62 protein-coding genes (2 of these 62 running past the window's edge) are annotated in these 56,232 nt (G+C 56.4%); 15 read left to right on the top strand and 47 right to left on the bottom strand.

From position 1 onward, the window contains the following. Window positions 1–77 carry the 5' portion of a NupC/NupG family nucleoside CNT transporter gene (locus CF137_RS09370; RefSeq protein ID WP_068977402.1) on the bottom strand. The gene continues 1,198 nt to the left of window position 1, outside the view, so 77 of the gene's 1,275 nt are visible here — the first part of the coding sequence; the start codon lies at window positions 75–77; the stop codon falls past the left edge of the window. Window positions 78–297: 220 nt separating this feature from the next. Further along, window positions 298–1,077, bottom strand: coding sequence for a TatD family hydrolase (locus CF137_RS09365; RefSeq protein ID WP_139718832.1), 780 nt, complete (start codon window positions 1,075–1,077; stop codon window positions 298–300). Window positions 1,078–1,118: 41 nt separating this feature from the next. On the opposite strand from CF137_RS09365, the gene CF137_RS09360 reads away from it, so the two are divergent. Next, complete coding sequence (locus CF137_RS09360; RefSeq protein ID WP_139718831.1) at window positions 1,119–1,745, top strand: type II secretion system protein; 627 nt, start codon at window positions 1,119–1,121, stop codon at window positions 1,743–1,745. Window positions 1,746–2,069: 324 nt separating this feature from the next. Here the strand turns inward: CF137_RS09360 and luxS are convergent, their stop codons facing one another. From luxS to CF137_RS09335, 4 genes are read right to left on the bottom strand one after another with little or no spacing between them, the layout of a single operon-like run. Next, complete coding sequence (luxS, locus tag CF137_RS09350; protein WP_139718829.1) at window positions 2,070–2,579, bottom strand: S-ribosylhomocysteine lyase; 510 nt, start codon at window positions 2,577–2,579, stop codon at window positions 2,070–2,072. Between the two features lie 18 nt (window positions 2,580–2,597). Then, window positions 2,598–3,191 (bottom strand): transglycosylase SLT domain-containing protein, encoded by a 594-nt coding sequence (locus CF137_RS09345; protein WP_275066015.1) that lies wholly within the window; start codon window positions 3,189–3,191, stop codon window positions 2,598–2,600. 59 nt (window positions 3,192–3,250) lie between these two features. Then, window positions 3,251–3,589 carry a nitrogen regulatory protein P-II gene (glnB, locus tag CF137_RS09340; protein ID WP_005308848.1) on the bottom strand — a complete coding sequence of 113 codons (339 nt, stop codon included), beginning with the start codon at window positions 3,587–3,589 and terminating at the stop codon, window positions 3,251–3,253. A gap of 9 nt (window positions 3,590–3,598) precedes the next feature. Then, window positions 3,599–5,221 (bottom strand): NAD+ synthase, encoded by a 1,623-nt coding sequence (locus CF137_RS09335; RefSeq protein WP_139718827.1) that lies wholly within the window; start codon window positions 5,219–5,221, stop codon window positions 3,599–3,601. Window positions 5,222–5,367: 146 nt separating this feature from the next. On the opposite strand from CF137_RS09335, the gene CF137_RS09330 reads away from it, so the two are divergent. Continuing rightward, entirely contained in the window at window positions 5,368–5,886 is a 519-nt protein-coding gene (locus CF137_RS09330) for a GspH/FimT family pseudopilin (RefSeq protein WP_139718826.1), read from the top strand. 97 nt (window positions 5,887–5,983) lie between these two features. Next, window positions 5,984–6,511 carry a GspH/FimT family pseudopilin gene (locus CF137_RS09325; protein WP_139718825.1) on the top strand — a complete coding sequence of 176 codons (528 nt, stop codon included), beginning with the start codon at window positions 5,984–5,986 and terminating at the stop codon, window positions 6,509–6,511. A gap of 27 nt (window positions 6,512–6,538) precedes the next feature. Here CF137_RS09325 and tapY2 read toward each other — a convergent pair whose 3' ends face one another. From tapY2 to murJ, 12 genes are all read right to left on the bottom strand, one after another. Further along, window positions 6,539–6,820, bottom strand: a complete 282-nt coding sequence (gene tapY2 / locus CF137_RS09320) for a type IVa secretion system protein TapY2 (RefSeq protein WP_139718824.1) — start codon at window positions 6,818–6,820, stop codon at window positions 6,539–6,541. After that, the gene (locus CF137_RS09315; RefSeq protein WP_139718823.1) at window positions 6,817–10,479 is read right to left on the bottom strand and encodes a pilus assembly protein; all 3,663 of its coding nucleotides are present in this window, start codon (window positions 10,477–10,479) and stop codon (window positions 6,817–6,819) included. The genes tapY2 and CF137_RS09315 overlap by 4 nt, the downstream gene beginning before the upstream one ends. A gap of 10 nt (window positions 10,480–10,489) precedes the next feature. Next, entirely contained in the window at window positions 10,490–10,927 is a 438-nt protein-coding gene (tppD, locus tag CF137_RS09310; RefSeq protein WP_101323645.1) for a type IVa pilus pseudopilin TppD, read from the bottom strand. Then, a complete protein-coding gene (locus tag CF137_RS09305) occupies window positions 10,924–11,982 on the bottom strand; it encodes a PilW family protein (RefSeq protein WP_275066014.1) in 1,059 nt (352 codons plus the stop codon). The genes tppD and CF137_RS09305 overlap by 4 nt, the downstream gene beginning before the upstream one ends. Continuing rightward, window positions 11,919–12,488: a type IV pilus modification protein PilV gene (pilV, locus tag CF137_RS09300; protein WP_139718822.1), complete on the bottom strand. Its 570-nt coding sequence runs from the start codon at window positions 12,486–12,488 to the stop codon at window positions 11,919–11,921. Before pilV ends, CF137_RS09305 begins: the two co-directional genes overlap by 64 nt. Before the next feature lie 3 nt (window positions 12,489–12,491). Then, complete coding sequence (locus CF137_RS09295; RefSeq protein ID WP_139718821.1) at window positions 12,492–12,896, bottom strand: type IV pilin protein; 405 nt, start codon at window positions 12,894–12,896, stop codon at window positions 12,492–12,494. A gap of 110 nt (window positions 12,897–13,006) precedes the next feature. Continuing rightward, entirely contained in the window at window positions 13,007–13,942 is a 936-nt protein-coding gene (ispH, locus tag CF137_RS09290) for a 4-hydroxy-3-methylbut-2-enyl diphosphate reductase (protein ID WP_139718820.1), read from the bottom strand. Further along, on the bottom strand, window positions 13,942–14,394 hold the full coding sequence (gene fkpB, locus CF137_RS09285; RefSeq protein WP_172956220.1) for an FKBP-type peptidyl-prolyl cis-trans isomerase: 453 nt from the start codon (window positions 14,392–14,394) through the stop codon (window positions 13,942–13,944). Before fkpB ends, ispH begins: the two co-directional genes overlap by 1 nt. Window positions 14,395–14,402: 8 nt before the next feature. Beyond that, window positions 14,403–14,912 (bottom strand): signal peptidase II, encoded by a 510-nt coding sequence (gene lspA / locus CF137_RS09280; RefSeq protein ID WP_101346254.1) that lies wholly within the window; start codon window positions 14,910–14,912, stop codon window positions 14,403–14,405. After that, window positions 14,912–17,773: an isoleucine--tRNA ligase gene (gene ileS / locus CF137_RS09275; RefSeq protein ID WP_139718819.1), complete on the bottom strand. Its 2,862-nt coding sequence runs from the start codon at window positions 17,771–17,773 to the stop codon at window positions 14,912–14,914. Before ileS ends, lspA begins: the two co-directional genes overlap by 1 nt. Then, entirely contained in the window at window positions 17,773–18,747 is a 975-nt protein-coding gene (ribF, locus tag CF137_RS09270) for a bifunctional riboflavin kinase/FAD synthetase (RefSeq protein ID WP_101323637.1), read from the bottom strand. The genes ileS and ribF overlap by 1 nt, the downstream gene beginning before the upstream one ends. 143 nt (window positions 18,748–18,890) lie before the next feature. Continuing rightward, a complete protein-coding gene (gene murJ, locus CF137_RS09265) occupies window positions 18,891–20,453 on the bottom strand; it encodes a murein biosynthesis integral membrane protein MurJ (protein WP_139718818.1) in 1,563 nt (520 codons plus the stop codon). Window positions 20,454–20,644: 191 nt separating this feature from the next. Here murJ and rpsT point away from each other — a divergent pair, with 191 nt between their 5' ends. Then, window positions 20,645–20,908 carry a 30S ribosomal protein S20 gene (rpsT, locus tag CF137_RS09260; protein ID WP_005892298.1) on the top strand — a complete coding sequence of 88 codons (264 nt, stop codon included), beginning with the start codon at window positions 20,645–20,647 and terminating at the stop codon, window positions 20,906–20,908. Between the two features lie 49 nt (window positions 20,909–20,957). Here the strand turns inward: rpsT and CF137_RS09255 are convergent, their stop codons facing one another. From CF137_RS09255 to rppH, 8 genes are all read right to left on the bottom strand, one after another. Continuing rightward, window positions 20,958–21,260: an ArsR/SmtB family transcription factor gene (locus tag CF137_RS09255; RefSeq protein ID WP_068977384.1), complete on the bottom strand. Its 303-nt coding sequence runs from the start codon at window positions 21,258–21,260 to the stop codon at window positions 20,958–20,960. 51 nt (window positions 21,261–21,311) lie between these two features. Continuing rightward, the gene (gene nhaR / locus CF137_RS09250; RefSeq protein WP_101323635.1) at window positions 21,312–22,244 is read right to left on the bottom strand and encodes a transcriptional activator NhaR; all 933 of its coding nucleotides are present in this window, start codon (window positions 22,242–22,244) and stop codon (window positions 21,312–21,314) included. Beyond that, window positions 22,231–22,638: a Rossmann-fold NAD(P)-binding domain-containing protein gene (locus tag CF137_RS09245; protein WP_101317880.1), complete on the bottom strand. Its 408-nt coding sequence runs from the start codon at window positions 22,636–22,638 to the stop codon at window positions 22,231–22,233. The genes nhaR and CF137_RS09245 overlap by 14 nt, the downstream gene beginning before the upstream one ends. Then, window positions 22,635–23,825: a Na+/H+ antiporter NhaA gene (gene nhaA, locus CF137_RS09240; protein ID WP_101323593.1), complete on the bottom strand. Its 1,191-nt coding sequence runs from the start codon at window positions 23,823–23,825 to the stop codon at window positions 22,635–22,637. The genes CF137_RS09245 and nhaA overlap by 4 nt, the downstream gene beginning before the upstream one ends. Before the next feature lie 224 nt (window positions 23,826–24,049). Continuing rightward, window positions 24,050–24,844, bottom strand: coding sequence for a thymidylate synthase (thyA, locus tag CF137_RS09235; RefSeq protein ID WP_139718817.1), 795 nt, complete (start codon window positions 24,842–24,844; stop codon window positions 24,050–24,052). Next, window positions 24,844–25,668 (bottom strand): prolipoprotein diacylglyceryl transferase, encoded by an 825-nt coding sequence (gene lgt, locus CF137_RS09230; protein ID WP_139718816.1) that lies wholly within the window; start codon window positions 25,666–25,668, stop codon window positions 24,844–24,846. The genes thyA and lgt overlap by 1 nt, the downstream gene beginning before the upstream one ends. 67 nt (window positions 25,669–25,735) lie before the next feature. Next, window positions 25,736–28,015, bottom strand: a complete 2,280-nt coding sequence (ptsP, locus tag CF137_RS09225; protein ID WP_101323583.1) for a phosphoenolpyruvate--protein phosphotransferase — start codon at window positions 28,013–28,015, stop codon at window positions 25,736–25,738. 13 nt (window positions 28,016–28,028) lie between these two features. Continuing rightward, window positions 28,029–28,556 (bottom strand): RNA pyrophosphohydrolase, encoded by a 528-nt coding sequence (gene rppH / locus CF137_RS09220; protein WP_042024265.1) that lies wholly within the window; start codon window positions 28,554–28,556, stop codon window positions 28,029–28,031. A gap of 733 nt (window positions 28,557–29,289) precedes the next feature. Between rppH and mutH the strand changes: the two genes are divergently transcribed. Both mutH and CF137_RS09210 read left to right on the top strand, forming a co-directional pair. Then, on the top strand, window positions 29,290–29,964 hold the full coding sequence (mutH, locus tag CF137_RS09215) for a DNA mismatch repair endonuclease MutH (RefSeq protein ID WP_139718815.1): 675 nt from the start codon (window positions 29,290–29,292) through the stop codon (window positions 29,962–29,964). Between the two features lie 80 nt (window positions 29,965–30,044). Then, window positions 30,045–30,368 carry an isoamylase early set domain-containing protein gene (locus CF137_RS09210; protein WP_101317867.1) on the top strand — a complete coding sequence of 108 codons (324 nt, stop codon included), beginning with the start codon at window positions 30,045–30,047 and terminating at the stop codon, window positions 30,366–30,368. 103 nt (window positions 30,369–30,471) lie between these two features. Here CF137_RS09210 and rplS read toward each other — a convergent pair whose 3' ends face one another. The 5 genes from rplS to ffh form a co-directional block, all read right to left on the bottom strand. Further along, window positions 30,472–30,819 (bottom strand): 50S ribosomal protein L19, encoded by a 348-nt coding sequence (gene rplS, locus CF137_RS09205; RefSeq protein ID WP_005313505.1) that lies wholly within the window; start codon window positions 30,817–30,819, stop codon window positions 30,472–30,474. A gap of 32 nt (window positions 30,820–30,851) precedes the next feature. Further along, entirely contained in the window at window positions 30,852–31,601 is a 750-nt protein-coding gene (gene trmD, locus CF137_RS09200) for a tRNA (guanosine(37)-N1)-methyltransferase TrmD (RefSeq protein ID WP_005340400.1), read from the bottom strand. A gap of 34 nt (window positions 31,602–31,635) precedes the next feature. After that, a complete protein-coding gene (gene rimM, locus CF137_RS09195; RefSeq protein ID WP_042024262.1) occupies window positions 31,636–32,157 on the bottom strand; it encodes a ribosome maturation factor RimM in 522 nt (173 codons plus the stop codon). Window positions 32,158–32,181: 24 nt separating this feature from the next. Further along, window positions 32,182–32,430, bottom strand: a complete 249-nt coding sequence (gene rpsP / locus CF137_RS09190) for a 30S ribosomal protein S16 (RefSeq protein WP_021141082.1) — start codon at window positions 32,428–32,430, stop codon at window positions 32,182–32,184. 178 nt (window positions 32,431–32,608) lie between these two features. Beyond that, complete coding sequence (gene ffh / locus CF137_RS09185; RefSeq protein WP_042024260.1) at window positions 32,609–33,985, bottom strand: signal recognition particle protein; 1,377 nt, start codon at window positions 33,983–33,985, stop codon at window positions 32,609–32,611. A gap of 202 nt (window positions 33,986–34,187) precedes the next feature. Here ffh and CF137_RS09180 point away from each other — a divergent pair, with 202 nt between their 5' ends. Continuing rightward, a complete protein-coding gene (locus CF137_RS09180; RefSeq protein ID WP_139692459.1) occupies window positions 34,188–34,976 on the top strand; it encodes a cytochrome C assembly family protein in 789 nt (262 codons plus the stop codon). A gap of 42 nt (window positions 34,977–35,018) precedes the next feature. Further along, window positions 35,019–36,299 (top strand): HlyC/CorC family transporter, encoded by a 1,281-nt coding sequence (locus CF137_RS09175; protein WP_139718814.1) that lies wholly within the window; start codon window positions 35,019–35,021, stop codon window positions 36,297–36,299. 31 nt (window positions 36,300–36,330) lie between these two features. Here CF137_RS09175 and CF137_RS09170 read toward each other — a convergent pair whose 3' ends face one another. Further along, window positions 36,331–36,798 (bottom strand): Rrf2 family transcriptional regulator, encoded by a 468-nt coding sequence (locus tag CF137_RS09170; protein ID WP_139718813.1) that lies wholly within the window; start codon window positions 36,796–36,798, stop codon window positions 36,331–36,333. A 111-nt stretch (window positions 36,799–36,909) separates the two neighbouring features. On the opposite strand from CF137_RS09170, the gene hmpA reads away from it, so the two are divergent. Beyond that, window positions 36,910–38,103 (top strand): NO-inducible flavohemoprotein, encoded by a 1,194-nt coding sequence (gene hmpA, locus CF137_RS09165; protein WP_139718812.1) that lies wholly within the window; start codon window positions 36,910–36,912, stop codon window positions 38,101–38,103. A gap of 100 nt (window positions 38,104–38,203) precedes the next feature. Here hmpA and CF137_RS09160 read toward each other — a convergent pair whose 3' ends face one another. From CF137_RS09160 to CF137_RS09135, 6 genes are all read right to left on the bottom strand, one after another. Next, window positions 38,204–38,815 carry a tetratricopeptide repeat protein gene (locus CF137_RS09160; protein WP_139718872.1) on the bottom strand — a complete coding sequence of 204 codons (612 nt, stop codon included), beginning with the start codon at window positions 38,813–38,815 and terminating at the stop codon, window positions 38,204–38,206. A 349-nt stretch (window positions 38,816–39,164) separates the two neighbouring features. Continuing rightward, entirely contained in the window at window positions 39,165–40,100 is a 936-nt protein-coding gene (mdh, locus tag CF137_RS09155; RefSeq protein WP_139718811.1) for a malate dehydrogenase, read from the bottom strand. Window positions 40,101–40,322: 222 nt separating this feature from the next. Next, on the bottom strand, window positions 40,323–40,985 hold the full coding sequence (artM, locus tag CF137_RS09150; RefSeq protein WP_068977372.1) for an arginine ABC transporter permease ArtM: 663 nt from the start codon (window positions 40,983–40,985) through the stop codon (window positions 40,323–40,325). A 3-nt stretch (window positions 40,986–40,988) separates the two neighbouring features. After that, complete coding sequence (artQ, locus tag CF137_RS09145; RefSeq protein WP_042024246.1) at window positions 40,989–41,639, bottom strand: arginine ABC transporter permease ArtQ; 651 nt, start codon at window positions 41,637–41,639, stop codon at window positions 40,989–40,991. A gap of 3 nt (window positions 41,640–41,642) precedes the next feature. Next, the gene (locus CF137_RS09140; protein WP_058053929.1) at window positions 41,643–42,380 is read right to left on the bottom strand and encodes a transporter substrate-binding domain-containing protein; all 738 of its coding nucleotides are present in this window, start codon (window positions 42,378–42,380) and stop codon (window positions 41,643–41,645) included. A gap of 24 nt (window positions 42,381–42,404) precedes the next feature. After that, window positions 42,405–43,145, bottom strand: a complete 741-nt coding sequence (locus CF137_RS09135) for an ATP-binding cassette domain-containing protein (protein ID WP_033114053.1) — start codon at window positions 43,143–43,145, stop codon at window positions 42,405–42,407. Window positions 43,146–43,346: 201 nt separating this feature from the next. On the opposite strand from CF137_RS09135, the gene argR reads away from it, so the two are divergent. Next, window positions 43,347–43,817: a transcriptional regulator ArgR gene (gene argR / locus CF137_RS09130; RefSeq protein ID WP_005340378.1), complete on the top strand. Its 471-nt coding sequence runs from the start codon at window positions 43,347–43,349 to the stop codon at window positions 43,815–43,817. A 90-nt stretch (window positions 43,818–43,907) separates the two neighbouring features. Here the strand turns inward: argR and CF137_RS09125 are convergent, their stop codons facing one another. From CF137_RS09125 to glnK, 5 genes are all read right to left on the bottom strand, one after another. Beyond that, window positions 43,908–44,813: a Dyp-type peroxidase gene (locus CF137_RS09125; RefSeq protein ID WP_139718810.1), complete on the bottom strand. Its 906-nt coding sequence runs from the start codon at window positions 44,811–44,813 to the stop codon at window positions 43,908–43,910. A 103-nt stretch (window positions 44,814–44,916) separates the two neighbouring features. Further along, window positions 44,917–45,951, bottom strand: coding sequence for an ABC transporter ATP-binding protein (locus CF137_RS09120; protein WP_139718871.1), 1,035 nt, complete (start codon window positions 45,949–45,951; stop codon window positions 44,917–44,919). 82 nt (window positions 45,952–46,033) lie between these two features. Beyond that, window positions 46,034–47,659 carry an ABC transporter permease gene (locus CF137_RS09115; protein ID WP_139718809.1) on the bottom strand — a complete coding sequence of 542 codons (1,626 nt, stop codon included), beginning with the start codon at window positions 47,657–47,659 and terminating at the stop codon, window positions 46,034–46,036. A gap of 39 nt (window positions 47,660–47,698) precedes the next feature. Next, on the bottom strand, window positions 47,699–48,706 hold the full coding sequence (locus CF137_RS09110) for a Fe(3+) ABC transporter substrate-binding protein (protein ID WP_101317849.1): 1,008 nt from the start codon (window positions 48,704–48,706) through the stop codon (window positions 47,699–47,701). Between the two features lie 259 nt (window positions 48,707–48,965). After that, entirely contained in the window at window positions 48,966–49,304 is a 339-nt protein-coding gene (gene glnK / locus CF137_RS09105; protein ID WP_005341406.1) for a P-II family nitrogen regulator, read from the bottom strand. Window positions 49,305–49,505: 201 nt separating this feature from the next. Here glnK and arfB point away from each other — a divergent pair, with 201 nt between their 5' ends. Beyond that, window positions 49,506–49,922: an alternative ribosome rescue aminoacyl-tRNA hydrolase ArfB gene (gene arfB / locus CF137_RS09100; RefSeq protein WP_068977366.1), complete on the top strand. Its 417-nt coding sequence runs from the start codon at window positions 49,506–49,508 to the stop codon at window positions 49,920–49,922. Between the two features lie 23 nt (window positions 49,923–49,945). Further along, complete coding sequence (locus tag CF137_RS09095) at window positions 49,946–50,437, top strand: methylated-DNA--[protein]-cysteine S-methyltransferase (protein ID WP_139718808.1); 492 nt, start codon at window positions 49,946–49,948, stop codon at window positions 50,435–50,437. A 359-nt stretch (window positions 50,438–50,796) separates the two neighbouring features. Here the strand turns inward: CF137_RS09095 and CF137_RS09090 are convergent, their stop codons facing one another. The 4 genes from CF137_RS09090 to tapT form a co-directional block, all read right to left on the bottom strand. Next, window positions 50,797–51,222, bottom strand: a complete 426-nt coding sequence (locus tag CF137_RS09090) for a hypothetical protein (protein ID WP_042024223.1) — start codon at window positions 51,220–51,222, stop codon at window positions 50,797–50,799. Window positions 51,223–51,418: 196 nt separating this feature from the next. Further along, window positions 51,419–52,192, bottom strand: coding sequence for a peroxide stress protein YaaA (yaaA, locus tag CF137_RS09085; RefSeq protein ID WP_139718807.1), 774 nt, complete (start codon window positions 52,190–52,192; stop codon window positions 51,419–51,421). Between the two features lie 47 nt (window positions 52,193–52,239). After that, window positions 52,240–53,349 carry a type IVa pilus ATPase TapU gene (gene tapU / locus CF137_RS09080; RefSeq protein WP_101323569.1) on the bottom strand — a complete coding sequence of 370 codons (1,110 nt, stop codon included), beginning with the start codon at window positions 53,347–53,349 and terminating at the stop codon, window positions 52,240–52,242. A 28-nt stretch (window positions 53,350–53,377) separates the two neighbouring features. Continuing rightward, complete coding sequence (gene tapT, locus CF137_RS09075; RefSeq protein ID WP_042024218.1) at window positions 53,378–54,412, bottom strand: type IVa pilus ATPase TapT; 1,035 nt, start codon at window positions 54,410–54,412, stop codon at window positions 53,378–53,380. A 39-nt stretch (window positions 54,413–54,451) separates the two neighbouring features. Here tapT and CF137_RS09070 point away from each other — a divergent pair, with 39 nt between their 5' ends. The 3 genes from CF137_RS09070 to CF137_RS09060 all read left to right on the top strand — a co-directional run. After that, window positions 54,452–55,153: a YggS family pyridoxal phosphate-dependent enzyme gene (locus CF137_RS09070; RefSeq protein WP_101323568.1), complete on the top strand. Its 702-nt coding sequence runs from the start codon at window positions 54,452–54,454 to the stop codon at window positions 55,151–55,153. A 142-nt stretch (window positions 55,154–55,295) separates the two neighbouring features. Beyond that, window positions 55,296–56,120 (top strand): pyrroline-5-carboxylate reductase, encoded by an 825-nt coding sequence (gene proC, locus CF137_RS09065; protein ID WP_139718806.1) that lies wholly within the window; start codon window positions 55,296–55,298, stop codon window positions 56,118–56,120. An 11-nt stretch (window positions 56,121–56,131) separates the two neighbouring features. Further along, on the top strand, window positions 56,132–56,232 hold the 5' portion of the coding sequence (locus CF137_RS09060; protein ID WP_101317835.1) for a YggT family protein. The gene runs 451 nt beyond the window's last position; 101 of the gene's 552 nt are visible here — the first part of the coding sequence; the start codon lies at window positions 56,132–56,134; its stop codon lies off the right edge, out of view.

Here is a 56,232-nt window from a genome sequence, read left to right as displayed (position 1 = left end):
GCTTTGCGATTGCTGGAGAACAGTACCGCGATAAGGATGAGGGTGACCATCCCCACCAGACCCATGATTATACTCATTATTATCTTATCCTCTTATGTAGCACCTAGCTTGTTAGTGAAATGTGAACAACAGCCACTAACCAAGGGGTGCGCATTATACTAATTAATGCCCGATAAAATAGAATGCTGGTCACATTTTATCGTTATCAAAATGTCCAAGTGTCACAAAATTAGACAGCAAACGATTTTTACGCTCATTTTTTTTCCTGACAACTTAATCATGTGTTGCGAATTTGTTTCATGGCGATTGGTCGTGATGGAAAATATGCTGGGTAGTTTCAAATAACACCTTGGCAACATCAGCCGATGATTCCCCTCGCAACGTCATCAATATTTCCGCTATTTTCGGCAGCGCTTCCGGGGTATTTCGGGCGCCTTGTTCACCTTGCAACGGCATATCTGGCGAGTCAGTTTCCAGCACTAGGGCCTCGAGCGGCATGGCCCGAAATACCTCTCGCGTCTTGTTCGCCCGCTCAAAACTGATCACCCCACCCACCCCGAGTCGAAAGCCCAGTTGCCAGAAGGCCTCCGCCTGCTGCAACGAACCGCTGAAGGCGTGGATCACCCCACCACGTGGCGGCTTGAAGCGGCGCAATACCTTGGCCACAGAATCGTTGGCTCGCACCGAATGGATCATCAGGGGCAACCCGGCATCGGCAGCCAGCCGGATCTGAGCCTCAAACAGCGCAAATTGCCCTTCCTGCGGCACGTGAGAGCGCAGATCCAGTCCACACTCGCCAATGGCCACCAGCCCGGCAGGTTGGCTCATCACCAGCATCCGCAGGCGATCCATTACCCCTTCACGCTGCTCGCCGGCATACCAAGGGTGAATGCCCAGACCATAAAACAGGTCGGTATGCTGATCTGCCAGTGCCATCACACGAGTCCAGTTATCCTCTGCGATGGCAGGAATGATATACTCCGTCACCCCTAATGCCCGGCAACGGGCTAGCAACGCCTCCCTGTCCTGGTCGAAAACCGGAAAATCGAGATGGCAATGGGTATCTATCAGCTGCATATCACTCAAACCTGTTTGCGGGATTTAATGGGTCATTGAACATGATGAACAATAGAAACAACGGCTTTACTCTGATTGAACTGGTGCTGGTGATCATAGTGCTGGGGATCCTGGCCGTCACCGCCCTGCCCCGCTTTATCAATATCAAGGATGATGCCCTGAAAAGCACGGTCTCGGCGACCGCTGGCAGCTTTGCCAGTGCGGTACAGCTGGCAAATGCCGGCTGGGCGGTTGCCACACAAGGACAGGCGCTAGCTCTATATAATCTGGGAAGTTTTGGCGCCCGGAATATGGACATCAATCTCTATGGCTGGCCGGTGGGCTCTGAAGAGGGCAGCGGAAAAGGCATAAACGAGACATATGACCTGGCCAAATTGCCATCAGACTATATTTCTATTTCTGGAAATGATGACTGCAAGCTTGTCTTCGAGGAGTTACTCGAAACTGAATACACGGTTGAAGCCAGCAATAAAAGCCAAGCCTTGAAAGACAAAGCTGACTACCTATCAACTGTAAGTGACAGTTATACAACCGACGAGCATGGTCAAACTCACAGCAATTGCAGCTATATTCTTCGCGACTCCATCGGCCGTTTCCCGGATCACCCCAATGGCCTCGGCTTCGAGTACAACAGTGTTACCGGTGCCGTGACCCGCAATTTTGATTGAGTTCCGCCTCTTCTGGGCAAGCTCGCTCTTTGCTTGAATCATCATCATAACGAACCGGCGTGCAGCAGCGCCGGTTCTCCTGAGTGAGCCCCCACTCCTCGCACCACGTGTCGTAACGGGCCAGCCAACGTAGCAATACCCCTTTCATCGTCACACCTCCGCCAACAGATTCAGGTCAAAAACCATCCTAGTCAGAGTCGGCAAGGGGGGCAAGTCGCCCCCACTATTGTGGTCTGGCGAGATAAAAAGAGCCGGTCAGCATGGCTGACCGGCTCTTTTCACATTCCCCGAAGAGATTATCCGACGAGCGACAGCTCATCCGCCTCACAGGCTCTTCAGTTTATCTTCCGGCAGGGCCAGCTCGTCGTTGTGGTTGACGCCAACGCCGCGCTCCAGCACATGGCGAGCAATGGCGTGCGCCTCTTCCAGCGAGTGCATGCTGTAGGTACCGCACTGATACTCGTTCAGCTCGGGGATCTTGGCCTGATCCTGCACGGTCAGCACGTCGCTCATGGCGGCCTGCCAGGCAGCGCCGACACGGGCTTCGTCCGGCGCACCGATCAGGCTCATGTAGAAGCCGGTGCGGCAACCCATGGGGGAGATGTCGATGATCTCCACGCCGTTGCCGTTCAGGTGATCACGCATAAAACCGGCGAACAGGTGCTCCAGCGTATGGATACCGCGCTCGGAGAGGATCTCCTGGTTCGGTACGCAGAAACGCAGGTCGAACACGGTAATGGTGTCCTTGTTCGGGGTCTGCATGGTCTTGGCCACACGCACCGCTGGCGCTTCCATACGGGTGTGGTCAACGGTAAAACTGTCCAATAACGGCATTTCTGACTCCTGCTTTGGTTACCAGAACCAGCCCCCACGGGAGAGCTGATCCTTGCATTGACGGTACTGGGCGCCGTAGCGCTGGGCGCGAGCCTCCACCTTGCGCGAGGTCTTCATCAACCACCCCTTGCTGCGATAGCTGCCACGCCGGTAGCCACCCCACCCTTCGTGATAATTGAGGTACTGGCCATAGGCATCCCACTTGGAGGTGCCATTGAGCCGCTGGGCTTTGTTAGTGTACCAACCCATAAAATCGATGGCGTCGGCAAAGTCATCGCGGTCACTCCAGCTGTTGCCGGTTTCCCGCTGGTAATCAGCCCAGGTTTCATCTTTCACCTGAGCATAACCATAGGCCGAACTTGCCCGCCCGGTCGGGATGAAGAGGAAATACTGCATCGGCGGCTGGGCATCATGTACGTAAGAGGACTCCTGATACATCATGGCCATGATCACGTGGATCGGCGTCCCCCACTTCTCGTTCATCTTGAGCGCAGCCTTGTGCCACTCCGGCTTCTCGCGAAAAATCTGGCACAGATTTTCCGGCTGAGCAGGTGGGCGGGTACTGCAGGCGGTCAGACCACCCAACAGGCTGGCCACGACCAGAAAGCGCATCCAACCCATCAGATGAGGTCGCGCTTCGTTCCCTTGGTCAGGTAAATAAATAGCCAAGGTCAAATCGCGTCTTCGTTCTCTTCGCCGGTACGGATACGAATGACACGCTCCACCTCGCAGACGAAGATCTTGCCATCACCAATCTTGCCGGTACGAGCGGTATTCTGGATCGCTTCCAGACAGGCATCGAGATCCTCGTCCTGCACCACCAGCTCCACCTTCACTTTCGGCAGGAAGTCGACCATATACTCGGCGCCGCGATAGAGCTCGGTATGACCCTTCTGGCGGCCGAAGCCTTTGACTTCGGATACGGTCATGCCGTTGATGCCGATCTCGGCCAAGGCCTCGCGCACATCGTCCAGCTTGAACGGTTTGATGATGGCTTCAATCTTCTTCATGGTGACTCCTTACCAGTTCTGTTTGCCGAACCCGGATGTAATGGGGTAACGGCGATCCTTACCAAAGTTGCGAGCCGTAATACGGGGCCCGACCGCCGCCTGACGGCGCTTGTATTCGTTGAGATCCACCAAGCGGATCACCTTACGCACTACCGACTCCTCGAAGCCTTCTGCCACCATGTCAGCGACCGAGGCATCTTCTTCCACATAGCGCTTGAGGATCGCATCGAGGATATCGTAGGGGGGTAGACTGTCCTGATCCACCTGATCCGGCGCCAATTCTGCCGAAGGGGGACGGTCGATGACCCGCTGCGGGATAACGTAGTCAACCGAGTTGCGATATTCGCACAATTTGAAGACCAGCGTCTTGGGCACATCTTTCAGCACGTCGAAACCGCCCGCCATATCACCGTACAGCGTGGCATAACCAACCGCCATTTCACTCTTGTTGCCGGTGGTCAGCACGATGCGACGGCGCTTGTTGGAGAGCGCCATCAGCAGCACACCGCGGCAGCGCGCCTGCAGGTTCTCTTCGGTGGTGTCGCGGGCTGTGCCTTCAAACAGCGGCGCCAGCTGGGTCATGAAACCTTCGAACATCGGCTCGATGGAGATGATGTTGAACTCAACCCCCATCCGTTCGGCCTGCTCCTTGGCATCCTCGACACTCATCTGGGCGGTGTAGCGGAACGGCATCATCACCGCCTGCACCTTGTCGGCCCCGATAGCATCGGCCGCGATGGCCAGCGTCAGTGCAGAATCGATGCCGCCGGAGAGGCCCAGCACAGCCCCGTGAAAGCCGTTCTTGGTGACATAGTCACGCACCGCCAGCACCAACGCCTGATAGGTCTCGGCCAACGGCTCGAGCGGCGCAGCCGGTTCACACTCTTTCAGCGGCTGACCATCGGCAAAGCGTACCAGCGTCAGCTCTTCGGCAAACGGGGCCAGCTTGTGGGTCAACTCGCCCTGACTGTTGAACACCTTGGAGCAGCCGTCGAAAATCAGCTCATCCTGACCGCATACCTGATTGAGGTAGACCAGCGGCAGGCCAGTCTGATCACAGCGCTCAGCCATCAGCTCGCGGCGGATCCAGGGTTTCTCCTGATCGTAGGGCGACGCATTGATGGTGAGCAGCAGCTCGGCCCCTGCTGCCTTGGCGGCCAGCGCCGGGCCCGGCTGCCACAAATCTTCGCAGATCAGCAGCCCCAGCTGGTGACCACGGAACGGTACCACGCAGGTCTCAGTAGCTGCAGTGAAGTAGCGCTTCTCGTCAAACACGCCGTAGTTGGGCAAATCCTGCTTGAAGTAGCGGGCTATCAGCTTGCCTTGCTCATAGAGGGAAGCCGCGTTGTAAAGCGCCTCCCCTTCACGCCAGGGATGACCCACCAAAATGGCACAGTTGCCCTGCCATGCGGCAATGCGAGCCAACGCGGCATCGACCCGGATCATCAGATCGGCACGCAGCAGCAGATCTTCCGGCGGATAGCCGGTCAGGGCCAGCTCGGAGCAGACCAGCAGATCAGCGCCTTGCTGCTCGGCCTGAGCCGCCGCAGCGAGCACTTTGTCAGTGTTATCTTCGATGGCGCCTACCGTCAGATTCAACTGGGCAAGCATCAGAGAGAGGGCTTTTGCCATGGCGATGCATCTTAAAATCAAAAATGATGGGGAATGATAAAGAAAAGGGGGGCAATCTGCCAGTTCAAGACGGGCGTAACCATGTGACAGCAATCAGCGGGAGGGATAAGCTGTAAACAGTCACGGAACGACAGGCCTCAGCAGATATGAAAAACGCCGGATTTACCCTCATGGAGTTGATGATCGCCATTGCACTGGGCGTCATTCTGTTGGGTATTGGTATTCCTTCCCTCTCTAACCTGCTTGGCAGCAATAATTTGGCAAGCCAAGAGAAAAGTCTTCTCAACCATTTAAATTACGCCAGACAACAAGCCATCTCCAACCAGCAAACGGTTACTCTCTGCCTAGCTACTATCACTAATTCGGTCGAGGAGTGCATTACTGCCAATCAAAATGGAGCGACCCGGCTGATCGCCTTTATCGATAGTAACAGCGACCAAAAGCTCAATAGTGGCGAAACAACGATTGCGGCAAGTCCCGAGTTTCCCGTAGCACTGGCCATTTCTGCAGATGCACAGGCGCTGCGCTTCACCCCCGATGGCACCATTACGTCTGACAGCGAGGTCATTTTTTCACTCTGTATAAGCGGTGAAAAAGGCACTGAGATTGAAGTTATGCCTGCCGGACGAGCCCATAGCCAGGCAAGTGGTGCTGTCTGTCCATGAGAAGTTTTAGCTACCGCTAAAACACACAAGAGCAAAAGGATCCATTTCACTCCAATAGCTATGCTTAGAGTCTCTTTTGAACAAGGACTCACTCGGCATGAAAAAACATGGCTTTACCTTGCTGGAGTTTTTGATCTCAGTCAGCCTGACCATAATCTTGTTGACCATGGGTCTACCGTCATTGGCAAGCCTGATCACCACCAGTGACAGCGACATCTACAGCCGAAACCTTTTGGATCATTTGATCTTCGGTCAGCGGCAAGCCATCACGCAGCAACAAACCGTCACCGCATGCCTTGCCACTCCTGTCAGTAACACCACAACAGAGAGCTGCATAACTGCAAATCAAACCGGAGCCAAACGCATGCTGGTGTTTATCGACATCAATCAGGATCGCCAACTCGATATGCTGAGCGGCGATATCTTGTTATCAGCGACAACCCCCTTTCCAACGAAACATATCATCACCGCCAATCGACAATTTGTACGCTTTAGCCCGGATGGCACAGCCATAGGCACCAACATGACATTGCGGTTTTGCATCGACCAAGCATCACGAGTCGATATTATCGTCTCGCCATCAGGGCGAAGCCGGAGCGAAAAAAAGGGGCTGAGTTGTTCTTAGCCCCTTTACACGACGCCATCACCAAATCTATCTGGGTTGAATGTCGTCTTGTTCTTTTGCTGCCGCCAGCGAAAAGGTTGCCGCCAAGGGTATGCACTCGATCACCTCTATCACCGGGCGCACCACCCCATCAATCTCATAACCTTTCTGTTTAAACACCTTGACCAGATTTGCCTTGCTGGTATCAGCTACCGGTTGCTGCAACACCATCTGCACGCCACCTTCCAGAGTGACATAACATTTTATATCTTCAGTTTGAGCCTGTACCAACAAGGGTAAGCTCACCAGCCAGAGCAGCATGCGTTTCATCCCTGCTCTCCTTCATAGAGATAGATTTTCTTGGGAGACATATCCATTTTGGCCTCCTCGGCCCCTTGTGAACATTCACCTTCTCCGGTGCAGCGTTCAGGCTCTCCTTCCCCCTCATCTTTAAGGATGACCTCCTTACCCGGAGCACCACCGATAATTCTGATTCGGCCATCATCACCACCATGAATAACCAGGTCATCAGCGACCTTATTTTGCACCTCTACGTAACGCTGAATAACTTCCTGATTGTTGCTATCAAGCACATATTTGAACGAAGTGCCGTAGTGCATATCAATCATATACTGGCGCATGGCACCGATTGATTGAATGGTACATTGCTGGAAATCCTGTACCTGAGGCAGGAAAGAGGTGAAGTAGAGCTTGCCTTGCAGAACCAAACCAGCCCCCATGGATTTCTCACCGCTTTCATTGAGCCAGAATTTCCACCCTTGTTTGCTGGTAAGGGCTTTAGTTGTATTAACGGTCTGCTCTTCATTCAAACCGATAAATGGGTCGTTGGTAACATCATAGAGATCGTTCAATGTGATACTTGATGGCACTGGTGGCTCAGACGTACCGCCAAATAAACTCGGACTGATATTGTAGTCACGGAGCATCACATAAACATTATTGGTGATGGCTTCTGAGGAGGGGCGATTACGATCACCACTACCAATCAGCACGGCGTCAAACGGGCGCTCACTGTAGAGATAATTTGTCCCATCATATTTCCAGCCTTTATTGATGGTGCGCACCAATACTGGTTGAGTAAAGAAACGGCGATCATCTACGAGTTTTTTTTCTGTCCCTGTAAGATGAGCATTACCCAAGCTGGCAAACTTGATCGCTGTCCACTTGGATTTATCTGTTCCTTTCATATCGATACGCCAGATCTGGCCACCGGTATCACCTGCATAGATCCGGTCTGAAATACCATCTCCATCACTGTCGAGCACCGAAACAGAGCCAGGCATGCTATAAACCATGCCTGCAACCTGTTTGTTGGTTGCACTGACCGCATCCGGGGTAAAGCTGAATAACAGAGCCCCTGTTTCGGCATCAACGATATAGACCCCTAGTCCCTCGCTATCCTCAGCCCCCTGCCCCAAATAGCTTTTTGACTGATCGTAACCACCCGAGAAAATCAAAACTGGCTTATAGATATTTTTACCATTGACTACTGTGGAATAGCCGGGGATAAATGCGACCTCGGGGATCGACCAAGTTTCACCGAGCTTGCCAAAGCCAGCGCTATTTTTATCCAGCCGCCACATTAGCGAGGGGGAATCTGGATTGGATATATTCAAAGCATAATAGGCCTTACCACCACCACGCAGCCCGGTAAATAACCACACTTTGTCACCTTGTGATGACTTGACATGACCATCTTTGACTTGTTCATTGACCAGTACTGTAGGTGATGAATCCACACCATAGAGATGTACCGATGAATCCAAGTTCTCCCGTAACGCCTTCTGATTAGCGATAAATTGATAAGGCATTGCCGCCCAGCTTTCATCAACGGTGGTACCGCTGTCTTTGAACATATGCAAGAAGCCAGCATTGGTTCCCATCACGATTCGCAGGTCAGGTGTGCACGATGTCTGTCCTGTCAACTTTGTACAGCCATAATTGATCACTAATGGCCGAGAATGTAACGGATCACCCAGAATATGCTCCCGATTTTCTATTTTATCCTCGTCCCGATTCTCATCAAATGCATCGATGCCCTTGCTCCAATTAAGCTGGTCATCCACGCTATCAGTACTATCCAGCTTCATGGCTGTACGTAGCTGCGTCGTCCCCCCCGCTATTCCCTCAAGAGCAGACTTGCTAAAGGGACTTAATGTATTGCTGGAAGGGGGAATCACATAAATATTGCGATTGGTTTTAGCTGCAAGCATCTCTTGTACTCCACCCTCGGCAACCTTGTTACCATCACGGGTTGAAGACCAATAGGTTTTAGCTGACTCAAGGATGGTTCCATCACCAGAGATAGCAGGCAAGCCACTTTGATCAACCACATAACCTTTCTCAGGTGCCAGCACCAGCTTTTTCAAATTCCCCTTCCATCTCGGGCCTGCTCCGGGTTCAAACATGGCATAGTAGATATTATTAAGGCTGCGAGTACGGTCAAAGTTATTGGTGGCAATTGCGGGAGAGACCAGCGAGGTATTCATTTTCAATATAGCCAGCAATGATGACTTTAACGCTTCATTAAGTTGGGTTGCATCCGTAGCGGGGTAATATTTACCGCCACCACGACTGGCGGTTTTTGCCAGTAATTCACCAGCCCCCTTAATCGCTTCATCTCCAAAACCCACAGTAAATGTTGTGACCGTCTGTTCGCCTGTAGCTGATGCATTGACATCGTTATTTTTCATATAGCCAGCAAGTGCTGCGAGATAGCTCTTTTCCCCTGAGGATCCGTAACCAACGGTCCCACCATATGTAGCTTTATCTAATTCGGATAAATTGCTAATCATATTAGCCACTAAGGCATCTGCTGCAGTATCGTTGGTCGGCTCACCATCTGTCATATAGATAATATAACCGTTACTGGAACATTTATCATAGGGGGTTTTATATATTCCTGATGTAACTTCGGCATTAGTATCACGTTTAGGAACACGGTTTATATCATCATCACCGAAGTAAACCTCCAGACCACCAAAGTAACGATATGATTCATATAATGTCTCACATAGTGGAGTCCATGTGTCCGAGCTTAAGCTATTAACTTTATCGATTAGATCCTGTGAACCTGTTTTTCCAGATGTCAATACAGCATCATTACCGATTATGCTTCTAATTATCCTACCACCATTTTTACTGTCTGATGCATTGCCATCATTGTAGTTAAAAACAGCCAAACCAAAATCAACCGCCGGTGTCGCCAATACCAGCTCCTTCACTGCATCTTGAGCTACCTTCAGACGAGTTTGTAGCGATACCCCCGTCGAACCATAGTACCAACGGACATAATTAGCAGTAAACAATGATATTTGTGTTGTACTGCCATTACTAAGAGCATTGGCGATGTTAGATGTGTAAAACCAACTACCATTATTACGATTTGGCTTATCGACAGGATATCCATTAGTAATATTTGACGAGTAGCTACCAGAATATGGATTACTTGGGTTCTTCTCATCTATATCCTGCTGACAATCAACAATAGTTATGTTGTAAAAATCAAAATCATTCAATGAACGCCAGCGTCCCTTCCTACTACTATCATATATTTCATATCCCCAAACTCGTGATTGAAATCTCCCGACCGAGTTGAGAACGCTCCAGGATGTCGCGCAAGCATTCAGGCTACCCTTAAATCTTTTTAAACTGTTGATAGCAGGAACTTTTCCATCATTAGAGAAGTAGATAAATTTATTGCTATTATTAATGTCTGGATCGTTAGGCAATGATGGATAATTTTTCGATGGGTCATAAGGCTCTTTGGCGACCTCGGTTGTATTTCTCATACTTCCCGAGTTATCAAATATAAACAGAACCTTTGGCCTAAAATCACCAGCTTTGGCAAAATCATAAACAAATAATTCGGTATCGTCTGAATAGCCAGTCCCTACCGCCATGGATGTGCTGGAGATACTGCTACATAACACCAGCAAGCTTGTTAGCAAACAGATCCTTATGTTCATAACTTGCTCCCTAATTGGCACTTAGCAGAGGCTGTTCCACCCCGGCAGTAAAGTTCATTTGGCTATTCACCTTGCCATAAGCAGTGGATGTGGTGGCCTCAGCATAACGACAGGCCGGCGTCACATTCTGGCTACTGGCTTCAAATTTCCGCTTGCAGACACTTTCGGTGTTGATTGTGAGGGTTGTGGTTGGGGTTATTGTGCCAATTGCCGCTGAAACACCTATCGCCTGCGTTGCAATTTGTGCAGATAGACCCGCCTCTCCCAATGCTGATTCCAAGGTGCCTTCAACCTCATGTTCTGCGCGCTGCAGAGTGGCACCGGAACCGGCCATTTTCAGGCTCATACCACTGGACTGCATGACCACCACCGCAATCAAGGTCAAGGGAACCAGAATGACCAGCGCGACTATCAACGCAATACCCTGCTGTTGTTGAAACGATCTCATGTTCCACTCCGGGTAACAATTTGCTGGTTACGCAATGCAATACTGCTTTCCAACAGCAGGCGGCGATAACCATCGCCATTGCCTTTGATCGGGGGCAGATTACCAAGTTGATAGGTATTATTATTTTTGTAACGTGCTGATTCTTTTGCTGCTCTAATTAATATAAAAAGCCGAACACCTAATACACGGCCTTCATTCCAGCGCTGGGCGGTCATCTGGTCTGCTGACATATATCTATCAATACGCCCATCAGGGATCACGGAATCATCGACGCCGAGCATCAACACCATATGTTCCACCCCTTCAGCCATGGCGCCACCAATCAGGGAAGATCCACCATCGGCGGTCAGGTAGCGCTTGCGCAGCACCGGAACGCCATTATCTTGTGACAAATAATAGATATAGTGCTGATATTCCCAGGTCTGGCTTTCATTATTAGCCCCAAAGAGAGGACGAGTTTCAGTCCCTCGAATGACCCTCGCTTCTTGGCTATTGGCTGCCATGTAAAAGCGGTTTGCATTCAATCCCTCTGTTGCAGGTACAGGTCGGCCCACAAGCCGCTTGATACTGATTACATCCGTATTTGCCACTCGGTCAGCCACCAGAATACAAGCGAACCCGGCAAGCCCTTTGGAGGCTGACACCCGACTCACCCACAGCCCTCTGGCGGGGCCAGCATTTGATGGCAAGCTACCGACAGAGCGCTCGTCAAGACAGTCATTGGCTGCCAAAACAGTGCTGCCAGCACTGAGCGAAAGTGAGAGACCAACTTGGGTGGACTGACCTGTATAGGCACCAAAGAAACCCGCCCATTTGATATCCTGGCTAATCAGTCGAATAGCCAGTCGACCATTTTCCTGTAATTCACTCTGATCAAATGCATCTTCAGAGCTTGAGCGAGACATTACAAAGACCGAAAAAACTCCGGCTAATAAGAACAAGCCCATTGTCATGGCGATAAGCCATTCAACCAGAGTAAATCCGCGAGATGTCATAACGTCGTCGTCAGAATAAACTGGCGCCTCGCTGCATCGATTGTTGTAGATAACTGACACTCATTGATCAGCGTCGCAGCCGTACCGACTCCCCCGCCATCGGATAGAGCTTGCTTGCCAGCCCAGAATATCCCGACAGCCAATACATTATTGGCCCGCCGTACTACACAACCTACCGGAGAGTTCAACGAGGATGCCGCTCCCGAAACACTGACGCCAAGCAAGGCTTGCTGCCAATAGTGAAGGTCGGCAGCACGTAAATCGGCAGCGCTGCACGCGCTGATAGTGCCATCTGCGGCTGCGCATGTTGGTCGTGGTAAGTTGGCGGCAAGATTGACGGTCACGGCACCGGATGCGCTCCAGCTATCACGATTTATCCGTACCCGCTCAACCATATCGTTAGCCAGCCAGCTGGCGATAGTACGCTGGCGAGCCTCATAACTGGCAAATTTGGAGTGGGTCTGCAAGGCAACCAGACCGAGCAGCCCGAGGGACAGGATGACCGCCGTGATCATCACCTCCAGCAGGCTGAATCCTTTGTTGTGTAATGGGCGATGAATGGCCATAAGCTAGTCCCAGCAGCTACTGCTAGCTGCACCGGAGGCGCTCTTGACACCAAGCTGATTGATGGAAAAAACCGTGCAGTCGGTATCCTTGGCCTGGGCCGTCGTCGCGCCCGCACTGGCTGACAAGGTGTAGGTGTTGCCTGATACGGCTATGGATAATTGATACAGACCAGTCTCAGACGCACTACTCATACCGAGTGCAGTGGCAGAGGATGCGTACTGATTGAAATCCATAAAGTAGGTTTCTTGTCGATTAGCTGCATTGAGCAGCATGGCTTTCGCTTCGACACGATTAGTGTTCAGCACATATTGCTGATAAGAGGGATAAGCGATGGTGCCGAGAATCGCCACGATGGCGACGACAATCATCAGCTCAATAAGAGAAAAACCACGAGAGTATCCAATCATATCCCATCCTTGGTGACTGACTGCTAGATAAGTTTAACGCCGAGCCTGTCACTAGAACAAACCCGGCGTCATCATCATTGCACTTTATTCTTAAGTCTTCCTGGCTGCACTCAAATTATTCTAAGTTCGGGAGGAACCTCAAACACCACATTCTCTTCACGACCAGGATGCTCGGCAACCGCCTTGCCACCCAGCTCACGCAAACGGGCGATAACTTGCTGTACCAACACATCTGGTGCAGAGGCCCCAGCGGTCACGCCAATGGCGTTAATGCCGGTGAGCCAAGCCGCCTCAATCATGGTGGCATCATCGATCAAATAGGCTGTGGTACCCACCTTCTCCGCCAGCTCGCGCAACCGGTTAGAGTTGGATGAGTTGCGAGATCCCACCACCAGCATTAAATCCACCAGCCCCGCCATCTCCCGCACCGCATCCTGACGGTTCTGGGTGGCGTAGCAGATGTCGTCCTTGCGCGGCCCCTGGATCTTGGGGAAGTGCTTGCGCAACGCATCGATCACGTCAGAAGTCTCATCCACACTCAGAGTGGTCTGGGTGACAAAGCAGAGGTCATCCGGATTCTTCACCTTGAGCTTGGCCACATCTTCCGGCGTCTCCACCAGATACATGCCACCTTCGCGATTCTCGTACTGCCCCATGGTCCCGATCACCTCAGGGTGACCTGCATGACCGATCAGCACAGCCTCGGAGCCCTTGCGGCTGGCGCGATGAACCTCCATATGCACCTTGGTCACCAGCGGACAGGTAGCATCGAACACCTTGAGGGCGCGAGATTTGGCCATCTCGCGCACCGACTTGGCCACGCCGTGAGCGGAGAAGATGACGATGCTGTCATCCGGCACCTCGTCCAGCTCCTCGACGAATACCGCCCCCGCACCCTTCAGCTTGTTCACCACATAGCGGTTATGCACCACCTCGTGACGGACATAGATGGGGGCGCCGAACTTCTCCAGCGCGCTCTCGACAATGCTGATGGCACGATCGACACCAGCGCAAAAACCGCGAGGGTTAGCGAGCAGAATATCCATTAGTGCACCTTCTCCTCATCATCAACGCCCAGGATCTCCACCTCGAAGGTGACGGTATGACCGGCCAGCGGGTGGTTGAAATCGACTGTCACCGACATCCCTGCCACCGCCCGGATGATGCCCGGCAGCTCGCTGCCGTTGGGCTGATCGAACAGTATGATGGTGCCGACTTTCGGCTCCACATCGGCGCCAAACTTGGCACGGTCGAGATGGTAGATGTTGTCGGGATTGGAGAGGCCAAACGCCTGCTCCGGCGCCAGCGTAAAGCTCTTGCTCTCCCCTTCACGCAAGCCCAGCAGGCACTGCTCGAAGGTGGGCGTCAGGCTGCCATCACCCATCCGCAAACGGGCCGGTTTGCCCTGCAGCGCTGTGCTGTCAGCAACGGAGCCATCTTCCAGCTTGATGGAGAAGTGAAACAGCACGCTGCTGTTGGCTGTAATCTCAGCGGCGATAGGCTGACTCATGCCACCTCCTTCTTCTCGGAGCGGAAGCCTTCCAGCACTATCATGGCGGCCCCGATAAAGATAAAGCTGTCAGCCAGATTGAACGCTGGCCAGTGGGCCCGCTGCCAATAAAAGTCGAGGAAATCGACCACATGGCCCAGCACCAGTCGATCAAAGACGTTGCCAAGGGCCCCACCGATGATCAGGGAATAGGCGATGCCGCTCCAACGCTGGGTCACCGACTGCTTGCGCAGCCAGTGGATCAGCAGACCACAGATGGCAAAGGCCAGCACCGCGAAGAACCAGCGCTGCCAGCCCCCCTGATCAGCCAGAAAGCTGAATGCCGCGCCCTTGTTGTAGACATGGACCAGATTGAAAAAGGGGGTGATCTCCACCCCCGGGTAACCAAATGGCAGCAACTTGACCACGGCGAGCTTGCTCGCCTGGTCCAGTACAAAGGCCAGCACCGCCAGCCACAGCCAACGCAGGCCGGTTTTGTTATGCATCGCGTTGTGAGTCATGTTCATCAGGCAAATTGACGAGTTTCGCCGTCACCCTCAACGTTGGTCACACAGCGACCGCAGATCTCTTCGTGACCGGCGATGGTACCCACGTCTTCCACATGGTGCCAGCAGCGGTCGCACTTGGCGGCGGCAGACTGGGCCACGCAGAGCCACAGGTCATCACGCTCGGTCGCCACAGAGCCTTCCGGTGCAGTATCAGCCACCACCACCTTGGCCTTGGAGGTGAGCAGCACGAAGCGCAGCTCATCGGCCAGGGCATTCAGGCGAGCGGCCAGCTCCGGCTTGGCGAACAGGGTCAGTTCTGCCTGCAGGGAGCCACCGATGCGCTTCTCGCCACGGGCCACTTCCAGCGCCTTGTTCACTTCACCGCGCACGGTAAGGATCTCGGCCCAGAAATCGTCGTTGAGGGTTTCACCCGCAGCCAGCCCGAACAGGCCGTCATACCACTCTTCGGTGAAGACGAACTCGCCGCGCTCACCCGGCAGCAGTGCCCAGATCTCGTCAGCGGTGAAGCTCATGATTGGCGCCATCCAGCGCACCATGGCCTCAACGATGTGATAGAGGGCAGTCTGGCAGGAGCGACGGGCCAGGCTATCAGCCTTGGCGGTGTACTGACGATCCTTGATCACATCCAGATAGAAGGAGCCCATCTCGATGGAGCAGAACTGCATCAGCTTCTGGGTCACACCGTGGAAGTTGTACTCGTCGAATGCCGCCACGATCTCGGCCTGCACCGCTTTGGCACGACCCACAGCCCAGCGATCCACTACCACCATGTCGGCAGGCGCCACCATATCGGTCGCCGGATTGAAGCCGTTCAGGTTGGCCAGCAGGAAGCGGGCGGTGTTGCGGATACGACGATAAGCATCGGCAGAGCGTTTGAGGATCTCGTCGGAGACGGTCATCTCGCCGGTGTAGTCAGTGCTCGCTACCCACAGACGCAGGATGTCGGCGCCCAGCTTGTTCATCACGTCCTGCGGGCTGACCACGTTACCGATGGACTTGGACATCTTGCGACCTTGGCCATCCACGGTGAAGCCGTGGGTCAGCACCTGGTTGTAAGGCGCCTTGTCTTTCATCGCCACGCCGATCATCAGGGAGGACATGAACCAGCCACGGTGCTGGTCAGAACCTTCCAGATAGAGGTCGGCTGACTTGCCGTTGAACTCGGGACGAGCATCCACGACAGAGGAGTGAGTGGAACCTGAGTCGAACCAGACGTCCAGGGTGTCAGGTACCTTGTCGTACATGTCGGCGTCGCTGCCCAGCAGCTCGGCCTTGTCCAGATCCCACCATGCCTGGATGCCAGACAGCTCGACCCGCTTGGCCACCTCAAACATCAGGCGCACAGATTCCGGGTGCAGCGCCTGAGTCTCTTTGTGGACGAACAGGGAGATAGGCACACCCCAGGTACGCTGACGGGAGATACACCAGTCCGGACGGTTCTCGACCATCGCCTGAATACGGTTCTTACCCCAGGCAGGCACCCAGCCGCTTTGGCCTTGTTGGGCGATACCGTCCTTCTCGATACGCTCGATCTCTTCCAGCGCGCGCTGGCGCAGACCTTTCTGCTCCATGCTGATGAACCACTGCGGGGTGGCACGGAAGATGATCGGGGTCTTGTGGCGCCAGCAGTGCGGGTAGGAGTGGTTGAATACCTTGTGATGCAGCAAGGCGCCACGCTCGGTCAGCACCTCGACCACAGAGGCGTTGGCCTTGAAGACATGCTGGCCAGCAAACAGCTCGGTATCTGGCAGATACACGCCGTTGCTGCCCACCGGGTTAGCCACTTCCAGACCGTACTTCTGACCGACCACGAAGTCTTCCTGACCGTGGCCAGGGGCGGTGTGCACGGCGCCGGTACCGGCATCCAGGGTGACGTGGTCACCCAACACCACCGGCACATCGAAGCTGTAGAAGGGGTGGTTGAAGCGCAGCAGCTCAAGCGCCGCACCCTTGGCGTAACCCAGGTTATGGAAGCGCTCGATACCGGCACGGTCCATCACATCCTTGACCAGTTCAGCGGCCAGGATCAGACGCTCCGGGTGATCGCCTTCAACTTGGACCAACGCATAATCGAGGTCGGCGTGCATGGCAATGGCGCGGTTGGCTGGCAGGGTCCACGGGGTAGTGGTCCAGATCACCGCAGAGATCGGGCCTTTGCCGGTGTGGCCTTCGGCGCAATCAAATTTGGCGGCCACGGTCGCCTCGTCAACGGCCTTGAAGCGCACATCGATGGAGGGGGAATTCTTGTCGTAGTACTCCACTTCGGCTTCTGCCAGCGCAGAGCCACAGTCGGTACACCAGTGCACCGGCTTGGAGCCTTTATGCAGATGGCCGTTTTCAACAATCTTGGCCATGGAGCGGATGATGTTGGCTTCGGTGCCAAAATCCATGGTCAGGTAGGGCTTGTCCCAGTCACCCAGCACACCCAGACGGATAAAGTCAGTCTTTTGCGCTGCGATCTGGGTCTTGGCGTACTTGCGGCACTCGGCACGGAATTCGGCAGCAGAGACCTTCTCGCCCGGCTTGCCGACCATACCTTCCACTTTCAGTTCGATAGGCAGACCGTGGCAATCCCAACCCGGCACATAAGGGGAGTCGAAACCGGAGAGGCCCTTGGACTTGATGATGATGTCTTTGAGGATCTTGTTGACCGAGTGACCGATGTGAATGTTGCCGTTCGCATAGGGGGGGCCATCATGCAGAATGAAAGAAGGCTTGCCCGCTTTGGCGCGGCGAATAGCACCGTAGAGATCCTGATCGTACCAACGTTTCAGCATGTTGGGTTCGCGCTTGGCCAGATCGCCACGCATCGGAAACTCGGTTTCCGGCAGATTCAGGGTGTGTTTATAGTCGCTCATCAGTCCTGGGTTCCCTTCTTTTCTAAAAGAGTGCTGGGTAAATTGAATTGTGGCAGCCCGAACCAGGCTCGGGCTGCCAGGGCATCTCGTTCGATCTGCTCTTTCAAGGCAGTGAAAGAGGCAAATTTCTGCTCTTCGCGCAGCTTGTGGCGAAGCAGCACCTTGACCTGTTGACCATATAGGTCGCCAGAAAAATCAAATAGATGTACTTCCAATCTGGCTTGTGTACCGCTCAAGGTTGGCCGTACACCCACATTGGCTACACCGGGGAAGGTCTTGCCGGAACATATCACTTCCACCGCAAACACGCCACCGACCGGGATCACCTGGCGTTTGAGGGCCAGATTGGCGGTGGGAAAACCTATGGTGCGCCCCAGCTTGTCGCCATGTGCCACCCGGCCGCTGATGGTATAGGGGCGGCCAAGCATCAGCTCCACTTCCGCCATCCTGCCCGCCTTGAGCGCTTCGCGCACCAGGGTGCTGCTGACCCGCTGCCGTTCGAGCTGGAAACTCTGGGTACTGATCACTTCAAAGCCGAAGCGATGACCTGCCTCCTCCAGCAGGTGGAAGTCTCCTTGCCGTCCCTTGCCGAAGCGAAAATCGTCGCCGACCACCAGATAGCGCACCCCGAGCTTGTCCACCAACAACTGCTCGATGAAGGTCGAGGCGGCCTGCTCGGCAAAGCGCTGGCTAAAGCGCACGCAGAGCAGCCGGTCAATATCCAGCCCTTGCAGTGCCTCGTACTTCTCTCGCAACCGGCTAAGGCGAGCTGGCGCATCACTACCGGCGAACAGCTCCAGCGGCTGCGGCTCGAACAACATGACACAGGCAGGCAATCCCAGTCGGGCCGCTTTTGCCTTGAGACGTGCCAATACCGCATGGTGACCCTGATGAACCCCATCAAAGTTGCCAATGGTCAATACACATCCCCGGTGGCGGGGCTTGAGATTGTGAATGCCGCGAATAAGCTCCATCAGTGCCTTGTGCGTTGCTGCCATGGAAATCGGCGGATTATATATCAGGCAGCAGGCAGGGTCAGCCCTCATGGCCCTATTTCAGCTATCTTGAGCAAATCGCGCACCAGTGACACGTTCCCACATTGCACTCAGGATCACTGCTACTGCTGACCAGATTTCAGATGTCGTGGTCTAACACCCAGCACCAGCAGCACAGCGGCATAGAGCCCAGCCCCCAGCACCAGCAGCATGGTCAACTGCAAACTGGCCTTGCCCATGCTCCACGCCCCCCACTGGGCGAGATCCGGCGACAGGTAGGCGAGCACGCCCCCCATCAATAGCGTCGCTACCAGCAACTTGAGACAGAACACCCCGGTATTGCGGGAAGGACGGTAAACGTCCTGCTGATACAAGCCCTTGAACAGCAGTGCCGCATTCAGGGTACCGGAGCAGGCGGTCGACAGCGCCAGCCCCACATAACCGAGCGGAAAGATGAATGCGATGTTGCACACCATGTTGGCGATCATCGACATCACCCCGATCCGCACCGGCGTCTTGGTGTCCTGACGGGCGTAGTAACCGGGTGCCAGCACCTTGATCAGCATCAGGGAGAGCAGACCGGTGGTGGAGGCAAGCAAGCTGGCGCTGGACATGGCTACCTCATGCATCCCGAACTCACCGCGCATGAACAGCACCCGCAAAATGGGCTCGCGCAGCACCGCGATGCCGATCATGGCAGGCAATCCAAGCAGCATCACCATCCGCACCCCCCAATCCATGGTGCGGGAGAAGTCGGCCGGGTCGGCATCCACATGCTTCTTGGCCAGCGCAGGCAGGATCACGGTACTGATGGCGACCGCAAAGAGGCCGAGGGGAAACTCCAGCAGGCGATCCGAGTAATAGAGATAGCTGATGGCGCCGGTGGCGAGGAAGGAAGCCAGCATGGTGTTGATCAGCAAGTTGATCTGGCTGACCGAGACGCCAAACAACGCCGGGATCATCAGGGTGCGAATTTTCACCACCCCGGGGTGATGCCAACCCCACTTGGGCCATACCAGCATGTTGATCTGGCGCAGGAAGGGGTACTGGAACAGGAACTGCACCAGACCACCCAGAAAGACACCGATGGCGAGGGCTATCTCTGGCCGATCCATCAGGGGCGCTATCCACCAGGCTGCCGCAATCATGGTGAGGTTGAGAAACACCGGCGTGAACGAGGAAACCCCGAAGCGGCCGAAAGTGTTGAGGATCGCCCCCGCCATGGCGGTAAAGGTGATGAACCAGAGATAGGGGAAGGTGATTTTGAGCATCAGGCTGGCCAGCTCGAACTTCTCGGCCGCTGGCCCGCCATGCAGCCAGTCCCAGAACCAGCCCCAGCCAAACAGCGCGGTCAATACACCCGACCCCAGCACCCCGAGCAGGGTGACCACAGTCACTATGCCCCCCAGCGTACCCGCCACGGCGGCCAGCAATTCACGCACTTCGCGCTCGTCGCCATTTTTCTTGTACTCCGTCATCACGGGGACAAAAGCCTGGTTGAAAGCACCTTCGGCGAACAAACGGCGCAAAAAGTTGGGGATGCGATTGGCAAAGAAGAAGACATCTGCGGCCACACCTGCACCGAGCAGATTGGCGATGACGACATCACGAACCAAGCCCATTACACGGGACACCAGGGTCATTCCGGACACTATCATGCCGGATTTGATCAATTTCTTACTCAAGACGAGGCCTCTGGAACTGTCAGAATGGAAAGAATGCTGCTAGAATCGGCCGACAGTTTAACCGCCTCCCAACTGACACACCACCGGGAGGCGGTGTTTATTTGCACAAATCATTTGACATTATGTGGTTGAGAAGGCATATTTCCGGGCCTTTTCAATACACTCGCTAAGACAGTTTTAGGAGTTTTACCTTGGCTAACATCAAATCTGCTAAGAAGCGCGCGATTCAGTCAGAGAAACGTCGTCAACACAACGCCAGCCGTCGTTCAATGACCCGTACCTATCTGAAGAAAGTAATTGCTGCAATCGCTTCTGGCGACAAAGCTGCCGCTGTAGCCGCTTTTGCTACCGCTCAGCCGATCATGGATCGCATGGCTACTAAAGGCCTGATCCACAAGAACAAAGCTGCTCGTCACAAGAGCCGCCTGTCTGCCCAGATCAAAGCTATGGCTTAATCAGCCTCGGCTGACTTACGCTAAAAAAACCGGCCTTCGTGCCGGTTTTTTATTTATCTGCGCTGCAATAAAGTCGATGCAGCAAACTGATCACCTCACGCACCTCATGACTGCGCAGCGAATAGTAGACCGTCTGGGCCTCTTTACGCGTCGTCACCAGCTCATCCCGCCGCAGCAATGCCAGATGCTGTGACAAGGCAGACTGACTCAATCCCAACCGCTCGTTGAGCTCCCCCACCGACAACTCCCGCTCCAGCAATTGGCACAAGATAAACAGCCGCCGTTCATTGGCCAGCGCCTTGAGCAAGGCCACCGCTTGACTCGCATTGGCCTCCATCTCTTCAAGTTGCATCACATCTCTCCTCTGCCGCTTATCGCCAATGATACGTGCTGACGCATCGTTTTAAAACGACAGGGTCGTTGGCTGAATGGTCGAGAAGTTCTCCTGCCCGGCAAACAGGAAGGTAAAGTCACTCTCGCACACCCGTTTAACCGCCGGGTGCTGGATCATCCGCTCGGCGAAGATAACGTAGTACTCTTCCATCAAATCTAGGGTTTCACCGATTAACATGACGCCTTCCCCTTCCAGGATTTCCTCCCGATAGATGGTGGGAGCCATGAAAATTCCTTGATTGAAGAAGCCAAAGGCCTTCATCAACGCCGCATCGTCAAACTCACCGAGGATGCTGGGCGATACCCCCTGCTGCTCGAACCACTGGGTCAACTGGCGACCCATGGCGGTACGGCGACCAGGGATCAGCAGTTTGCGCTCCTCCAGACAGGCGGGAAAGGGCTTCTCGGGCAGCGGCGCCTTGCAGAAGAAGCTGACGCCACAACCCCCCAATCGCTTGGAGAGCAGTCCCGCATGCTGGCTGGAGTCCACCGGACAGTCGGAGAGGATCATGTCGAGCTTGTGCTCGCTCAGTTGCTCCAGCAGCAGCTCGTGGGTCGATTCGAAGCAGCGCAGGTGGATGGAGCCATCGTTGGGGATGACGGAGAGCAGCACGCGGCTGGCTAGGCGCTTGGAGAGGGCATCGGCAATACCGACGTCAAAGAGGATCTGGCTCTCCTTGCGGTAGTTGACGATATCGAGCATCTCGTAGGAGAGGCTGAACATCTTGTCGGCATAGCGAAACACCAGCTGACCGAGCTCGGTCGCTTCGAGGGTACGCCCTTTGCGCTTGAGTAACTTGCCACCGAGCCGCTGCTCAAGCAGCTTGATCTGGCCAGTGACGGTTTGCGGGGTCAAAAAAAGGGCTTCCGCTGCCTGGGTAACGGAGCCCTTCTTCTGAGTCATCCAGAAATAGTAGAGATGGTTGTAGTTAAGGTGTGACATCCGATGGGGTTCCCGCTGGTCGCGGACTCCGGTAGCAGCTGAGTTCAACCGCCAGAATGTCATACATGTCGCTGACCGAGTCAACCTTGTTCGCGCCAAACTGCTCCATCAGGCTGGCCTTTAGCCGTGCCTTGTCCGGCATTCGCTCAGCGCAATAGCGTTTGTTGGAATGTTTGACCATTTCGCCAGCCCGACTGCTGAGAGCCCGCTCAGAAAAGGTCTCGCCAAAGCGAGCCTTGGCCTGCTTGTCCCCCAGCAGCAGGGCGCTATCAACCACCCCGTTCAGATAGGCAGAGCAGTTCGCCGAGGCGGCGTCCTGCTTGCAATCCTCCAACCCACCGGCCAGTGCCATGGGGCTCAGCAACAACATCAACAACCCTGTCTGTATTCTCATAATCCCTCCGAACGCTGATCTCCCTCACCTTTAGGTAACGAAGCCCGCAATGCCAGATACCCCACGACAGCGGCGACAGTGGAACCAACCAGGATCCCCAACCGCGAGTAGCTACCGTAGTCCAGGCCGCCGTGCTCAAACGCCAGCGACGCAATAAACATCGACATGGTGAACCCGATACCACAGAGGATACTGACCGCAAAAATCTGCTTGAAATTAACCCCCCGTGGCAGTTGGGCTATACCTAATTTCACGGCCAACCAACTGATGGTGAACACCCCGAGTGGCTTGCCGATAAACAGCCCCAGCATGATGCCCATCGGCACCGGGCTCATCAGCGCAGACAGACCAATACCGTCCAGCGAGACTCCGGCGTTGGCGAAGGCGAACAACGGCAGGATCAGGTAGGCGCTCCAGGGGTGCAATGAATGCTCCAGATGCTTGAGCGGCGACGCATAGCGCTTGCCCTTAAGCGGGATCATGAAACCCACGACTACGCCGGCCAGGGTCGCATGAACGCCAGACTTGAGCACCGCCACCCACAGCACCAGACCAACCAGCATATAGAGGCTGATCCGATCCTCACCGCGGCGATTCATCCAAAACAGCGTCAGGGTTGCCAGGATGCCGATGGCCAGCGCCTCCAATGACAGCTGCTGGGTATAAAACAGCGCTATGATGATGATGACCCCGAGGTCATCCATGATGGCCAACGCCAGCAGGAATACCTTGAGGCTCACCGGCACCCGCTTGCCGAGCAGCGCCATCACTCCAAGAGCAAAAGCGATGTCGGTCGCCGCAGGGATCGCCCAGCCAGCACGCGCCACTTCATCGGAATAGTTGAAAAAGGCGTAGATCAAAGCCGGAGCCAGCATGCCGCCCACCGCCGCAATGGCCGGGAAGGTCGCCTGAACCCGAGTGGAGAGCGCCCCTTCCAGCATTTCACGCTTCACTTCCAGGCCAACCAGCAGGAAGAAGATCGCCATAAAGCCATCGTTGATCCACAGCAGCAGCGGCTTGTTGATGTCGAGGGCCGCGATGCGCACCTGCACCGGCGTGTCGAGAAACGCCTGATACCCGCCAGCCAGCGCGGTATTGGCTAAAATCATTGCCAGCATGGCCGCCATGATCAGGATAATTCCGGAGGCGGCCTCCAGCTTCAGGAACTTTTTGATTACGTCACTCATGGTTAAATTTTCCACCGTATTGCTTTGATTCGAGTCTATATCCTGCAACAACTAATGGAAAATCGTTTCTTGCTGCTCAACACAACGAAAAAACCGAAGGCAAAATAGAACATACCTGCTATAAGCAGGTTTTTGCCTTGTCTCTGGCTACCGTCTTATTAATCAATAAAGTGAATTTTCAATTATTTAGTTGCATAAAAAAGGCGCCCTGAGGCGCCTTTCGATCAGATGGCGACGGGCGCCTTGATCCCGGGATGGGGGTCATAACCCTCAATCTCGAAATCCTCGAACTGGTAGTCGAAGATGGAGTCGGGTTTGCGCTTGATCACCAGTTGCGGCAACGGACGCGGCTCGCGGGAGAGCTGCAGCGCGGTCTGCTCCATGTGGTTGGAGTAGAGGTGCACATCACCGCCGGTCCAGACGAAGTCACCCACTGCCAAGTTGCACTGCTGGGCCATCATGTGGGTCAGCAGGGCGTAGCTGGCGATGTTGAACGGCAGCCCGAGGAACACATCACAGCTGCGCTGGTAGAGCTGACAGGAGAGCTTGCCGTCCGCCACATAGAACTGGAAGAAGGCGTGGCAGGGGGCCAGCGCCATCTTGTCCAGCTCGCCCACGTTCCAGGCTGAAACGATGATGCGACGGGAATCCGGGTTGTGCTTGATGTCATCCACCGCTTTCTGAATCTGGTCGATGACAGACCCATCGGCCGCAGGCCAGGAGCGCCACTGAGCGCCGTAAACCGGCCCCAGCTCGCCATTCTCGTCGGCCCACTCATCCCAGATGCTGACGCCGTTTTCCTTCAGATAGGCGGTGTTGGTATCGCCATTGAGGAACCAGAGCAGCTCGTGAATGATGGAGCGCAGGTGGCACTTCTTGGTGGTCACCAGCGGGAAACCTTCCGCCAGATTGAAGCGCATCTGATGGCCGAACAGGGAGACGGTACCGGTGCCGGTACGGTCTGACTTGATGGTGCCCTCATCGAGGATCTTCTGCATCAGGTCAAGATAAGCTCGCATTATTTCGCCTCCTTCACGGCATTACCGAACAACTGCGGGCGCTGGTAGGCAACCCAGATCATCAGGGCACCAACCACGATCATCGGGGTGGAGAGGATCTGACCCATGCTGATCTCCTGGAAGTAGAGACCAAGCTGGCTATCCGGCTGGCGCACAAATTCCACCAGGAAGCGGAACAGGCCGTAGAACAGCAGGAACATGCCGGAGATGGCACCACGGGGCGGGTTCTTGCGCCAGAACAGATTGAGGATGATGAACAACACCACCCCTTCCAGCGCGAACTGGTAGAGCTGGGAAGGGTGACGCGGCTCGGAGCCCGCCTCCGGGAAGATGATGGCCCAAGGCACATCGGTGACCCGGCCCCACAACTCGCCGTTGAGGAAGTTGCCGATCCGGCCAACGCCGAGACCAAACGGGATGAGCGGTGCCACAAAGTCGGCCACGGTGAAGAAGTGGCGCTTGGTTTTGTGGGCAAACCAGATCATCGCGGTGATCACCCCGATCAGGCCACCGTGGAACGACATACCGCCGGTCCAGATCTTGAACAGGTAGGTGGGATCCGCGAGGAAGAGATCGAAGTTGTAGAACAGCACGTAACCGACACGGCCACCGAGGATCACCCCGAGGAAACCGTAGAACAGCAGATCCGACACCTCGTTGCGGGTCCAGCCGCTGTTGGGCGCATCGGCGCGACGGCCAGCAAGCCACATGGCAAAAGCGAAACCAAACAGATACATGAGACCATACCAGCGTACCGATAGTGGTCCCAAACTGAATGCTACGGGATCAATCTGCGAGAAAACCCAATATCCATCGTGCTGCATAAGCGGCCCCAGTCATAAGAAAAGCCGCATTTTCCGATCATTCGTCAGCAGGGACAAGGCATGATTATCAATCAGTCTGTTTCGTTTTGTGACCGGCACGCAGCAAGCCGCCCAAACCATGCTCCTCCAGATAGCGGGCAAACAGGCCACGCAATACATGGGGATTGTCATGCTTGAGGCCATCGGCCATCAGTTCGGTCAACTCGCTCAGGGTGGATTGGCGCAGCACGTACTTGATCCGGGCGATGTTGTGGGTGTTCATACTGAAGCGGCGATAGCCCATGGCCAGCAGCAACAGTACGCCGACCGGATCACCGGCCAGCTCGCCACAGACCGACACCGGCTTCTGGTAGCGGTGAGAGGCATCAACCAGCTGTTGCAGGGCGCGGATCACCGCAGGATGGAAGGCATCGTAGATGTTGGCAACGCGGGAGTTGTTGCGATCCACCGCCAGCAGGTACTGGGTCAGGTCATTGCTGCCCACCGACCAGAAGTCGATGAGCGGCGCCATCTCCGGCAAGATAAAGAGGGCTGAGGGCACCTCGATCATCACCCCGAGGCTGGGGTAGCGGATCACCGCATCGCGGCTCGCCGCCTCTTCCGACACTTCCCGCCACGCCTGATCCAGCAGACGGCGGGAGGCTTTGATTTCGCTGACGCTGCTGATCATCGGCAGCATGATGGCCAGATTGTCCAGCCCTTCACTGGCTCGCAGCATCGCCTTGAGCTGCACCAGAAACAGTTCGGGGTGATCCAGGGTGATCCGGATTCCCCGCCAGCCAAGGAAGGGGTTTTCCTCGACGATGGGGAAATAGGGTAACGGCTTGTCGCCCCCCACATCCAGCGTCCGCATACAGACCGGCCGGTTGCGGTAGGTCTCCAGAATGCCACGATAGCGGGCGGTCTGCTCCCACTCGGAAGGGAAGCTCTCCTGCAGCATGAAGGGGATCTCGGTGCGATAGAGACCGACCCCGTCCGCCAGCTGATTGAGGGAGATCTCGGTATCGGCACTGAGCCCGGCGTTAAGCAGCAGGGAAACCTTGGTGCCGTCGGCGGTCTCGGAGGGCAGGCTGTCAACGCTGCGCACCAGGGTATCGAGCGCCCGCTCTTCGTTGAGCAGTTGCCGATACTCGGTCAGGATCACCTGATTCGGTTCGATGAAGAGATCGCCGCTGTAGCCATCGACCACCAACATGCGACCACCGATATCGCCAAGGGGCAGATCGACCCCCATGATGGCGGCGACCCCCATGGCGCGGGCCAAAATGGCGGCATGGGAGTTGGTGCCCCCCTTGAGCGATACCACCCCGGTCAAATATTCGCGGGGCACCTCGGCGAGGATGGTGGCGGTCACCTCGTCGGCAACCAGCACCACCGGCTCGCCGATGGCGATATGTTCCGGCTCGTTCTGCACCAGTCGGCTGATCAGCCGCTGGGCGATATCCTTCACATCGGTGGAGCGCTCCTGCAGATAGGGATCCTTCATCCCCTTGAACTGCTCGATCAGACGATCACTGATCAGCTTGACCGCCGAGACGGCCGTCCAGTGCTCCTTGCTCACCTTGTTGCGGATCGGTTTGATGTAGCCGGGATCGTTCAGCAGATGGAGGTAGATATCGAAGATTGCCACCGAATCCTGGCTGTAGCTCTCGCGAAAACGCAGCGCCAGACTCTCCAAGTCGTGGCGAACCTCTTCCACGGCCAGCTCCAGCCGCGCCAGCTGGTTCCCATGATCTTCATCCTTGCGCGGGGTAATGGACGAGAGCGCCTTGCGCGGCCGCCACACCCAGGCCTTGGCAATGGCAATACCGCTGGCTCCGGCAATGCCCCGCAGCGGCTTGCTCCAGTCGGTCTTCTGCAGCCACCCCTTGGCTTGCGCCTGAGCGATACGCGCTGCCAGCTGGGCTGCCAGAGTGACCATGAAGGACTCCTCGCCCTCATCGAAGCGGCGACTCTCCTTCTGCTGGACCACCAGAATGCCGACCACCTGACGCTGGTGCATGATGGGGGCACCAAGAAAAGAGCGGAACGCCTCTTCGGCAACATCGGGCAGGAACTTGAAACTGGGGTGAGCGGGGGCATCGGCCAGGTTGATCAGCTCTTCTCGCTGGCCCACTAATCCGACGATGCCCTGCTCGAATGGCAGGGTCACCTTATCGACCGCAGAGGATGCCAACCCGTCGGTGGCAGCCAAGCGATAGCGACGCATCTCGGGCTCCGAGACGTACACAGAGCAGCAGTCTACTGCCATGGCCTGCCGCGTCTGGCTTACCAGGGCCTGCAGGGCCTGCTCGAGGGTGTTAGCCTCGGCCATGCTCTCGACGATACGTCTCAGATCCGTTAACAACTAATAGTGCTCCTTAACGAGGACGGTTACGCCGTCCATCCTTCTTGTTGACCTGTACTGCCGGCACCGGCATTGCCAGCGGGACAAACTCTGTCATGACCCGGCGGTAAACCTCTCGCTTGAACGAGACGACCTGACGTACCGGATACCAGAAGCTGACCCAACGCCAATCATCAAATTCGGGATGACCATGACAGCCGAACTGGATCCGCGACTCCCTGCCCTGACCCAGTTGTAACAGGAACCATTTTTGCTTTTGGCCAATACAGACCGGTGAACTGTCCCAGCGGACAAGACGTTTGGGTAAACGATACTTTAGCCAGTTACGACTGGTGGCCAAAATGGTCACATCTTCGGGCTTGAGGCCAATCTCCTCATACAGCTCTCGATACATGGCCTGCTCTGGCGTTTCACCATCATCAACTCCCCCCTGCGGAAACTGCCAGGAGTGCTGCCCATAGCGTTTAGCCCACAACACTTGTCCTTCACGGTTACAGATCACGATACCGACATTGGGACGAAATCCGTCGCCATCAATCACGTGATCACCTTATAAAGGCTGAATCTATAAGGAGATTGTTCCACATTCACTCCGTGGCAGCAAACAGGGAGTGAATCCCCTGTTTCATGAATAACTTTCGATTTCAAACATAGTTATAAACAAATTCAACGATCCTCCCGCCCAAGTTGCCCACCCAGACTGTGCATAAAGCTGTTAGCAAACGGGTATATACAGTACTTTTTGACGATAACAAAAAAGTGCCAGCCTGTGTCACAGCGCCATAAAAATACAAAAAAATAATTAATATACAATCACTTAAACCACAAAAGCCAGCATTTGATCCATCGCTTTATCCATGCAGGATCCACGATCCTGATTGTGAACAAGTTCAACTGTTCAAAGATCCACCACGGCCAAATTATCCACAGGAGTGACACAGTATCTACTCGGTTAGCAGGGTAAAAATGGGGTTGCATTCACAATTATTTGTAACATCTCAGAGACTCATCCCACTTTCATCCACTTATCCAAGATTTCTGTGGATAACTGTGTGTAACATCATGCACAAACCCTTGGACAACTATTTCAAGGTCAAGCCGTGCCAGGATCGCCACTCGATAAAATATATAAAACCCTTTAAAATCATTGTGATGAGCCATCAACCCCCAGATTCTCGGTATTTGATCTTATCCACTCTGGATCGGTTATAAAAACAGCGATCCAGCTCAGGATCCTCCCCTGTTAGACTATGGCGAGCAAGATGGAGCCAAACATGCCAAGCAATCCTCAATCCGAACAGGAGTTATTGAGCCGGGCCTATGCCATGGCTGGCTTCACGCTGGCACAACTGGCCGCAGAAGCAGGTGTTGCCGTGCCCAGAGATCTGCGTCGTGACAAGGGGTGGGTCGGTCAGTTGATCGAGCTGCAACTGGGGGCCAGCGCAGGCAGCAGGCCGGAGCAGGACTTCCCGGATCTCGGCATCGAGCTCAAGACGATCCCCATCGATCCTCAGGGCAAACCGCTGGAGACCACCTTCGTCTGCGTGGCACCGCTGATCGGTGTCAGCGGTCAATGCTGGGAGGCGTCCAACGTGCGCAACAAGCTCTCCCGGGTACTGTGGATCCCGGTGGAAGGCAGCCGCGAGATCCCGGTCGGTGAACGACGGGTCGGCATGCCGCTGATGTGGAGCCCGAATGAAGAAGAGGATCGGCTACTGCGCCAGGACTGGGAGGAGCTGATGGACATGATAGTGTTGGGAGAAGTGGAGCAGATCAGCGCGCGCCACGGCCAGGTGATGCAGCTGCGCCCCAAGGCAGCCAACAATAAGGCGCTGACTCGCGCCATCGGCCGGGACGGTCAACCCATCATGACCCTGCCGCGCGGCTTCTATCTCAAGATCGACTTCACCCACAGCCTGCTGCAACGCTATTTTGCCTTGCCGACTTGATCTGCCTTATCAACATCTTTGTCATATGGTGGTATAAAAATAGTCAGGAGCCATTTTTAACTCACAGACAAGGAGGCGTCATGCCACTGATTAAACAGTTTTTGAAGTCCAAGCCCGAGGTCAAGGTGACCTTTGCCGTAGAGAAAGAGGCCGCTGCAGGGGCGGAGCAGGTGATGCTGATCGGCGAGTTCACCCAGTGGCAACCGGTCGAGCTGAAACGCATGAAGAGCGGCGAGTTCAAAGCCACCCTCAATCTGCCGACCGACGGCGCGGGTTACTTCGAATATTGCTACCAGCTCATCACGCCGGCAGGGGAAACCCTCTACGAGAATGACTGGGAAGCGGATGACTATGTGCCAGGCCCCTTCGGGCGCGACAACTCGGTGGTACGCGTCATCCAATAGCGACTCAACTCAAGAACCGGATACAAAAAAGGCTCGCCATTGGCGAGCCTTTTCACTACCTGTCGAGCTATTTGCCGACATATCGACACTAATTCGAATCGAATTAGTTGAGCTTCTCTTTGATACGAGCAGCTTTACCGGACAGGTTGCGCAGGTAGTACAGTTTGGCGCGGCGAACATCACCACGACGCTTCAGTTCTACACTGTGGATCAGCGGAGAGTGAGTCTGGAATACACGCTCAACACCTTCGCCGTTGGAGATCTTGCGAACGGTGAAAGCAGAGTGCAGACCGCGGTTACGCTTGGCAATAACGATGCCTTCGAAAGCCTGCAGACGCTCTTTGCCACCTTCTTTAACACGCACTTGAACACGTACGGTGTCGCCCTGGGCAAAAGCCGGGATGTCGGTACGCAGTTGCTCTTGTTCAAGCTGCTGAATAATCTTGCTCATTGTCTTTCCTTACCTAGGATAAACTGAAAACTCTACTTAACGCTGTCACGCACTTCGCGGACATACTCGGCAAGAAGTGATTCTTGCTCGTCAGTCAGAGCTAGGTTGTTAATAAGTTCCGGCCTTCTTTGCCAGGTTCGTCCGAGCGATTGCTTGAGACGCCAGCGTCGAATCACTTCGTGATTGCCGCTTGTCAGCGCCTCGGGCACTGCCAATCCATCCAACACCTCTGGCCGAGTGTAGTGGGGATGATCCAGCAAGCCATCCGTGAAGGAGTCCTGCTCGGCACTGGCCTGATCGCCCAAGACCCCTGGGACCAAACGCGAAACCGCATCGATCAGGGTCATGGCAGGCAACTCGCCACCACTTAACACGTAATCCCCGATAGACCACTCTTCGTCGACTTCGGTTTGTATCACGCGTTCATCGATACCTTCGTATCGACCGGCTACCAGAATCAGTTTCTGATTCGTCGCCAACTCGGTTACGCCCGCTTGAGTCAGCTTGCGTCCCTGAGGAGAGAGATAGATGACTTTCGCCCCGTCTCCCGCCGCTTGCTTGGCTGCATGAATCGCGTCACGCAGCGGCTGAACCATCATTAACATGCCGGGCCCACCACCATAAGGACGATCATCGACCGTACGGTGTTTATCGTGGGTAAACTCCCGGGGGTTCCAGCACTCAATCTGCAGCAGGCCACTCTTGACGGCCCGACCCGTTACCCCGTGCTCGGTAATGGCTCGGAACATTTCAGGGAAGAGGCTAATAACCCCAATCCACATAAGAAACCTCCGGCACCCGTGTTAGCGCGGGAAACTAGAAACCAGGATCCCAATCAACTTCGATTGTTCGAGCAGTCAGATCAATATTCTTGATCACCTGCTCTTCCAGGAACGGAATCAACCGCTCCTTTGCACCAAAGGCATCTTTTACATTGGCCTCAACCACCAACACGTCGTTGGAGCCGGTTTCCATCAATTCGGTCACCTTGCCCAGGTCGTATCCCTTGGTGGTCATCACGGAGCAACCAATCAGGTCACGCCAGTAGAACTCACCTTCAGGCAACGCAGGCAATAGATCGGCGGGTACGCCAATCTCGACATTGGTCAATGCCAGGGCATCTTCGCGCACATCGATACCATCGAGTTTGCAGATCAGACCCTTGTTGTGACGCTTCCAGGCCGAGACCTTGAGTTCACGCCACACCCCGTTCTGACTAATCAGCCAGGGGTTGTAATCGAAAATCGCTTCGGCAACATCGGTGAAGGAGTTCACTTTAAGCCAACCCTTGATGCCATAAACGGTACCTAGGGTGCCCAGAACTATAGGTTTTTCCACCTTAACTCCTTACCGTTTGGCTGATTAAGCAGCTTTAGCAGCGTCTTTGATCAGCTTGGCAACGCGGTCAGAAACAGCGGCACCAGTAGCAACCCAATGCTCGATACGAGCCAGGTCCAGGTTCAGCTTTTCGGCAGAACCAGAAGCAACCGGGTTGAAGAAACCAACGCGCTCGATGAAGCGGCCGTCACGGGCGCAACGGCTGTCAGAAACTACTACCTGGTAAAACGGACGCTTTTTCGCGCCACCACGTTGTAAACGAATGGTTACCATATCGTCCTCATTAACATCTAATGAACAAGGCCCGCAAACACGCGGACCCTAGCTTAAAATAAGCCGCGTAATTCTACTTGGATTCGTAATAATTGCAACCAAGCCAGCCATTTTTTGCGCAGAACAGCAATGAAAAAGGGCCTGCCACCGCAGACCCCCCATAAACCCACAGGCCGGATCAGAACGGACCGCGACCGCCACCGAAACCGGGGGGCATCATGTTCTTCATCTGACTCATCATCTTGCGCATGCCGCCCTTACCGGACATCTTCTTCATCATGCGCTGCATCTCGGTGAACTGCTTGAGCAGCTTGTTCACGTCCTGCACCTGCATGCCGGAACCTGCCGCGATACGGCGTTTACGCGACCCTTTGATAAGGTCAGGATGAGCACGCTCCTTGGGCGTCATGGAGCTGATGATCGCCTCCATCCGCACGGTCAGCTTGTCATCCATCTGATCTTTCACGTTATCCGGCAAGCCAGACATACCGGGCAGCTTGTCGAGCATCCCCATCATGCCGCCCATGTTGCGCATCTGGGCCAGCTGCTCGCGGAAGTCTTCCAGATCAAAGCCCTTGCCACTCTTGACCTTGTCGGCCAGTTTGGCGGCTTTCTCTTTATCAACGTTGCGCTCGACTTCCTCGATCAGCGACAGCACATCGCCCATGCCGAGGATGCGGGAGGCGAGACGATCCGGGTGGAATGGCTCCAGCGCATCGGTCTTCTCGCCCATACCGATAAATTTGACCGGCTTGCCGGTGATGTGGCGCACCGACAGTGCGGCACCACCACGGGCATCACCGTCCGCCTTGGTGAGGATCACACCGGTGAGCGGCAGTGCCTCGTTGAACGCCTTGGCGGTGTTGGCGGCATCCTGACCAGTCATGGCATCGACCACGAACAGGGTCTCGACCGGCTTGATGGTGGCGTGCAGATGCTGGATCTCGGCCATCATCGCACTGTCGACGTGCAGACGACCGGCGGTATCGACGATCACCACGTCATAGAACTTCTTGCGCGCCTGATCGATGGCGGCAGTGGCAATGTCGACCGGCTTCTGGCTGGCATCGCTCGGGAAGAAGTCAACACCGATGTCGCTCGCCAGGGTCTCCAGCTGTTTGATCGCCGCAGGGCGATAAACGTCGGCACTGACCACCAGCACCTTCTTCTTGCTGCGCTCTTTGAGCAACTTGGCCAGTTTGCCGACCGTGGTGGTCTTACCGGCACCCTGCAGACCGGCCATCAGGATGATGGCGGGCGGCTGGGCAGCCAGGTTGAGCTGCTCGTTGGCCTCCCCCATCACGGTGACCAGCTCACCGTGCACAATTTTGATGAATGCCTGGCCCGGGCTCAGGGATTTGGCCACTTCCTGCCCGACGGCGCGCTCTTTGACGCGCGCCACGAAATCACGCACTACCGGCAGGGCGACATCCGCCTCGAGCAGCGCCATGCGGACTTCGCGCAGGGTTTCCTTGATGTTGTCTTCGGTCAGGCGACCACGGCCACTGACATTGCGCAAGGTGCGCGAGAGTCGTTCAGTCAAATTCTCAAACATGACGGATTCCGGTTCTTGGCGTAATAAATTGGGGGCATTATAACCCAGAGCGGGCGCGAGGACGATTATTCACCGCACGGCAGCAATAGGGACCTGCTCCCTATATATGGGCAGATCGGCCGTTGCACAACTGGCGAGCACTTCATGTGCAAGGTATACTGCCCCTCTTACCCTCAAAAGCTTGTGTAACAACGACCTGGTTATGATCGTAATCTCTGTTCTGGCCCTGGCGTTCTATCTGCTGGCCATCATCGCCTCCCTGCATCTGTTACTGAGCGCCAAGCCGGTGGGACAGCGCTCCCTGTTTGCCTGTATCGGATTGGCCCTGATCGCCCATGCCAGCACCCTGGGTTCAGAAATCCTGCAAGGGACTGGCCAAAACCTGAGTATGCTCAACGTCGCCTCGCTGGTGAGTCTGATCATCAGTTGTTTCATGAGCTGTATCACGCGCCGTTTCAACGGCTGGATACTGCTGCCGGTGGTATACAGTTTCTCGGCCCTGCTGCTGGCCGCCAGCGCCCTGATCCCGGGGCGTTACATCACCCATCTTGAGGCTCACCCCCAGCTGTTGCTGCATATCGGCCTCGCTTTGATGGCCTATTCGGTATTGATGATCGCCTGCCTGTTTGCACTGCAGCTTGCCTGCCTGAACAAACAGCTTAAATCGAGAAAAATCAGTAACCTGCCAGCCATGCCACCGCTAATGACCGTGGAGAAACGGCTGTTCCAGCTGATCTCTGCCGGGGTACTGCTGCTGACCCTCTCCATCGCCTCCGGACTCTTCTTTCTTGAAGACATGTTCGCCCAGGGCAAATCTCACAAGACGGTGCTCTCCATCCTGGCCTGGTGTGTCTACGTGCTGCTGCTGTGGGGCCATCACACCTATGGCTGGCGCGGCCGCAAAGTGATTACCCTGAGCCTCATTGGCAGCTTTATCCTTACCCTCGCCTACTTTGGCAGCCGCTTCGTCAAAGAAGTACTACTGAGCTGACCCTCTCTTTATTTTCGTCACACCATCCAACAGGAGCCCTTTTTGGACAGCATCTCAACGAGCACATTACTGATTGTTCTCGTTATTTTGATCCTCTTATCCGCCTTCTTCTCCAGTTCCGAAACTGGCCTGATGTCCATCAACCGCTACAAACTCCGGCATTTAGCCCAAACCAAACATAAAGGCGCACGCCGCGTCGAGAAAATGCTGGCCCGCCCCGATCGCCTGCTGGGGTTGATCCTGATCGGCAACAATCTGGTTAACATTCTCGCCTCCGCCATCGCCACCATCGTCTGTATTCGGCTGTTTGGCGATCTCGGGGTCGCCATCGCCACCTTCGGCCTGACCCTGGTGGTACTGGTGTTCGGTGAAGTGACCCCCAAGACGCTGGCAGCCATGTATCCGGAAAAAATTGCCTATCCGGCCTCCTGGATCCTCAAAGGTCTGATGGTGCCACTGTCGCCGCTGGTCTGGCTGATCAACGGCATCACCAGCGTTCTGCTCAAGATGCTGAAGATCACCCCCAACAAGAATGACTCCCTCAACACCGAAGAGCTGCGCACCATAGTCAACGAGGCGGGCAGCCTGATACCGCAACGTCATCAGGAGATGCTGATCAGCATCCTTGATCTCGACAAGATGCTGGTCGAAGACATCATGGTGCCGCGCAGCGATATCTACGCCATCGACATCAACGATGACTGGAAAACCATACTGCGCCAGCTGGCTCACTGCGCCCACACCAAGATCCTGCTCTATCGCGACAACATCGACGACGTTGTCGGCTTTTTGCACGCTCGCGATGCCCTGCGGCTGATGGCAAGGGATCAGTTCAACAAGTCGAGTCTGTTACGGGAAGTGGATGAAATTTATTTCATTCCGGAAGGGACGCCCCTCAACGTGCAACTGGCCAAGTTCCAGCGCAACAAGGAGCGGATTGGCCTGATTGTCGATGAGTATGGCGATATTCAGGGGTTGATCACGCTCGATGACATCTTGGAAGAGATTGTGGGTGACTTCACCACCTCCATGACGCCGGCACCCAGCGACGAGATCCACCCCCAACCGGATGGCACGTTTCTAGTGGAAGGCTCGGCCAGTGTGCGCGAGCTGAACAAGGAGATGAACTGGCATCTGCCCATCGACGGGCCACGAACCCTCAACGGTCTGATCCTCGAATATCTGGAGGAGATCCCCCAAGCCAACATCGGGCTCCGGCTGGCAGGTTATCCTATCGAGATCCTCGAAGTGGAGAACAACATGGTCAAGATGGCGCGGATCATGCCGGCTTCTTACCTGGCAAAACCAGACTCACAACATTAAAAAAGGGCTGCCGATGGCAGCCCTTTTCCAATCACTCGTCCTCTTCATCCGGCTCCAGCACCAGGGTCGGGATCAACTCGCCGAACACCTTTTGCAACTCGTCACGGTTGGCCAGCAAGTCTTGCAGGGTATAACTGTCCATCACCGCCAGAAATGCATCCATCGCCTCTCGCAGCGCACTCTTGAGCAAACAGACCGAGACGATGTGGCAGAGGGGCGAGCCGCAGTCGATCCCGTCCAGATTGCCTTCCAGCGCCCGGATCACCTGCCCGACATTGATGGTGGCCGGATCGCAAGCCATGCGAATACCGCCATTCTTACCCCGCTGGGATTGCAGATAGCCCAGCTTCACCAGCTGATTGACTACCTTCACCATGTGGTTGCGGGAAACGCCGTACAAGGCCGATACCTTGGCAACGCTCGACAACTCCCCTTCGGGCAGGGTGGCCAGATAGAGCAGGGCTCTCAATCCGAAATCTGTATAACTGGTTAGTCTCATAAAACCTGATTAGCGCGATGCGAAAAGTGGAGTATTGATTCAAATCAAATAAACATCTAGGATGCCACTTATTAAATGACATTTTATATGTTCAATTAGAACGAGGCCCCTATGCTAGATCAAACCACAGTTGCCGTCATCAAAAGCACCATTCCGCTGCTCGAATCGGCAGGTCCTGCCCTCACCCAGCACTTCTACCAACGGATGTTCAGCCATAACCCGGAGCTGAAAGATATCTTCAACCTGGCCCATCAACGCAGTGGCGGCCAGCCGCTGGCCCTGTTCAATGCAGTCGCTGCTTACGCCAAGAATATCGACAATCTGGGGGCACTTGCCGGTGCGGTCGAGCGGATTGCACACAAACATACCGGATTCCTGATCCAGCCGGAACAATATCACATTGTAGGTAGTCATCTCTTGGCCACGCTCAAAGAATTGGGCGGAAGTGCGGTCACCGATGAAGTGCTGGAAGCATGGGGCAAGGCCTATGGCGTACTGGCCGACATCTTCATCGGCCGCGAGCGGGAGATCTATCAGGAGAAGGCAAATCAGGATGGCGGCTGGCAAGGTAGCCGCAGTTTCATTATCAAGGAGAAGCGGGCCGAGAGCGCCCTCATCACCTCCTTCCTGCTGGCGCCGGATGATGGCAAGCCGGTATTGGCCTTCAAACCGGGCCAATACCTCAGCGTCAAGCTGGTCCACCCCGAGCTCGAATATCAGGAGATCCGCCAATACTCCCTCTCCGATGCCCCCAACGGGCAGGATTACCGCATCAGCGTCAAGCGTGAGCCGCAGGGTCAGGTCTCCAACCTGCTGCACGATCACCTGCAGGCGGGCGACAAAATAGAGGTGATGCCACCCACCGGTGATTTCTACCTGAAAGCGGATAGCCAGACGCCGGTCGTGCTGCTCTCGGCCGGGGTCGGCCTCACTCCCATGATGAGCATGCTCAACCAGCTGCTGGCGAGCGGCCATCAGGCAGACATCACCTGGCTGCACGCCTGCGAAGATGGCCGCCTCCACGCCTTCCGGGAAGATATCCGGAACAAGCGCAGCCAGTACACCAATCTGGTCAGCCGGGTCTGGTATCGGGAGCCGCAGGCCAGTGACGTGCTGGGCGAAGATTACGACCTAGCCGGCACCATGGATCTGGCCGCAGTGCAGGAGCGCATCACGCCACAGGCTCACTACTACTTCTGTGGCCCCGTCGGCTTCATGCAGGAGATCAAGCGGCAACTGCTGGCGGCGGGGGTGCCTGCCGGGCAGCTCCATTACGAAGTTTTTGGCCCCCATCAAGATCTCTAAGACGCGGGCGGCCATATAACAGAGGGAGGTTGCGGCCTGTCATGGCACGGCGGCTGGAACCGGACCCACAGATGCAGATCTGTGGGTCATTTTTTTGGATTCAGTGCATCGCCTTGGCGCGGGCGACCACGTTGGCCGGCATCCGGTTGCCAAGACGGCTGAGCAGACTCGCCGCCTTCTGGTGCAGGGCCTTATCACCAATGACGGAGCCATGGAGCCAGCGGTAGGCATCCTCATAATCGAGCGGACTGCCCATCCCTTGCAGCAGCATCTCGACCCACTCGATGCGGGCCCGCAGAAAACCGAGGCTGGCCGCCTCGCGCATCAGAGTCTCGGCTCGCACCAGATCCTTCTGCACCAGGGTTCCCTTCCAGTAGTAGCTGCCCAACTGCTCCAGCGCAGGCGCCAACCCGTGATTGGCCGCCTCCCACAGATATTGCACCCCGAGCTCGGCATTGGGTTTGGTACAAACACCCCACGCCAACATATCCCCCCACAGGAATTGATAGGCCGGGATCTTCATCACCGAGGCGCGCGCTTCGATATCCTGAGTCAGCTGACAGCGATCCTGCTTCACCTGAGTGAGATGGCGCCCCTGCTCAATCCAGTTGAGCAGTTCGTCCTGTCGATAGAGCGGCACTGCCTGCAACTCGCCAGCGGCCAGAGGAGCAGGAGGCGCAACCGCAGCAGCGGGTTCCGCCGGCTGTGGCAGCGGTGCGGCCCCCTCGCCACTGCTGGCGACCGGCGTGACCGGATCGGCCGGGAGCAAAATGGGGGCAGCCTCAGAGGGCGTGGGCGTGGCCGCCACCGCAGCACTGCTTGCGGTCGGTGTCGAGGCACTGACCGCTGGCGCATCGCTCGATACGGCAGCCGATACCGCCTCGGCCCCATAGAGGGGCGCGCTGAATGCACCGACAAGAACGAGAAGGGTAAGGGGTTTCATCATAAGGATCTCCTGCTGCACTCTGTTATCGGCACCAACCCCCATCCCCTTAGCCTGCGGGCAGATCTCATCAATACAAAAGGGAGCCGAAGCTCCCTTGTTGCCACGGTTGACCCGCTTACTTGACGAAATCGACACCCAGCTGGATATCGGCTTTCAGAGTAGCCAGCATGCCTTCCATCGCTTCTTGCTCGAAGGCGCTCAGCTTGCCGTAATCCAGTACGGTTTCGACGCCGTTCTTGCCCAGCAGCACCGGCTGCGCGAAGAAGGTAGCGTGCTCGCCGTTGCCTTCCACATAGGCGCACTCAACGATGTTGGCTTCGCCCTGCAGACCCTTGATGAGCGACAAGCCGAAACGGCAGGCCGCCTGACCCATGGAGAGGGTCGCAGAACCGCCACCGGCTTTGGCTTCCACCACTTCGGTACCGGCATTCTGGATGCGCTTGGTCATGGCAGCTACTTCCTCAGCAGTGAAGGAGGCGCCTTCAATCTGGGAGAGCAGCGGCAGGATAGTAACGCCACTGTGACCACCGATCACGTTGACGCGTACCTTATCGACGTTCAGCCCTTTGGCGGCAGCGACGAAGGTTTCGGCGCGGATCACGTCCAGGGTGGTAATACCGAACAGGCGGCGCTTGTCATAAACACCGGCTTTCTTCAGCACTTCGGCAGCGATGGCGACCGTGGTGTTGACCGGGTTGGTGATGATGCCGATCAGTGCTTTCGGGCAAGTGGCCGCACACTTCTCGACCAGATTCTTGACGATACCGGCGTTGATGTTAAACAGGTCGGAGCGATCCATCCCCGGCTTGCGTGCCACACCGGCGGAGATCAGCACCACATCGGCGCCAACCAGCGCAGGAGTCGGATCTTCACCGCAGAAGCCCTTGATGGCAACGTCGGTAGGAATATGACTGAGGTCAACGGCCACACCCGGGGTGACCGGGGCGATGTCATACAGGCTCAGCTCGGAGCCAGCCGGCAGACGGTTTTTCAACAGCAGAGCGAGGGCTTGACCGATGCCACCAGCGGCACCCAGAACGGCAACTTTCATGATCAACTCCATGTTTAAGCGTAGGTTTAAGGTTGTTTGTTGTTGTGGGCCCAACCTTAATTGATCCCCCTATAAAAAACAATCTGATAACAGTTGCAGTCACGGGTTCTGTGAGCGACGAAACAAGCGGGAATAAAAAATGGGGTTAAATACAGAAAGTTGGAGGGGAAGCACAGTTTTTTTGCGCTTCCACTTACCAATAAAGAGGTATTAAAGCGGCACTCAGGATTGAAACGCCAACGCCCGTTTTTCACACCAGCGAAAACCAATTGTTAACAATCCGTTCATCGCCAGATAAAGTCCGCCAGCCACCCCGAACACCGCCAGGGTATCGTAGGTCTGGGCATTCAACCCCTGTGCCAGCCCCATGATATCCATGATGGTGATGGTACTGGCGAGTGAACTCCCCTTGAGCACCAGGATCACCTCGTTGGAATAGGCGGGCACCAGATGGCGGGCGGCGTGGCGCACCTTCATCCAGAGGGTCTGCCCAGCCGAAAACCCCAGTGCCCGACATGCCTCCACCTCACCGGCCGGGATGGCATCGAGTGCCCCCTTGAACAGTCGGGTGGAGTAAGCCGCCGTGTTGAGACCCAGCGCCAGCACGGCGCAGAACCAGGGCTGCTTGAGCAGTGGCCAGAGCGGGCTGGCCTTAAGCCACTCGAACTGACCCGGCCCGTAGTAAATCAGGAAGATCTGAATGAGCAGCGGCGTGCCGGTAAAGATCAGCACCCACAGCTGCACCAGCTGGGTCGCCACCGGCAGCCGCAACTCCAGCACCCAGGTCATCAGGGCCGCCAATGCGATTCCCAACAGCAAGCTGAACAGGGTCAGCTCCAGCGTGGTGACCAGACCGCCCAGCAAAGTGACGAGATACTCTTGCATCAGTTAGCCTCCGTAGCGGCGGGTGTAGCGGGCAGCCAGCCCGAGGCCGAACTCACTTACCAGACTGATGGCCAGATAGATGAGGGCGGCGGCGGCATACCAGGTGAAGGGCTCATAGGTACTGGCCGAGGCCATCTGCGCCTGGCGCATCATCTCGTTCACCCCGATCAGCGACACCAGCGCGGTGTCTTTCAGTAGCACCAGCCACTGGTTACCAAGGCCCGGCAAGGCGTGACGCCACGCCTGCGGCAACACGATGCGAAAGAAGATGTGGCCCTTGCCAAGACCAAGCGCCAACGCCGCCAGCCGTTGACCTGAAGGCACAGCATTGAGCGCTGCCCGCAGGGTCTGGGTCGCATAGCTGGCAAACAGCAGGGAGAGCGCCAGCACGCCGCAGGCGAACGGGCTGAACTCCACATACTCGCCGGTGATGAGGAACAGCACCTGGGTCGAGCCGAAGTAGATGAACAGCACCACCAGCAACTCGGGCAGGCCACGGATCAGCGTGGTCAGGGTGGCCACCGGCCACACCAGCGCACGCTGTTTGCTAAGCTCGGCGGCACTGAACGCCAGTGCCAATACCATGCCCCCGACCAGTGATGCCAAGGCCAGCCCGAGGGTCATCCAGGCTGCATCCAACAACAGGCTCAACATGGCTTACTGCGCGAAGTATTTGTCGAAAATTTTCTGATAGGTGCCATTGGCCTTGATCTCGGCCAGCCCCTTGTTAAGCTGAGTCAGCAGCTCCTGATTACCCTTGGCCACTGCGATGCCAAAGCCGGTACCGAAGTACTTGGCATCGGTCACCGGTGTACCCACCACCGCATACTCCTTGTGCTGCTTCAGCCAGTCGGCAGCGACCGCAGTATCGGCAAACACACCGTCGGTACGGCCATTCATCATGTCGAGGAAGGCGCTCTGGTAGCTGGCGTAAGGCACGGTCAGCAGACCCTTGCTCACCCAGTTATCCACCAGATAGGACTGGTGAGAGGTACCGTTCTGCACGCCAACGGTCTTGTCGACCATCTCTTCCGGCCCCTTGAAGGCACCTTTCTTGGCGACGAATACCGCCGAGTTCTCGTAGTAGATGTCGGAGAAATCGACCTGAGCGGAGCGCTCCGGGGTCACGTCCATGGCGGCGATGGCGGCATCGTAGCGACGGAATTTCAGGCTGGGGATCAGGCTGTCAAAGGCCTGGTTGTGAAAGCTGCACTCCAGCTTGGCCTGCTCGCAGATGGCGCGAGCCAGATCGATGTCAAAACCCTGAAACTCGTTCTTGTCATCCAGGTATTCGAACGGCGCGTAGGTGGCCTCGGTGGCAAACTTGATCTCTTTGGCCATGACGGAGGTACTCAACAGACCCATGGCAGCAACCAACAACAGACTCTTTTTCATGACAGCTTCCTTATCGATTCAATATCAATGCATCAAGAATTCGGCAAACCGGCTGGTTTGCGGGGATTGGAAAATGGCGGCGGTGCCGGATTCGATGATCCGCCCCTTCTCCAGATAAATCACCTGACTGGCCACCTTGCGGGCAAAGTCGACCTCGTGGGTCACCACCACCTGGGTAATGCCGGTCTGGCTCAGGTTGCGGATGATCTCGGCCACCTCTTTGGTGATCTCGGGATCCAGCGCCGCAGTCGGTTCGTCAAACAGCAGCACTTCCGGGTCCATCATCAGGGTACGGGCAATGGCCACCCGCTGTTGCTGGCCGCCGGATAAACGGGCAGGCCAGGCATCGCGCTTGTCGGCCAGTTGCAGCTGGGCCAGCAGATAAGCCCCCTTCTCGATGGCGGCCTCCTTGCTCATGCCGAGCACCTTGACCGGCGCTTCAATCAGATTCTCCATCACGGTGAGATGTGGCCAGAGATTGTACTGCTGGAACACCATGCCCACCTTGCGACGCAGCAGTTGGCACTGGCGGTTGAATTCGGCAGCAGAGAGGGAGTTCGGGAAAGAAAATTCACTTTCACCAATCCGCAAAACACCCGCATCCGGGGTATCCAGCAGGTTCATCATCCGTAGCAGGGAACTCTTGCCAGCACCGCTCGGGCCCAGCAACACCAAGGTTTCACCGGGGGATGTCCGAAAGCTGACCTGTTGCAGAACCGGCACCTTGTGCCAGGATTTCTCGATACCTATTAATTCAATACCCATACAGCCCAATTGAATAAGTTTTCAAAATTTCATCCCGATTCTATCCCTAATAAAGGTCGATGCAAGCCATTTTTGAATCAATATGCAGAACAAGCGCCGCTTCCTTGCAAAAAACGGCATATGAATGCAAAATGGCCTCGCTGTTCGTATCTGCCGCCTGTGCTGCACAGGCCGCCACACCTCCTCATTCGTGAGACCAAGATGAAACACAACGACAAGCAAGAAAAACTGGCCAAGGCCTTTAAAGCCTTGCTGAAAGAAGAGCGCTTTGGCTCCCAGGCAGAAATCGTCACCGCTCTGCAAGAGCTGGGCTTCGAGAACATCAACCAGTCCAAGGTATCGCGCATGCTGAGCCGCTTCGGCGCCGTTCGCACCCGCAACGCCAAGATGGAGATGGTCTACTGCCTGCCGGTGGAACTGGGCGTGCCCACCACCTCCAGCCCGCTCAAGAATCTGGTACTGGACGTCGACCACAACGGCGCACTGGTGGTGATCCACACCAGCCCGGGCGCGGCCCAGCTGATCGCCCGCCTGCTCGACTCCCTCGGTAAGGCAGAAGGGATCCTCGGCACCATCGCCGGTGATGACACCATCTTCATCACCCCGACCAGCGACACCGATATCGAAGAGCTCTACCTCTCCGCCCTCGAGCTGTTCGAACAGACCCCGTAATGGTGGCCACCGCGTCATAGCGGTCACGCCAGAACGAAAAATCCCGGCCAAGGCCGGGATTTTTGTTTTCTGCATCTTCGTCAGGTGGGCTTATTTGCCCTGCGCCATCAAAAAACCTTCCGATGGGGCGAAGAAAGCCGCGCCGGTCACTGCCTTGGTGAAGCGCAACAGGTGGTCGAAGTGGCTGCCCTCCCCCTTGTACATACTGGCCAGCATGGCGTTGAAGTGCAGCGGTGTACGGCAGCAAGAGATGAAGTAGAGCCCCTGCTCGCTCATGGTGCCCCAGGGCATGCTCTGGCGCAGGATCTCCATGGACTCCCCTTTCGGTGTCTTGAGGTTGACCCGCTTGATGTGGGCGGTCAGCGGCTTGGCGGCAGACTCATACTCGATGTTGTCAGGCTTGGTGCGACCTATGATGTCTTCCTGCTCTTTTTGCGCCAGCTTCTCCCAGTCGCTCATGGCGTGAACCCAGCGCTGAACATGGATGTAGGAGCCACCGGCAAACTCGCTCTCGGCCAGCAGCGCCACTTCGGCGCGGTGCTCATCCTGCGGGTTCTCGGTGCCGTCGACAAAACCGGTCAGGTCGCGGCAATCCAGGTTGCGGAAACCGCGCACCTCTTCGGCCAGCTCTACCACTCCGGCCAGCAGCGCCATCACTCGGTGACCGACGTGATGCAGCACATCCACCCGATCGGCACGTAGCTGCACGAAGAGATCAAACGGGGTGTTGGGGGCTTCCTGACCGTTGGCGGATTGCGCCATAAAGCCGCGGAACTGGGGCGGACGGGCGGCAGGATAGAGGCCATCCCAGGCATCGGCGCCAACGGCGACCAGACCGCTGAACCCGGCATCGGGGAAATCGGCAGCCACCGCCTGCCACAGGGCGGGCAGTTTGGCCAGACGGCCGACCAGTTCGGCGGCATCGCCGGTGCGATTGAACATCAGATAGAGGGCGTGCAGATTCGGCTCTGCGCAGATCCCGGCTTGGGCTTTCATATATCTCTCCCCTGAGTAGGCGTTAGCGTTACGGGCTATTTGCGTTGCGCGATTATAAACCAGAGTTGTTCCAGTTCTTTGATTTCACGACGATATCACGCGTTCAGGGCAAAGGGTCAAACAACACCAGCCCATGGGGGGCGACCTTGATACGGGCCTGCATCCCTGCAAGAGGCTCTCCAATGCTCGCCTCCAGCCGCAGCTCTCCACACTCGAACAGCACCCGGCAGTGGTGACCGAGGAACTGCTGTTCCACCACCTTGAGCTCGCCATCTGCAGCATTCTCCAGCAACAGCTGCTGGGGTCTGAGCATCAGCTGCAACTGCTCACCCACCGCGCGACCATGGGGCTCGCTGCCACAGATGACCCCGAGCGCCGTCTGCACGCAGTGGCTGTCCACCACCTCGGCGGCCAGATAGTTGACGCCACCGAGAAATTCCGCCACGAAGCGGTTTTGCGGGCGGCGATAGAGCTGCTCCGGCTGACCCACCTGCTCGATATGGCCAGAACGAAACAGTGCCAGCCGATCGGCGAAGGCGAAGGCCTCCTCCTTGCTGTGGCTGACGAAGATGGCGCCGATCCCCTGCTGCTTGAGCAGGGCGCGGATCTCGAGGATCAACTTCATCCGCACCTGGGTATCGATGTTGGAGAAGGGCTCATCCAGCAGCATCAGCCGTGGTTTGCACACCAGCGCCCGGGCGATGGCCACCCGCTGCTGCTGACCGCCGGAGAGCTGGTGCGGATAACGATCCCCCAGCCCCTGCAGATTGACCAGCGCCAGCGCCTCGTCCACCTGTTGCTGACGAGCGCGGCGATCGAGTCGGGTCAGACTGAAGCCGACGTTGTCGGCCACCGTCAGGTGGGGGAAGAGGGCGTAATCCTGGAAGATCATCCCGATATTGCGCGCCTCGGGCGGCACGCTGGCACCCGGCCCGTCGAGCTGGGTATCGCCGAGGCGAATCGAGCCCTCTGCCAACGGCAGCAGGCCGGCGATGGCCTTGAGCAGCGTGGTTTTGCCGCAACCGCTCGCCCCCAGCAAGCAGACGATCTCGTTGTCTGCCACCGTCAGGGAGAGCTGTTCCAGCACATTGCGGCCGTTGTAACGGCAACTGACATTTTCAACCTGCAAGCAAGACAAGGCTGACATCCTCTCGTTTCTGGCGGTGCACAGCCTTTCGGTCAAGCACACCGCATGCAATTTCATTGGCCGACGTGGCGACTCAGTGGCCCGGGCTGTCCAGACTGCGATTAACCCAGATCAGCGGCAACAGTCCCACCAGCACGATAACGATGGCGCCGAGCGCGCCGCGCTCCAGCATCTCGTCCGAGACGAACTGGTAGACGTGGGTCGCCAGGGTATCGAAGTTGAAGGGCCGCAGCAGCAGGGCGGCGGGCAGCTCCTTCATGGATTCGATGAATACCAGCATGGCACCGGCAAACAGACCGCGACGCACCAGCGGCAGATGGACCCGCCGCAGCATGGCGCCATCCCCCTGCCCCAAGGATCGGGCCGCCATGTCGAGACTGGGGGAGATCTTGCCCATGCTGCTCTCCACCGAGCCGATGGCGATGGCCACGAAGCGCACCAGATACCCGAACACGATGGCGGTGATGGTGCCGGTCAGCAGCAGCCCCGGGCCCTGACGCCCTAGCCACTCGGCCAGATCGTTGATGGCAAAATCGAGGGCGGTGAGTGGCACCAGCACCCCGATGGCCAGCACGGTACCCGGCATGGCATAGCCCATGGCGGCGATGCGCAGGGGCAGCAGGCTCTTGATCCCGCCATCGAGGCGGCGGAAGAAGCCGAGCAGCAGAGCGATGCCCATCGCCAGCAGGGCGGTCAGCGCCGAGATGAGCAGACTGTTACCGGCAAAGCGGACAAACTCCGGCGTCCATGACAACTCGAAGTAGCGCACCCCGTAATCGAGCAGGATGACAAACGGCAGGGCGAAACCGGCCAGCACCAGACCCCAGCACCAGAGACCGGCCAACCAGCGGCTCATACCCTTGAGTGGATAGCGCAGCGGCTGCTCATGGCCCATGGACTTCTGGAACACCTGCTGCCGACTGCGCGAGCGGCGCTCCAGCGCGATCAACAGCACCACCGCCAGCAGCATCAGGCAGGAGAGCTTGGCCGCGGTGGCCAGACTGCCATAGCCAAGCCAGGTGTCGTAGACCGCCGTGGTCAGGGTGTTGATGGCAAAGAAGTGGACGGTGGCAAAATCAGCCAGAGTCTCCATCGCCACCAGAGATACCGCCACCATGATGGCGGGGCGCGCCAGCGGCAGACTGAGGCGGCGAAAGCTCTGCCACGGCGTACAGCCGAGCAGGCGGCTGGAGTGGATCAGGCTGACCGACTGCTCAAGAAAGGAGGCGCGGGTCAGCAGATAGACATAGGGGAACAGCACCAGCGCCAGCACCCAGGCGGCGCCGCCAAGGGAGCGAATGGCCGGAAACCAGTAATCGGCCGGACTGTTCCAGCCAAAGAGTGCTCGCAACCCTGCCTGCAGCGGGCCCGAGTAGTCGAGCAGATCGGTATAGACGTAGGCGACGATATAGGAGGGCATCGCCATCGGCAGCATCAGCGCCCATTGCAGGGCGCGCCGCCCCGGCACCTGACACATGGCCACCAGCCAGGCGGTAGGCACGCCAAACAGCAGGCTGAGCAATACCACGCCGACCACCAGCCCCAGGGTATTGCCCAAATAATCGAGCAACACGGTATCAGCGAGGTGGCGAAAGAGCTCTCCCTCAGCCGAGAAGGCAGAGAAGAGCAGGGCAATCACCGGTAAACCCAGCAGCAGGGCGGTGGCCCAGCTGCCGGTAATCCATCCAAAATTTTTCATGAGACCACAGAGGTTGATGGGGCCGTTGGCCCCATCTGATTACAAGTCGAACTTCACTTCATCCAGCAACTGCAAGGCGTCCTTGCGGTGCTTGGCGTAATCGCTGACCGGTAGCGCGTCAGACTTGAAACTGCCCCAGGACTTGACCATGGCGGAAGGCTCGACCCCGGCCTTGACCGGATACTCGGCGTTCACGTCCGCATACATGTGCTGGGCGGTGTCGCCAGCCAGAAACTCCATCAGCTTGCGTGCTTCATCTTTGTTCTTGGCATACTTGGTCATGGCCACGCCGCTCACGTTGACGTGGGCACCGCGGTCAGCCTGGTTCGGGAAGTTGATATAGACCGCATCGGCCCAGGACTTCTGCGCCGGATCTTTCAACATGGCGCCCAGATAGTAGCTGTTGCCGAGCGACACATCACAGATTCCATCCTTGATCGCCTTGACCTGATCCCGGTCGTTGCCTTGCGGCTTGCGCGCCAAGTTGGTCTTGACCCCTTCCAGCCAGGTTTTGGTCTCGGCCATGCCGTGATGGGCAATCATCGAGGAGACCAGCGCCACATTGTACTCATGCTTGCCGCTACGGGTGCAGATTTTCCCTTTGAATTCCGGCTTGGCCAGATCTTCATAGCTGATGGTGTCGAGCTTGCCGAGACGATCCTTGCTGGAGTAGACGGCGCGTACCCGGGTGGTCAGGGCGAACCAGCGGTTCTCCGGATCACGATAGATGGCGGGGATGTTCTCCTGCAGGATCTTGCTCTCTACCGGCTGCACCAGCCCCTTCTCCACCAGATCGGTCAGACGGCTGATATCAACGGTCAGCATCAGGTCGGCCGGGGAGAGCTTGCCTTCCCGCTCCAGACGCTCGTTCAACCCCTCTTTGGCGAACACCACGTTCACCTTGATGCCAGATTCCTTCTCGAACTGCTGGATGATGGGCTTGATCAGCTCATCCTGCCGGTTGGAGTAGACATTCACTTCCCCGGCCGCCAATGCCGATTGAGCCGCCAACGCAGAGAAAGCCAGTGCCAACATCTTCATTTTCATCATCCATTCCTTGATTTGCTATACAGAGTGATAACGATTTCCGTTTGCATTCTGCATACATCTTATGAGCGGATCAAGAACGCTCGCCACCGCCACATCACATATTTAATCTCCCCTAAATGAAAAGGGCCGGATGGAATCCCATCTGGCCGCTTCTTACCAAAACATGATGTAAATTAGGCTTCAATGAGCTCTCGCCCCATCGGGATTCCCCCAAGGTCGCGAGGTCAGCAGATCTGTACGTCACGGCTGCGGTTCATCACAGCGCCTCGTCGTCACTCTCGCCGGTGCGGATCCGCACCGCCTGCAGCAAGTCGTAGACAAAAATCTTGCCGTCGCCGATCTTGCCGGTGTACGCCGCCTTGCAAATCGCCTCGATCACCCCTTCCACGTTATCATCAGCGGTGGCAATCTCCAGCTTCACCTTGGGTAGGAAGTCGACCTGATACTCGGCTCCCCGGTATAATTCGGTGTGTCCCTTCTGGCGGCCAAATCCCTTGACCTCGGACACGGTCAGCCCTTCCACCCCCAGGTTGGCAATAGCCTCGCGGACATCGTCCAACTTGAACGGTTTGATAATCGCACTAATCAGCTTCATCTGGTTACTCCCAATCCATGGTGTGTCATGAATCGGGTTTCAATTCTTATGCCAAGTATTTTTATTGTTTTATTTCATATAGATAGAGTTTAATGCCTGCGCCATTCGCCAGGCACATCCCCATAACCGACCAGCACGCCCCATAATGAGGCACCATGCTGCAGCGGCCAGCGGGTATGCACCAAACAAGAGCAAAACAGCATGTTAGTTATCTCCAACAGCATCACCCTGCCCTGGCATGAGTTGCAATTTCAGACCATGCGGGCACAGGGCAACGGCGGACAGCACGTCAACAAGACCGACTCCGCCGTCTGGTTGCGCTTCGATTACCGCAACTCTCCCAGCCTGACCCCCCTCTACAAGGAGGGTCTCGACAAGCTGAGCGACAGCCGGGTACACGATGGCTTTATCATGATCCGGGTCGAAAGCCATCGCAGCCAGGACATGAACCGCAAGGAGGCGATGAGCCGTCTGGTGGAATTGCTGAAGAAAGCAGCCTGGCGCCCCAAGGCCCGCCATGCCACCAAGCCGACCCGCAGCTCCCAGCGCAAACGGGTCGATGCCAAAAAGCGCAAGGGGGATATCAAATCTGCCCGCGGCAAGCCGGTTCTGGACTGAGCCGCTCCCAAGGATGTAAGCCGATGAGATACAGTTTTTGCGATAGCGACCGTGGCCCGCTGCTGGTCGCCATCGATCAGGATGGCCTGCGCCACGTGGAGTTCATGCAAGGGGAGCGACCCATCATGCCGCAAGCTGACTGGCAACAAGATGACCAGGCGCTGGCGCCCTATCTCGACCAGTTCACCGCCTATTTCACCGGAAAGTTGCAGCAGTTCGACCTGCCCATGGCCGCTCGGGGCACCCCGTTCCAGCAAACGGTGTGGCGCGCCCTGTGTGATATCCCCTATGGCGAGACCGTCAGCTATCTCGAGATAGCCCAAGCCATCGGCAATCCCAAAGCAGTGCGGGCGGTAGGCGCCGCCAATGGTCGCAATCCGCTCAGCATCATAGTGCCCTGCCATCGGGTGATCGGGCGCAGCGGCGATCTGACCGGCTATGCTGGCGGCATTCCCATCAAACGCTGGTTGCTGGCTCTGGAACAGGCAGGCACAGCATTCAGACTGACCCCATGACACAGGTAGCCTTCCGACGGAAATGATGGCCAATGTCGCCACGAAACAGAAAGGTTTTCAGCTAGAGAACACGCCTTGCTGACAAGATGAACAGAAAATGAAGAATTGCCTCAGAACTACTTCAGATTGCAACGGTCATAGTGACCCTATACTTGAATGTGACAGCTTATCCGCTTATTCAAGTAGCACCCATGTGACGCTTCCAATCTGTCTTTTTTCCCCGCGCCTCCTCTGAGGCGCTTTTTTTGCCAACACAACAGGCCAACCCTCTGGCTGAGTGACATGAGCACCACACGCTCTGCACCAACGCAAAAAAGAGGCAAAGGATCATCCTTCGCCTCTGTGGTGATCAGGAGTAGCTACTCACTCTGGGGCAAGAATTGCAGTTCTGGCGTAGAGGAGGTCAGCACATCGGCGCAGTAATCCCAGGTGGATATCCGGTAGTGCTGCAGATCTTCATCCAGATGCAGGCCGTCCGACTCCTGATGAAACCAGCTGGCAAAGCGGGAGGGGGTGATAAGCTGGATCTGCTCTTCGATAGAGTGACTCTCCTTTCCCTCGGTCAAGTCGCAATCTTCGACCACCCGCAAAGCGTAGATATGACGAAAATGCACCCGACAAAGAATTTGGGGAGGCAGATCTATGCTGCGCGCCCGACCCAACATGATGGTCAGGGAGTCGCTCCAGAGATCCTGATGCAGCTCGGCAACGACCAGTCCGGGGGGGAGCTGGCGGGACGGAGCCCAAGGTACGGCAACCTGCCGAATGGCATTTTTCTGTTCCATCACTCACCTCGCAACAACGCACTCCCTGTCTTGAGTCTATCTGAACCACATAGTCCCGGCGAAGACAATCAATAGGCAGTAAAAGCGGGCAATAAAAAAGCCGACGTATCAAACGTCGGCGAATAAAAAGTGCTTACAACAGAGGATTCATATATTCAGACCCGCGAGTCGGAAGATTGGTTCCCTCTTTTTGTAATTAATTTTCGGCACGTTTAAACATCAGGGTGCTGGCATCCGACTCTTCCGGCACGAAGTAGTAACCCTCGGCGTTGAAAGTGGTCAGTTGCTCCACCTCGGTCAGCCGCTGCTTGATGATGTGGCGGGCCATAATGCCGCGCGCCTTCTTGGCGTAGAAGCTGATGATCTTGAACTGGCCGTTCTTCTCATCCTTGAACACCGGCGTGACGATCCGCCCTTTCAGGCTTTTGGAACGTACCGACTTGAAATACTCATCGGAGGCCAAATTGATCACTACCTCATCCCCCTGCGCGGCCAGCGCGTTGTTGAGGTGGTGAGTGATCACCTCGCCCCAGAACTGGTAGAGATCCTTGCCGCGGCTATTGTCGAGCCGGGTCCCCATCTCCAGCCGGTAGGGCATCATCAGATCGAGGGGGCGCAGCACGCCGTAGAGGCCGGAGAGCATCCGCAGATGCCCCTGAGCGAAGTCCAAATCGGCCTCACTGAAATCCTCCACCGCCAATCCGGTGTAAACATCCCCCTTGAAGGCCAGCAGCGCCTGACGGGCATTGGCCGGCGTGAAGTCTGGCTGCCACTGCGCAAAGCGGGCAGCATTAAGACCTGCCAGCTTGTCGCTGATCTTCATCAGACTGGCGATCTGATCCGGGCTCAGTTGGCGGGCCCGGCTAATCAACTCGGCGGAGTGATCAAGCAATTCAGGTTGGGTGAAACGGGGGGTCACCAGCGGCGACTCGTAATCCAGCGTCTTGGCCGGGGAAACCACAATCAGCATAACGTTCCTTTATGGCGAGGGGCCGAACGACGGCACGGCCCCATGATTCATTCATCCAGCGTCACATTATCCAGCATGCCGGTACCGAGCGTATCCGGACCGGAAAGTTTGATTTGCAAGCGCAAATCATTGGCCGAGTCGGCATGGGCGAGGGCCTCACTGTAGCCAATCTGGCCGGCACAGAACAGCTTGAACAACGCCTGATCGAACGTCTGCATGCCCAACTCCGAGGATTTGGTCATCACCTCCTTGAGCCGGTGCATCTCACCCTTGCGGATGATATCGGTGATCAGCGGGGTATTGAGCAGCACCTCGAATGCCGCAAAACGCCGCTTGCCATCCATGCTGGGCACCAGCTGCTGGGCAACGATGGCTTTGAGATTGAAGGAGAGATCGAACAGGAACTGACGGTGTTTGTCTTGCGGCACCAGATGGAGAATGCGGTCCAACGCCTGATTGGCGTTGTTAGCATGCAAGGTGGCAAGGCAAAGGTGGCCCGTCTCGGCAAACTGCAAGGCAAACTCCATGGTATCCTGACTGCGGATCTCGCCGATCAGGATCACGTCCGGCGCCTGACGCAGCGAGCTTTTCAGCGCCACATCGAACGACTCGGTATCGATCCCCACCTCGCGTTGGGTCACCAGACAACGGCCATGCTGATGGACGAACTCCACCGGATCTTCCACCGTCAGAATGTGGCCATCAGCATGCTGGTTGCGATAGCCAATCATTGCCGCCTGGGTGGTGGATTTACCCGCCCCGGTGGCCCCGACAAACAGCACCAATCCCCGCTTGGCCATCGCGACCTCTTGCAAGATATTGGGCAGTTGCAGGTCTTCAAAGGTGGGGATGCGGGTTTCGATGCGGCGCACCACCATGCCGGGCTGCTCCTGCTGCCAGAAGGCGCTGACCCGAAAGCGGCCAAGGGCCTCGCGATAAATCGCGTAGTTAGCCTCCTTGGTGCGGATATAGCGCTCGAAGTGATCGCCGCTCAAGGTATCCCTGACCAGCGTCAACGCCTCCTTCTTGTCTAGCGCCTCCCCCCCCAGCGATACAAGATGACCGTTCACCTTGAGGGTAGGCGGTGAGCCCACCGTCACAAACAGATCCGATCCTTTTCGCTCGACCAGCTGACTCAGCAGATCATCCAGATTCATTATCTCTCCCTCCCTGGGTTTGGCATCCTTAAATACTGTTGGGATCAACCGCCTTGACCTTGGCATCGAGGGATGCCACCACACCGCGGCTAACCAGCTGCTTCAGGCTCTGATCCATGGTCTGCATGCCGTGGGTCATCCCGGTCTGGATCACCGAGTAAAGCTGGGCGATCTTGTCTTCCCGAATGAGGTTACGCACCGCCGGAATGCCCATCATGATCTCGTGGGCCGCTACCCGACCGCCACCAATACGCTTGAGCAGGGTCTGGGAGATAACCGCCCGCAGGGATTCGGAGAGCATGGATCGCACCATGTCCTTCTCCGCACCGGGGAAGACGTCGATGATACGGTCGATGGTCTTGGCCGCCGACGAGGTGTGCAGGGTGCCGAACACCAGATGGCCGGTTTCGGCGGCAGTCATGGCGAGGCGAATGGTCTCGAGGTCACGCATCTCGCCCACCAGAATGATGTCCGGGTCTTCCCGCAGTGCCGAGCGCAGGGCGTTGCTGAAGCTCTTGGTATCGCGGTGCACTTCCCGCTGGTTCACCAGACAGCGCTTGTTCTCGTGGACGAATTCGATGGGGTCTTCGATGGTGAGAATATGATGATGAAAGTTCTCATTGATGTAGTTGACCATGGCCGCCAGGGTGGTCGACTTACCAGAACCGGTCGGGCCGGTCACCAGCACCAGACCACGGGGAAATTCCGAAATTTTGCGAAAGATCTCCGGCGCATCGAGATCTTCGAGACTCAGCACAGTGCTGGGGATGGTCCGAAATACTGCGCCTGATCCGCGGGATTGCTGAAAGGCGTTAACCCGGAAGCGGGCCAGATTGGGCACCTCGAACGAGAAATCGACTTCGAAGTTCTCCTCCAGCTCCTTGCGCTGGTGATCGTTCATGATGTCATAAATGAGGCTATGTACTTCTCGATGTTCGAGGGCGGGCAAATTGATCTTGCGAACCTCACCATCAACCCTGATCATCGGGGGCACACCGGCCGAGAGGTGTAGATCCGAGGCTTTATGCTTTACACTGAAAGCCAATAACTCTGTGATATCCATAGACTTGTCATTCTCCCATCACAAGATCACTAACGAAATATGAACCAGATTGCCCAGCACCTGTTTCAGGTAAAGGAACGTATTGCCCAAGCTGCTGCGCGGGCAAACCGCAACCTACAGCAGATCCGCCTGCTTGCCGTCAGCAAGACCAAGCCTGTCGAGGCAGTCATGGCCGCCCATGCCGCAGGTCAGCGCTGTTTTGGCGAATCCTACGCCCAGGAAGCGGCGACCAAGATCGATGTCTTGCGCCAGCAGCCGGAATATTGCGACATAGAGTGGCACTTTATCGGCCCTTTGCAATCGAACAAGTCCAAACTGGTCGCCGAACGGTTTGACTGGGTCCAGAGCGTGGATCGGGACAAGCTGATCGACCGCCTCAACAACCAGCGCCCGGCCAGCATGGCACCGCTAAATATCTGTCTGCAAATCAATATTAGCGGAGAGAGCAGCAAATCCGGAACGTCGGAGCAAGAGATTTTCCGTCTTGCAGAGCGGGTCTCCCGCAGTGAACGGCTGGTATTGCGAGGCGTGATGGCCATTCCCGAGCACACCAGCGATGAAAATGTATTGGCCACCCAAATGGTCCGTATGCAGGCTCTGTTCACCGAGCTTGCGCGACAATACCCCACGGTGGATACCCTCTCGATGGGCATGACCGAAGATCTCGAGCTGGCCATCGCCCACGGTAGCACCATGGTGCGGGTCGGCACCGCCATCTTCGGCGCCCGTGACTATTCATAGACAAGGCTGGCGGCTGACACCCATCTCCGCCCCTTGTAGCGACTTCATCAACAGGAGCGTTTGATGGAACACCGAATGTTGGCGTTAGCCTGTGCAGGCAGCACCCACTTCGCCGCGACCCCATGTGCAACAGGAGCATCTGATGCAGCATAGAACTCTGGCCTTTATCGGCGCGGGCAACATGAGCCGCAGCATCATTGCCGGACTGGTCAAGGCGGGCTATCCCGCCGGGCAGATCACCGCCGCCAACCCCAGCCAGCCCAAGCTGCAGGCGCTGGCCAGCGACTACGGCATTCGCACCACCCAGTCCAATGCCGAGGCGGCCCGTGATGCCGAGGTGATCGTGCTGGCGGTCAAGCCGCAGTTTATGGCGGGCATGTTGGCTGCGCTGGTTGCCGAGCTGGGTTCCCTTGAAGGCAAGCTGCTGATCTCCATCGCAGCCGGTATCAAGGTGGCGCGCCTTGGCGAGATGGCCGGTGGCCACCACCGCATCATCCGCACCATGCCCAACACCCCGGCCCTGGTGGGGCTGGGGATGACCGGCCTCTATGCCCCCGAGCATATTGCCACCAGCGATCGCGACTTTGCCGAGCAGATGATGCAAGCCGTCGGCAAGACCCTCTGGGTGGAGCAGGAGTCCGGTATCAACGGCGTCATTGCTGCGGCGGGCAGTGCCCCGGCCTACTTCTTTCTCTTTATGCAGGCCATCGCCGAAGAGGCGGAGGCGATGGGCTTCTCGCCCGAGCAGGCCCGCCTGCTGGTGCAGCAAACCGCGTTGGGTGCAGCCGCCATGGTGGAGCAGAACCCTGAGCTGGCGCTGCAAACCCTGCGTGAGCAGGTGACCAGCAAGGGCGGCACCACCGCCCAAGCGATCAACACTTTCCAGCAGCAGGGGCTGATGCCGCTGACTGCCCACGCCATGCAGGCGGCCGTTGCTCGCGCCACCGAAATGGAAACACTCTTCTAACAGGAGCCCAGATGAACACTGCTTACTTTCTGATTAACACCGTTTTTGATCTCTACCTGATGGTGGTACTGCTGCGCGCCTGGTTGCAGTGGGCTCGCGCCGACTTCTACAA

The sequence above is a fragment of the Aeromonas sobria genome, from assembly GCF_006243315.1.
Classification (GTDB): Bacteria; Pseudomonadota; Gammaproteobacteria; order Enterobacterales; family Aeromonadaceae; genus Aeromonas; species Aeromonas sobria_A.
This window is presented reverse-complemented; position numbering and strand designations above follow the sequence as displayed.

Excerpts from the sequence above, each read along its gene's own strand:
- nhaR (WP_101323635.1), bottom strand. The coding sequence starts at position 22,244 with ATGTCACACCTTAACTACAACCATCTCTACTATTTCTGGATGACTCAG.
- artM (WP_068977372.1), bottom strand. The coding sequence starts at position 40,985 with ATGCAAGAGTATCTCGTCACTTTGCTGGGCGGTCTGGTCACCACGCTG.
- arfB (WP_068977366.1), top strand. The coding sequence starts at position 49,506 with ATGTTAGTTATCTCCAACAGCATCACCCTGCCCTGGCATGAGTTGCAA.
- rplS (WP_005313505.1), bottom strand. The coding sequence starts at position 30,819 with ATGAGCAAGATTATTCAGCAGCTTGAACAAGAGCAACTGCGTACCGAC.
- tapT (WP_042024218.1), bottom strand. The coding sequence starts at position 54,412 with ATGGATATCACAGAGTTATTGGCTTTCAGTGTAAAGCATAAAGCCTCG.
- tppD (WP_101323645.1), bottom strand. The coding sequence starts at position 10,927 with ATGAGATCGTTTCAACAACAGCAGGGTATTGCGTTGATAGTCGCGCTG.
- CF137_RS09140 (WP_058053929.1), bottom strand. The coding sequence starts at position 42,380 with ATGAAAAAGAGTCTGTTGTTGGTTGCTGCCATGGGTCTGTTGAGTACC.
- CF137_RS09210 (WP_101317867.1), top strand. The coding sequence starts at position 30,045 with ATGCCACTGATTAAACAGTTTTTGAAGTCCAAGCCCGAGGTCAAGGTG.
- CF137_RS09170 (WP_139718813.1), bottom strand. The coding sequence starts at position 36,798 with ATGAGACTAACCAGTTATACAGATTTCGGATTGAGAGCCCTGCTCTAT.
- rpsP (WP_021141082.1), bottom strand. The coding sequence starts at position 32,430 with ATGGTAACCATTCGTTTACAACGTGGTGGCGCGAAAAAGCGTCCGTTT.
- CF137_RS09245 (WP_101317880.1), bottom strand. The coding sequence starts at position 22,638 with ATGAGAATACAGACAGGGTTGTTGATGTTGTTGCTGAGCCCCATGGCA.
- CF137_RS09325 (WP_139718825.1), top strand. The coding sequence starts at position 5,984 with ATGAAAAAACATGGCTTTACCTTGCTGGAGTTTTTGATCTCAGTCAGC.
- glnB (WP_005308848.1), bottom strand. The coding sequence starts at position 3,589 with ATGAAGAAGATTGAAGCCATCATCAAACCGTTCAAGCTGGACGATGTG.
- ileS (WP_139718819.1), bottom strand. The coding sequence starts at position 17,773 with ATGAGCGACTATAAACACACCCTGAATCTGCCGGAAACCGAGTTTCCG.
- CF137_RS09090 (WP_042024223.1), bottom strand. The coding sequence starts at position 51,222 with ATGGAACAGAAAAATGCCATTCGGCAGGTTGCCGTACCTTGGGCTCCG.
- artQ (WP_042024246.1), bottom strand. The coding sequence starts at position 41,639 with ATGTTGAGCCTGTTGTTGGATGCAGCCTGGATGACCCTCGGGCTGGCC.
- ispH (WP_139718820.1), bottom strand. The coding sequence starts at position 13,942 with ATGGATATTCTGCTCGCTAACCCTCGCGGTTTTTGCGCTGGTGTCGAT.
- argR (WP_005340378.1), top strand. The coding sequence starts at position 43,347 with ATGAAACACAACGACAAGCAAGAAAAACTGGCCAAGGCCTTTAAAGCC.
- lgt (WP_139718816.1), bottom strand. The coding sequence starts at position 25,668 with ATGCAGCACGATGGATATTGGGTTTTCTCGCAGATTGATCCCGTAGCA.
- ffh (WP_042024260.1), bottom strand. The coding sequence starts at position 33,985 with ATGTTTGAGAATTTGACTGAACGACTCTCGCGCACCTTGCGCAATGTC.
- glnK (WP_005341406.1), bottom strand. The coding sequence starts at position 49,304 with ATGAAGCTGATTAGTGCGATTATCAAACCGTTCAAGTTGGACGATGTC.
- CF137_RS09295 (WP_139718821.1), bottom strand. The coding sequence starts at position 12,896 with ATGATTGGATACTCTCGTGGTTTTTCTCTTATTGAGCTGATGATTGTC.
- CF137_RS09315 (WP_139718823.1), bottom strand. The coding sequence starts at position 10,479 with ATGAACATAAGGATCTGTTTGCTAACAAGCTTGCTGGTGTTATGTAGC.
- lspA (WP_101346254.1), bottom strand. The coding sequence starts at position 14,912 with ATGAACATGACTCACAACGCGATGCATAACAAAACCGGCCTGCGTTGG.
- hmpA (WP_139718812.1), top strand. The coding sequence starts at position 36,910 with ATGCTAGATCAAACCACAGTTGCCGTCATCAAAAGCACCATTCCGCTG.
- CF137_RS09180 (WP_139692459.1), top strand. The coding sequence starts at position 34,188 with ATGATCGTAATCTCTGTTCTGGCCCTGGCGTTCTATCTGCTGGCCATC.
- pilV (WP_139718822.1), bottom strand. The coding sequence starts at position 12,488 with ATGGCCATTCATCGCCCATTACACAACAAAGGATTCAGCCTGCTGGAG.
- CF137_RS09135 (WP_033114053.1), bottom strand. The coding sequence starts at position 43,145 with ATGGGTATTGAATTAATAGGTATCGAGAAATCCTGGCACAAGGTGCCG.
- nhaA (WP_101323593.1), bottom strand. The coding sequence starts at position 23,825 with ATGAGTGACGTAATCAAAAAGTTCCTGAAGCTGGAGGCCGCCTCCGGA.
- proC (WP_139718806.1), top strand. The coding sequence starts at position 55,296 with ATGCAGCATAGAACTCTGGCCTTTATCGGCGCGGGCAACATGAGCCGC.
- ribF (WP_101323637.1), bottom strand. The coding sequence starts at position 18,747 with ATGGAGCTTATTCGCGGCATTCACAATCTCAAGCCCCGCCACCGGGGA.
- CF137_RS09110 (WP_101317849.1), bottom strand. The coding sequence starts at position 48,706 with ATGAAAATGAAGATGTTGGCACTGGCTTTCTCTGCGTTGGCGGCTCAA.
- thyA (WP_139718817.1), bottom strand. The coding sequence starts at position 24,844 with ATGCGAGCTTATCTTGACCTGATGCAGAAGATCCTCGATGAGGGCACC.
- CF137_RS09330 (WP_139718826.1), top strand. The coding sequence starts at position 5,368 with ATGAAAAACGCCGGATTTACCCTCATGGAGTTGATGATCGCCATTGCA.
- CF137_RS09115 (WP_139718809.1), bottom strand. The coding sequence starts at position 47,659 with ATGAAAAATTTTGGATGGATTACCGGCAGCTGGGCCACCGCCCTGCTG.
- CF137_RS09335 (WP_139718827.1), bottom strand. The coding sequence starts at position 5,221 with ATGGCAAAAGCCCTCTCTCTGATGCTTGCCCAGTTGAATCTGACGGTA.
- tapU (WP_101323569.1), bottom strand. The coding sequence starts at position 53,349 with ATGAATCTGGATGATCTGCTGAGTCAGCTGGTCGAGCGAAAAGGATCG.
- CF137_RS09365 (WP_139718832.1), bottom strand. The coding sequence starts at position 1,077 with ATGCAGCTGATAGATACCCATTGCCATCTCGATTTTCCGGTTTTCGAC.
- luxS (WP_139718829.1), bottom strand. The coding sequence starts at position 2,579 with ATGCCGTTATTGGACAGTTTTACCGTTGACCACACCCGTATGGAAGCG.
- yaaA (WP_139718807.1), bottom strand. The coding sequence starts at position 52,192 with ATGCTGATTGTGGTTTCCCCGGCCAAGACGCTGGATTACGAGTCGCCG.
- trmD (WP_005340400.1), bottom strand. The coding sequence starts at position 31,601 with ATGTGGATTGGGGTTATTAGCCTCTTCCCTGAAATGTTCCGAGCCATT.
- CF137_RS09070 (WP_101323568.1), top strand. The coding sequence starts at position 54,452 with ATGAACCAGATTGCCCAGCACCTGTTTCAGGTAAAGGAACGTATTGCC.
- mutH (WP_139718815.1), top strand. The coding sequence starts at position 29,290 with ATGCCAAGCAATCCTCAATCCGAACAGGAGTTATTGAGCCGGGCCTAT.
- tapY2 (WP_139718824.1), bottom strand. The coding sequence starts at position 6,820 with ATGAAACGCATGCTGCTCTGGCTGGTGAGCTTACCCTTGTTGGTACAG.
- CF137_RS09095 (WP_139718808.1), top strand. The coding sequence starts at position 49,946 with ATGAGATACAGTTTTTGCGATAGCGACCGTGGCCCGCTGCTGGTCGCC.
- CF137_RS09345 (WP_275066015.1), bottom strand. The coding sequence starts at position 3,191 with ATGCGCTTTCTGGTCGTGGCCAGCCTGTTGGGTGGTCTGACCGCCTGC.
- CF137_RS09360 (WP_139718831.1), top strand. The coding sequence starts at position 1,119 with ATGATGAACAATAGAAACAACGGCTTTACTCTGATTGAACTGGTGCTG.
- CF137_RS09255 (WP_068977384.1), bottom strand. The coding sequence starts at position 21,260 with ATGCAACTTGAAGAGATGGAGGCCAATGCGAGTCAAGCGGTGGCCTTG.
- mdh (WP_139718811.1), bottom strand. The coding sequence starts at position 40,100 with ATGAAAGTTGCCGTTCTGGGTGCCGCTGGTGGCATCGGTCAAGCCCTC.
- CF137_RS09125 (WP_139718810.1), bottom strand. The coding sequence starts at position 44,813 with ATGAAAGCCCAAGCCGGGATCTGCGCAGAGCCGAATCTGCACGCCCTC.